The sequence below is a fragment of the Leptospira mayottensis 200901116 genome (assembly GCF_000306675.2).
Lineage (GTDB): Bacteria > Spirochaetota > Leptospiria > Leptospirales > Leptospiraceae > Leptospira > Leptospira mayottensis.
Genome location: NZ_CP024871.1, coordinates 602,501 through 660,171, shown reverse-complemented (window position 1 = coordinate 660,171; position 57,671 = coordinate 602,501). Strand labels below are relative to the sequence as shown.

The window sequence follows — 57,671 nt, the reverse complement described above, 5'->3', positions numbered from 1 at the left end:
GAATTATTTCAATCGCCCCCGAAAACGACTCCGTCCAAGAAGAAAACAGACTCTACAAGGAACTTTCCGATATCAGGAAATCGGTTCTCACAGATCCTTCTTCCTTTGCATTGATCGCGGGTTCACCCAGAAACGATCCGGCCCTTAGATCCAGAAGAGGAATGGTAGAATGGATTTCTTCCTTCGATCTTTACAAATATAGTAAGATCACGGCCACGATTGCGGCGCCTCTTCCTAACGGAGGAGTTTCCGAAGTATTTAGAGACGAAAGAAAAAGATATTCAATCCTTAAGATAGAAGGCAAAAGACCAACTCCAATGGAAAACCTACGCGGCGGGATCCAGAACATTCTCTACAGGGATAAGGAAGAAGATACGTTTCACAGATGGCTGAAAGAATCCAGAGCCGAAATTCCGATCCAAATTTTCGACGATGCCTATAGAAAAGAAAATAAGATTCCCCTTAAGGAAGAGACGTTCCATTTGGATTGATTTTGAGCATTACTATATACGCGTTTTTGGTCGATATTAATTTCAAATCATGAAATTTCCGATCTTCCATTCTGCCGTATTTCTTAGTCCGGAAACGGCATCTCTGCTGGAATCCGAAAACGAAAGGGAAAATCTTCTACTTCTTTCCCTCAGAAAACTTTCCAAGGTTCTTCCCGAATCCACGGTTTTTTTCAACGCATGGCCCTTCCCCAAAAAAATAGATACATACAATCTTTTGAATATTAGAATATTAGAAGACCGGTCGGAAATCTCGTTCGTAAAAAAAATTTCTTCCGAACTTCCCCAATCCAGAACCGGAGATCCGGACTGGGATGATGCTTCCTTCTTTTACTTTACCGGACTTTTCCCTTGTTTGGACGAAAACTTAAGCCTGGAAATCTACCGAAGACACGATCTCTATCTTTCCCAGTATTCTTACAGCGAGAACCTACCTTCTGGAATCATTCCCACAATTTTATCCAGAGAGTTTACGAACGGGATTCCGGAAGCCGTCAATACGAGCGTTCAGGAATATCTCAGCAAAAATATCAACCACTATGACGTTGAAATCTTTTATCACGACCCAGATCTAAGACAATACAGACTCGACTTCTCTTTAAAAAATAAAAGATCCTTAAACCTAGTCAGAGGATTTTTGAAATTCAAAGAGGAATGGAACTATTCCGATATCCATCCGTGGATTCAGGAACATCCGGAAGTTTTTAGAACCGGTCCTTCGTATTTAGAATTAGAAGTATATCGAGGATGCGAATTAAGTTGCAGCTTTTGTCCGAGACAATTTTCACCTAACGATCAAGACGGATCTTTTCTTAGTCCGGTATTTCTGGAGAATTTACTGAAACAACAGGAAGAATCCTTTTCCAACGAATACAGCGTTTGCTTCGGAGGATTAGGCGAACCTCTCTTGCATCCCGAATTTACGAAGTTACTTTCTACCGCTTTTCAATTTTCCTCCTCTTTATTACAGGAATTTTTTATAGAAACAGCTCTTTATACCGACTTAAATTCAACTTTAGGTTTTTTGAATGCGTTAGATTCCTCATTTAGGCAAAAAATCACTTGGATCGTAAATCTCACGACCCGAAACCAGGAAAAATATAACTCTCTCTACGGAAAAAAAGATCTGAACCGAGTACTTTCAAACCTGGAACAACTTGGTAAAATCTTTCCAAAAAATAGAATCTATCTTCAATTTTTAAAAATTCAGGAAGTCGAAGACGAAGTAGAAGTTTGGGTGGATGAAACTGAAAAACAAGGTTACGGAGTCATTCTTCAAAAATACAATCGTTATGCTGGCCTTATGCCGGAAAAAAGAGTTACCGATCTCACTCCAATTCAGAGAGAATTTTGCTGGCATCTCAACCGGGATCTTTATGTGAATTCGGACGGAACCGTTTCCGTCTGTAAACAAGCTCCGGGCAAGGTATTCGGAAATCTTCATAAAGAAACCCTAATGCAGATTTGGCAAAAAGGCCTACCCTCTTTCGCCAATTCGTTAAACGGAAAACATGAAACTACGGGTGCACCCTGTCTGAATTGTGATGAGTGGTATACGTTCAACGCGTAATATTTACGCGTTTATTCAAGCTCGGGCGGGTTCCGCAAGACTTCCCGGTAAGGTTTTACGAGAACTTCCTTCCGGTTCCGGAAAAACTCTCATCGACAGAATCCAAGACAGAATTCGGGTTGTTCTTCCCGAAGAACAAATCGTGTATTTAATCCCCGAAGAGGATGAGAAGCTTCGTTCTTTTTTAGAAAATAGGAAGTATCGTCTTTTTACCGGAGATCTTCTCGACGTAAGACAGAGATATATAAAAGCCGCAGAATTTTTCAAAGCAGACACGATTCTGCGTCTCACAGGCGATAATCCGTTTTACGATACGCTTCACTTGGACCAACTTTTGCAGTCGTTTCAATTTACAAAATCGGATCTTGCCTATGTGACAGGACTCCCTTTGGGTATGGGCGGAGAAATCTTTACAAGAAAGGCCCTTGAGTGGTGTCCTCAAGTTCTCGAAGAAAGACACAAAGAACACGTAAGCCTTTCCATAAAAGAGAACCCGCATCGATTTCGAATCACCAAACTTTCCTCTTTGCTTACCGAAAAAGAAAAGAAAGTTTTACCGAAACTCAGACTTACGGTCGACGAGCCAAAAGATTTCGAAACCGTCTCCCGAATTTTCAATCTGCTCAACGACCAGAATCCTTTTTTCGGCGCGAAAGAATGTATCCAACTTTTCGAAAAAGAACCGAACGCTTTTGCGGGAAACCAAGACGTGGAACAAATCCGTTTTCAAATTCAATCCACGAAAGTAACGAATCAGTTTCGCGTCGGAATTTTAGTCGGGGATCCGAAAAAGTTCGGAAGCGGCCATTTCGAACGTTCCAGAATTCTCTTCGCATTATTATCCGCGGCTTCCTACAAAACGTTTTGGCTTGAGGATTTTCCCGCCGACGGCGATCTGGATTTGCTAGTCGTGGATTCCAGAGATATTCTAATTCCAGAATATTCCAAAACGAGAATTCTTCTTTTGGATCATTTTGGTCCGGATAGGGAAAAATACAGACATTACGATCTTCTTCCCCATCCGACAATTTCAGATCGTTTTTCTTTGGATCGGATTTTGATTTCTCCCGGACTTTTGAATGAAAACCCGACATCAAATCCCTTCCTTCTTTGTTATGCCGGGAGTATGGATTCTTCAAAAGAATTGGACTTTTTCCTCTCGTCCTTACTTTCTAAGTATCAAAGCCTATCTCAAATCGTTCGTGTGGGCGGTGTGCCCCCCGTCGGAAACTCGATTGAGTTCATTCCTCGAGTTTCTCGATTTCAATTCCAAAATTTATTGGCGTCTTGTTCCGGTTTTGTAAGTTATTTCGGCCAGTCTCTTTTTGAAGCGGTTTTTTTAAAGAAGAAGGTTTGCAGTTACTCGATCAGCCCGGTTCATTCCTCCCTGGCCCGTCTTTGCGAGCAAACATTCGGAATTCCTTTTGCCGGTGAATTGGGTTCCGACGGATTGGATGCCTATACGGAACTTTCAATCGCTTCCCGCTCCGTTTCCGGTGAAGGATATTCTTTGTTACTCCGGGAAATCGAGGAATTCCTACATTCTTAGAATTAACCGTAAGAGTTTCGACGGTTGATCCAGTACGTCTCCGCACAGGAGGCGCCATAATAAAAAGAAGCGCTTTTACGGTTTCAAAATATGAAAAACATATTCAATAAACTTAAACTAAGTTCTACTTTGAACAATTGAATAAAAACATGGAAATAGCGTCCTCTTTTTGTAAACGGTCACTTTCGAAAAATCGCATTCTCAATGTAAAATAATGTAGTCTCAATTTCAACCGGAAATCCGAAAAAATAATCGCTCTTTGTCCCTGAATCCAGAATCCTCACATCAATACGATATAAAATTTCCCGAATCAATTGAATAGAACCGGGTTATCGGCTTTCAAAAAAACGTTTTTCGATCCATCTCTATAACCGAAAATGTTTCGTCGAGTTTAAAGAATAGCGTCCATCCAGGTATCTTACTCCCAAGGGTAACAACTTTTATTTTAACTCTTCGAGCCTTTTTAGAATGAAGATTCAAGTACAAAAATAAATCGGTCACTTAAAGCCCAATTTTTCCTTTCTTAAAGTCAGAACAGTTTGAATCCTCTTGACCCTGGGAAAAAGTAGGAAAACTTGTTTTTTATAGACATGAAAAAACAAATAGGCGATCGCTACGAACCGAAAGAAGTCGAGAATAAATGGATTTCGCTCTGGGAAGAGAAAAAGTCCTTTGCGCCTAATTCCAATTCCAAAGAATCTTTCTCCATAGTCATTCCGCCCCCCAATGTTACGGGATCTTTGCATATCGGGCACGCACTTAATCATACTATTCAAGACATTCTTATCCGAATCGAACGTAAGAAAGGCAAATCTACTCTTTGGCTTCCAGGAATGGATCACGCAGGAATCGCAACTCAAATGGTTGTGGAAAGAGAACTTGCAAAAGAAGGAAAAAAAAGAACCGATTTTACAAGAGAAGAATTCGTTAACAAAATCTGGGAATGGAAAGATCATTCGGGTGGAATGATCACACGACAGCAAAAACTTTTAGGGGAATCGGTCGATTGGTCCAAAGAAAGATTCACTTTGGACGAGGGGCTTTCCAAAGCCGTATTCAAAGTTTTTAAATCTCTTTACGACGAAGGTTTGATCTATCGCGGAGAAAGAATCATCAACTGGTGTCCCACTTCCAGAACTGCGATCTCGGATCTAGAAGTGGAATTTCGTGAAACAAAAGGCAAACTCTATCATATTAAATATCCCATCCACGGTAAAAAGGATCAATTTTTAGTCGTAGCTACGACAAGACCGGAAACGATGTTCGGAGACGTAGCAGTTTGTGCAAATCCCGAAGATAAACGTTATGCTCCCTTGAAGGATGTGGTTCTGGATCTTCCTCTTACGAACAGACAGATCCCGCTACTCTTCGATTCTTTTGTGGATCAGGAATTCGGATCGGGCCTTGTAAAGATCACACCTGCACACGATGCAAACGACTTTGAAGCAGGTCAAAGACTCGGACTCAAACCACTTCTTGTTATGAACCCGGACGGGACCATGAACGCAAACGCTGGCCCGTATCAAGGTCTGGATCGTTTTGAAGCGCGTAAGAAAGTTCTCGTAGATCTTGAAGCCAAAGGTTTAATCGAAAAAATCGAAGACCACGTTCACTCGGTCGGCCACAACTCAAGAGGAGGGACGGTGATAGAACCGTATCTTTCGACCCAGTGGTTCGTTAAGATCAAACCTCTCGCAGACTTGGCAGTGCAAGCAGTTCAAACCGGCCAAGTAGAATTTATTCCAAAAATGTGGGAAAAAACTTTTTTTGAATGGATGCACAACATCCGAGATTGGTGCATCTCCAGACAACTTTGGTGGGGACATAGAATTCCTGCGTATCATTGTAAAACGTGCAAACATGTGGAAGTTTCCGAAACTCCCGTAACGACCTGTCCTTCCTGCAATTCCAAAGAAGTGGAGCCCGATCCGGATGTTTTGGATACTTGGTTCTCTTCCCAACTTTGGCCTTTTTCGACAATGGGTTGGCCGGAACAAACGTCTGACTTAAAAAAATACTATCCGACTTCCGTCCTTGTCACCGGCTTCGATATCATATTCTTCTGGGTTTCCAGAATGATCATGATGGGAATGAAGTTTTTAAAAGCTCCACCATTTCATAAAGTACTCATACACGGTTTAGTCAGGGATAAAAACGGAAAAAAATTCTCCAAATCCGTTGGAAACGTAATCGACCCCCTAGTGATGATGGAAAAATACGGAACCGACTCTTTTCGCTTTTTTCTCGCGGCAACTCTCCCCGAAGGTAAGGATATCCTTTTCGACGAATCTCGTTTGGACGGTTATCGTTCTTTCTGTAATAAAATCTGGAATTCGTCCCGCTTTATTCTGATGAACTTGGAAGAATCCTTCGTTCCGACAGGCATCACTCCGGAAATCGAAAAAGATCTCGAACCGATGGATCAATGGATTCTTTCCAAATTCAATCGCTGTTTGGAAGAATACAATAAAGCCCACTCCAAGTTCCATTTTTATGAAATGGCCGCTGCGATCTACGAATTCATTTGGGGAGATTTCTGCGATTGGTATATAGAACTCGTCAAACCGAGAGCATACGGCAAAGTTTCTCCCCGATCGACGGAAATCGCAAAACAGGTCCTTTCGGACGTGCTTACTCGTGCATTAGGACTTTTGCATCCTTTTATGCCGTTTTTAACCGAAGAAGTTCATTCCGTTTTTTCAGACCAGTACATCGTTACTACCCCTTTCCCGGAAGTGTATCCGGTTTCTTCCGACGCCACAGGAGTTCAAAAGCTTAATCTTCTTCAAGAAATCGTCACAAAAATCCGCGTTATGCGCTCTGAAAACGGAGTTGCTCCGGACAAAAAGTGTAAAGCGATCGTCAAATCCGAAGACGATATCACTCGCTTTGCAATTTCTGAAAATGAGGTATCTCTCTTGCAACTCGCCCGTCTGGAATCCATTCGAATCGAAGGTACATACAAAATTCAGAAAACGGATTCGGTTTCTCATTTTACAAAAGGAGAAATTATTCTTCCTTTGGAAGGATTGATCGACATTGAAAAAGAAAAAGCCCGTTTAAATAAGGAACTTCAAAAATCCGAGATCGAAAAAGAAAAACTCGAAGCAAAACTATCTAATCCGGGTTTTCTTTCCAAGGCCGCTCCCGATGTTGTGGAGAAAGAAAGAGAAAAACTCAAAATCTTCATCGATAAAGTGGAGGTTCTAAAAAAGGGGATTCAAAATCTTGCAAGCTAAGTTAAAAGTCCTTCTCATCGGTTCGGGAGGTAGAGAAAGCGCAATCGCGTTCCATCTTCGTAAGTCCCCATTGTTAAACGAATTGAAAGTTTTTCCCGGAAACGGCGGTTTTCCGGATAACGAGGTCCTCCCCTCCAATTCGTTTAATATTTTATCCAAAGAATCGGTTCAGTCCTTTTTAAAACTGAATCCTTTTGATTTTATCGTAGTCGGACCAGAAGATCCTTTAGTCGCGGGTTTTACAGATTGGGCGGCCGAATTAGAAATTCCCACTTTTGGTCCCGATTCCTATTGTGCACAAGTGGAAGGTTCTAAAAATTTTGCGAAATCTTTAATGGTCGAGGCAAACGTTCCGACGGCGGAGTATAAAACGTTTACAGAATATTCCTCTTCCTTAAACTATCTCGAATCCAAGTCTACTCCCATCGTAATCAAAGCAGACGGGCTCGCCGCTGGTAAAGGTGTCACAGTAGCCACGACAAAAAAAATGGCGATGAACGCGCTCAAAGAAATTTTTGAAGATAAAAAATTCGGAGAAAGTGGCAATCAAGTTGTCATCGAAGAGTTCATGGAGGGCCAAGAAGCGTCCGTTTTTGCTGTTTCCGACGGGGATTCCTACTTTCTTTTGCCGGCCGCGCAAGATCATAAAAGAGCGTTCGACGGAGACCAAGGTCCGAATACCGGAGGTATGGGAGCCTATTGCCCCGCACCCATTATTACAGAAGCTATATTAAAAAAAGTGAAAGAAGAAATTTTCGATCGCATGTTTGAAACATTTCGCAAGAAGGGACATCCATATCGCGGTCTTCTTTACGCCGGTTTAATGATCTCTTCAGACGGAGAACCAAAAGTCGTGGAATTCAACTGCAGATTCGGAGATCCTGAAACCCAATGTGTACTTGCAATGTTCGACGGAGATTTATTAGAACTTCTTTATATAGCCTCTACAGGCAAAATTAAGGAGGTACAAACGTCGATAAAAAGTGGAGCCGCAGCGGTAGTAGTCCTCGCTGCTCAAGGATATCCGGATTCTTATGAAAAAAATATTCCGTTGAATCTTCCGGAAACGTCTGGTCAAAACGTTTATCTTTTTCATGCGGGGACATCAAAAAAAGATGGAAAAGTTTTTTCATCAGGGGGAAGAATTCTCGGAGTAGTAGCTCAAGGAGCCGATCTAAAGAGTTCGGTCGACCAAGCTTATTCTTTCCTGGAAAAAATCCAGGCTCCCAAAACTTTTTATAGAAAAGACATCGGACACAGGGCCCTTTAACCTTATGCCATTTTTGATTTCTGGAAATCTGGATCTCGTGGAGAGACATAGCCTCAAGAAAATGGAAAAATTTCTTGGGATCATCTTATCTCCGGTTCAATTTCCAGTAGAACAATACAATCTGTTAAGACACGCTTTGCATCGTAATTTGGATCCCGATACGTTGATCCGGAAAATGAATCGACAAGAACTTCTTTCTTTTATTTATATTCTCACTCAGTTTGGGGACGTCGTCCGAGCTGAAACTCCCGTGGAGTACCTGGACGTAGAAAAAATTCCGCTGGTTTTAGAATGGCAGAAAGGCCTATACATGATCCCCTATGAGGTTTTAGATCATCTTTCCACTTCTCGAATATTCAAAAATCAGAATTACCTCTTCGCCCTCATTCCGTCCTTGCCCGTAAAAGAAAAAAAAGCATGGATCGAATGGATCGGATCCGGTTATGGAAAGACCTTTCCAAGAGAGATCAATCACGAACTCTATTTCCAATGCAGGCATCTTCAAAAACCGTTTCAAGGCAAGTCTCTTCTTAGGGAAGAAACGATTCAATTGAATCAACTCTGGCCGAACGGAAAAAATGAAATCGTGGATTGGTTCCACAAAGGGATCACTCCATTTTATTCAGCGATGAAAGAACTTTCCAGAACAGAAAAAGATCCTTTTCTTTTGCACATTCTCGATTTAATTCGCTCTGGTAAGCTGATCTTAAAAAAAAATCCGGAAGAATTCAGAAAGAAAGAAGAATATATTTTGGTAGCCACGGTGGAAGGGAACACTCCGCAACTCAGAGACACCATATTTTCCTGGGAACAAGAAAGAGAAAGTAAAGAAGATTTTCTTTTTCAATAAACGGATCCGCTCAAACCATTTTACAGCAAATCATCAAACTAACTACAAGCAAAGATTATGGAAGTCAAATCAGCAAAAGAACTTAAAAGAGTCTCTAAAGAATTACAGGAAAATTTTCTAAATCGTTGGAAACTCTTAAATTTGGAACAGGACAAGGATCGTCTTAAGGCGCTCAATGAAAAGTCCGAAGATCCGGACCTCTGGAACAATCCGGAAGAAGCGAGGACTGTAAGCCAGAAAAAGAATGAACTGGAAAAAAAACTCACCCCCTGGTTTACGATTCAACAAGATATATTAGATTTTCCTGATTTAGTTGAGCTGACTCTCGACGAAAAAGGTGAAAACGGAATCGGAGAGCTTTCGATAGAATACAACAGGCTCCAGGAAAAATTCGAAGAACTCGAACTTTTAGGCGCTCTTAAAAATTCAGAGGATCTAAAACCGGCTTTCCTAAATATTCACCCTGGAGCGGGTGGAACTGAAAGCCAAGACTGGGCTGAAATGCTTCTTAGGATGTACATTCGATATTTTGAAAAAAAGGGATATCGGTATTCCCTCATTGATATTCAGGCGGGCGATGGGGCCGGAATCAAAAATGCCACCTTACATGTGGCAGGCGATTTCGCTTTTGGTTTTTTAAAAGGGGAAAATGGAATTCATAGGCTCGTAAGGATTTCTCCTTTTGATGCAAACAAAAGGAGACATACCTCCTTCGTTTCAGTCCACGTAAGCCCTGAGATAGACGACGAAATCGATATTAAAATCGAAGAAAAAGACATTCGCGTGGATGTATACCGTTCTTCGGGAGCTGGTGGACAACACGTCAACACAACCGATTCCGCAGTTCGAATCACTCACCTTCCTAGCGGAATCGTCGTCGCCTGCCAAAACGAAAGATCTCAGATCAAAAATAGGGATACCGCATTTAAGATGTTAAAGGCAAGGCTCTACGAGATGGAACAGGAAAAAGCCAAGGAAGAATTGGAAAAAAAATCCGGCGAGAAAAAAGACATCGCTTGGGGTTCTCAGATTCGAAGTTACGTCTTCCATCCTTACAACCTTGTGAAAGATCATAGAACCGATCACGAAACCGGAAACGTCGCAGCAGTGATGGACGGTGATATAGAACCGTTCATTCTTGCGTATTTAAAAACTCTTTAAAAAGAAAGTGCAGGTATCAATGATAGACGCGCGTTTCCTAACTCTAACACTGTACAATACGAGACCATAAAACATCTTTCTTTTATCGCAAAAATAGAAACACACTTTTAATTTCATCTTTCATTTTGTCATCGAAGATCACAAGTATATATTGATCGATCTACCTAAATACATTCTTCCGAAACCTGACCTAAATCAAATCGTATACTGGTTTGCAAATAAACTTCGAAGTTGAATTGATTTCGAATATTAAAAGTCTGTCCCCAAATCTTAAAAAGAATCAGTTACAATCATTCCATAAGTTCGTAATAAAACGTAGGAGTTTTCCCATAGATTACGTTTATGAACTTTGCAACGGACTTTATAGCTGTTAAACTTTCTTATAATCTGAGGTTTTAGAACAGACTCTAAGTATACACAAACATTCCCTTCAGGGATTCATACAATCGAACAACTTACTCCAACTTTCCTGCTGAGAAATATATTCTAGTATCGTATTTGATTTGCATTCTCGTCAAACTTCAATACACATTTCACCAAACGACACTTAAGCGACAAGAATCACCCTCTTGAAACACTTTTTTATAAAAAACTACTATTCTTTTTCAGATTGTATATAATAAAGACGTTCATAAAAAGGAATGGAGATAAATTATGAAAACAAAGCGAAATGTCTTCCCCGAAAAAGTCAGAAACGAATTAAAGAGACATACAAATTCAAGATTTATTATATGTTGTAGTCTCTTTTTATTTCTTATCTCACGTTGTTCACCCGATAAACATACTTCTTATACTAATTTACTTATGCTTTTACTTCTTAATTCGAATAACAGAAGCGTAAGCAATGAAGATCAAAATTCAACAGGTTACGATCCAGTAAATTCTGGTCCTGCAAACTCTACCTCACCAGCAGGCCCAGGAGATCTCGACCCATCAAATTCTGATTCAGTAAGTTCTGATTCAGTAAATTCTGGTTCAGTAAGCTCTGGTTCATCAAGTTCTGGTTTAGTAAGCTCTGATTCAGTAAATTCTGGTTCAGTAAATTCTGGTTCAGTAAATTCTGGTTCAGTAAATTCTGGTTCAGTAAGCTCTGGTTCAGTAAATTCTGGTTCAGTAAGCTCTGGTTCATCAAGTTCTGGTTTAGTAAGCTCTGATTCAGTAAATTCTGGTTCAGTAAGCTCTGGTTCAGTAAGCTCTGGTTCAGTAAGCTCTGGTTCATCAAGTTCTGATTCAGTAAATTCTGGTTCAGTAAGTTCTGATTCAGTAAGCTCTGGTTCATCAAGTTCTGATTCAGTAAGCTCTGGTTCATCAAGTTCTGATTCAGTAAGTTCTGGTTCAGTAAGTTCTGATTCAGTAAGTTCTGGTTCAGTAAGCTCTAGTTCAACATCACTTCCAGGTCGCCCTACAAGTTCTGGTTCTGCACCACCTCCAAATCGCCCTACAAGTTCTGGTTCTGCAAACTATAGCTATCGCCCACAACCAATAACCGGTATAGGAAGTTCTAGCATAGTAATAAGCTCTCCAACAAGCCATAGCTACCCCCCACAACCAATAACCGGCGTAGGAAGTATAAATATAATGACACGTTCCGATCAACAAGCCTCGGAGATAAAAATTCTTAGTCATAACGTTTCTTTAATGCCGACTCAACTTCCAGGTTGGGCAGATTGGGGACAAAAAGAAAGAGCAGAACAAATCGCAAGCTCGGACTACATAAAAAATCAAGACGTCATAGTATTTGAAGGTCTTTCTGACCCTAACGCGAGAAAGATTCTCTTAGACGGAATTCATTCACGGTATCCGTATCAAACCGATGTAATAGGGAGAACCAGAAGCGGTTGGAATGCCACCTTAGGAGTTTACAGGCAATCTACGTCTGCGGACGGAGGAGTCGTAATCGTAAGCCAATGGCCCATTGAAGAAAAGGTACAATACATCTTTAACAATCCTGGATGTGGTGTTGAATCATCTTATCACAAAGGATTTACTTATGTAAAAATCAATAAAAATGGAAAAAAAATTCATGTTATAGGAACCCAAGTTCAAACGATAAATACGGCATGTTCGGATTTGGGAAGATCTGTAAGAATAAATCAATTCAACAATATCAAAGATTTCATTGACGCAAAAGCAATCCCGAAGAACGAACCCGTTTTAATAGCGGGAGACATGAACATAACCAAAGGTAGTAACGAATATTATGAAATGCTTACTAAGCTAAACGTAAGCGAGCCTAAATATGCGGGCATTCCTTATACACGGGACCCGAAAGTAAACGCCTTTGCCGCTTTGAAATATAGCGACTCACAACCTGCATATACGAATTATGTGCTCATTTCAAGATCTCACATCCAACCTGAGGTTTGGCAAAATTTGGCCTACGATCCGATTTCTCCGAAAATCTGGAAAAGATCGAACGGACACATAAGTTACGAATTTTCGGACTCTTATCCAGTTTACGGTTTTGTATATGCGGATTCTATCACTCCTACAAAATCCGGACATAGAAGAAAATACGATCAAGTTTCCTTAGTATCCGTAGCCACCGGAAAAAGAATTCAAGCCGATTCTCAAAAACCAAACGGCTGGTTGAAAGCGGACGCAACCACTGAAACAGAATTTACGAAATTCAATTTGCTGCAACCATCAGATCCTAATTCAAACCCGTTCTGTATGGAAAGCGGGTACGTTCAAATCGAACCCTCTGCTTATTTGAATTACTTTTGGAATTGGTGGTATTCCGGGGGTTTTGCAGGAGGATACGGCAATTACGGCTACTATCCTAAATTCGACGACGGATCCAATCGGATCCAAATCATAAATCTAGACGGTGGATGCCTACAAGATGGGAGTCAAATTACATTCAAAGATTATAATACTATTTTGGCACAATATCAGTATATTACTGTTTGGAAAGAGGGAATCTGGAACGAATACTTATTTCTTCGAAGCAGTAGAGTTGTCAGGGAGACAACATTTTATCTACGATTGAATTCCACTCCCGTGAGAGATTGGCGTTCAGATCTAATTTATTATTAAAAACTTTCCGAATCAATCAAGAGGCGCGTATATTATTTGCGCGCCTCTTGATATATCACCGGAAGTTTTTACAAATTTCTCGATAACCTTTTTCATTTAGTATCCTAAGATTTTAGAACAAACTCTAAGTAAAACAAATTTGAATTTCATATTGAATCCGAAAAATTAGGCCGAGTGATTTTTAAATACAGAGATAGATGCGCAGGATCAAATCAATTGCCCATTATTGCGACTTTCAAGAAAAAGAAAACAGAGAAAGTCTTACAAACGTAAAATTATCTTCAAACGAACTCAAAACTTTTTTCAACATAAAAAAGAATGAAAGTTCTTTACAAGATTTCATTTTCTTTTTTAAAACTACAGTAACATGTCAAAACATCCGACCTTAGAAAGAGTCTGGCCCGCAAAAGAGATCGTAGAAGACCTTTTAGAGCTAAGAAAACATTCCCCCCTAACACACGTTATGACAAACATCGTAGTCACAAATTGGACTGCAAACGTATTACTCGCAGTCGGCGCGTCTCCCGCGATGGTAATCGCCGAAGAGGAAGCGGGAGAATTTGCGAAGATTGCAAGCGGATTACTGATCAACGTCGGCACAATAACTTCAAACGATGCAAAAGCCATGAAAATCGCAGCAACCGCCGCCCATCAGATGAACATTCCTTGGGTAATCGATCCTGTCGCAGCAGGAACACTTGGGTTTAGAACGGAAGTAACCAAGGAATTACTTGACTTAAAACCGACTGTAATTAGAGGGAACGCCTCTGAAATCCTTGCGTTAGCCGGAACAGCAGGAAAAGGGAAAGGAGTCGATTCGACGGCGAGCTCCAAAAATGCTCTGCCCTATGCACAAGAGCTTTCAGAAAAAACCGGCGCGGTTGTTGCCGTAAGCGGCGAAGTGGATTACGTAACGAACGGAAAGAAAACCATCACAATCCACGGAGGAGACCCGATTATGACTAAGGTAACTGGCATCGGTTGTTCTTTGGGTGCGTTGATCGCTTCTTTTTTAGGAGTTCAAAAGGATCCGTTACGAGCATCCGTATCTGCTTCCGCGGTATTTGCGATTGCAGGTTCTCGTTCAGCGAAAAAATCGAACGGTCCCGGAAGTTTTGCGGTAAACTTTTTAGATCAATTAAGTCAGCTTTCGATCGAGTAAATATAACTACTTCAGAGAAAAAACAAGGTTAAAAACGATAGATAAATTCATAAAACTTAAAATTCAATCCAAAGTCCTATAAGTCCATAATAATTTTTGAATATTTTTTCAGAGCGGGCTCTCACCTTCGCGAAAACCACGCTGCTTCGGATTCGCTATCCGCTCATCCTTACGCGAAATAAAACGGAAAGTTACGGGTCATTTCGAAAAAGCGCTTGAGGCTAAAGCCCTTCGCATCGCTCCCACATACAAAAGCTGAACAAACCTTTCCAGTTAAAATTCCCAAACCAATTTTGAGGTTCTAAAAGTCCGAAAGCTCATTTCCCAATCTACGATAACATTTCAAACCGACCTCTTGAAGAAACTTTCAATTCTATTTTGAGAGCAATAAATTATCTTTGTTCAAAAGCATTAATCCGAACCATCTCTAAATTTTTTTCCGTGATCGATTCAAATTTGAATCTTGACTATTCCTCTTTTTCCCCATAAAATACATATGGTTATAAAGTTTTAACAGGCCCAAGTATGAATCCAATACTCGATCCCACAAAGGTACTTGCGTTTATCTTGACGAAATCAAAACAAGAATATCATACTAATCTACGAATCGCTCGAAAAAACTCAAATCTCGCTCTTTACGAATCGCTCGAAAAAACTCAGATCTCGCTCTTTACGAATCGCTCGAAAAAACTCAGATCTCGCTCTTTACGAATCGCTCGAAAAAACTCAAATCTCGCTCTTTACGAATCGCTCGAAAAAACTCAAATCTCGCTCTTTACGAATCGCTCGAAAAAACTCAGATCTCGCTCTTTACGAATCGCTCGAAAAAACTCAGATCTCGCTCTTTACGAATCGCTCGAAAAAACTCAAATCTCGCTCTTTACGAATCGCTCGATAGGAGGAAAATATGAAAAACAAATGGGTAGTGGTCGCAAATCGATCCGAAGCGAAAATTTTTGAGTACAAAGGTTCTCGAAAAGGACTAGAACTTTTAGAAAGTATCGAAAATCCAAAAGGAAGAATGAAAAATCGAGAACTGATTCTCAACTCTTCCGGTCGTGGGAAACGCGCAAAAGCGCAGAAAATCGCTTTTGACACAAAGTCCGTTCAAGAACCGAAACGAAGAGTTGCAGAATCCTTTGCTAGCCAGATTTCGGATGTGATCACTCAAGGACGAAAATCCAATCGTTTCCTCAGTCTCGTTCTTATTTCAGAACCGAGGTTTCTCGGAATGCTCTTAGACAAGATGGATCGAAAATCTCAATCGATGATTTTTCATAAGATGGGAAAAGATATTATTGCGACGAACAATCAAGAGATCCTTTCTCATCTTCGAGAAATTCTCGTATAAAATCTATACACCTCTTCGAAACGCTTTCTATTTTTGGGAAAACGTTTTTGAGATAATCTAATTTCACTCTTTAAAAGAATATTCAAAGGGATTTTTGGCGCGGACAAAAACGTTATCTGTGAAATTCGCTCTTTCTTCTAATCAATCGACGATCAAAACCGCCAAACGTATGTTTTTTCAAGCTTGAAAAATTTTCCTAAATCTTTACCAAAAAATCACTCAAAGAGCCCGTCTCAAAACCTTAAAAAAATATCTCTAAACGATCCGGTAAGTTTTAAGAAAATGTAGGAGTTTCCACAGATTACGTCGCATCGGCGGTTTATACTGCTTTTGTGCGGTTTTTACTGTCGCTTAGAATTGTAAGACCTACATTTTGAGATTTTGAAACAAATTCTAATCTTCGGAAAGAAATGGACAAAATCCTAATCTTTCGATTATTTTGATTTCTCTTTAAATAAACTGAATACTCGGAGATTTGGATGACCAATCCACAGGGGAAATACGTTCTTTCCATCGACAGCGGAGGAAGTGGAATTCGTGCACTTTTACTGGATAGAAAAGGTAAAATCACCGAAAGACAATATGAAAAAACTCCTCCGAACATCCCCGAGGCGGGAGCCTTGGAACACGATCCGGAAGTATTATGGAAGTCTCTACTTTCTCTTTTGAAAAAAATTCAAAAGAATAAACAGGTCGCGAAAGAGATAGCCGCATTAGGAATTTGTAATCAACGAGGATCCTTCCTACTATGGGAAAAATCCTCCGGCAAACCATTGACCCCTTTGATCAGTTGGGCGGATGTTCGTTCGTATAAAACTGCAGAGGCTATGAATCGGAATCCAATCTGGAAAATCATTCGTTTTGTCTCCACACTCGTTGGAAGATTGACAAATCATCCAATGATGATCGCCACTTCCATGCTTAGGTTTACAACCGATCACGCAACTTGTAGACTGAAATGGGTTCTGGACGAAAATCCGGAGTTAAAACGCAGATGTAAAAAGGACGAAGTTCTTTTCGGCACCTTGGATACCTGGTTCATTCATAAGCTTACCGGTGGGAAACAACATCTTACTGATTCGTCTAACGCGGTTGCCACTGGAATGTTCAATCCCTTCCAATTGATTTGGAACCAACCGATTCTTACAATTTTTGGAATTCCTGCAAATCTGTTTCCGGAAGTGAAAGACAGCAACGGAGACTTCGGTCATTCCTTGCCTGAATTTCTAGGGGGGCATTCGATACCGATTCGAGCATCAATCGGCGATCAGATGGCTGCCCTTTTCGGTCAATGTTGTTTTGAGCCGGGTGAAGTGAAAATCTCCCAAGGCTCCGGAGCTTTCGTAGATATCAACATCGGCCCCAAAGCAAAACTATCCCGACGCGGACTTTTTCCTATGATCGCTTGGAGAATTGACGGTAAAACTACGTATATGTTGGAAGGATACGTTGCGACTGCTGGCACTCTGATTGACTGGTTAGGTAAAGGGATCGGACTTTCCGACACTCCTAAGGTCCTCAATGAACTTGCAGCGCAAGCCGAAGATACAGAAGGAATCGTTTTTATTCCAACTCCTACAGGTGCTCGATTTCCTTATTTTAATCCTCGTGCTAAGGCTTCAGTTATCGGTCTTTCTCTTGCATCCCATAGAAGGCACGTAGCGAGAGCCGTCTTGGAAGGAATTGCTCTCAGTCTCTATGAAATCTTGGAAGGAATTCAACAAGATACAAAAGTTAAGATTAAGGATATCAAAGTGGATGGAGGAGTTTCTCAATCCGATATTCTACTCCAATGTCTTTCAGATTTTTCGAACGTGAGAGTGGATCGTGCTCCCGAACCGGATATGACCGCGACAGGCGCAGCGTATCTTGCGGGTTTATCCATCGGCTTTTGGAAAAATTTAGGAGAACTCAAAAATCTACAAAAAGGTTATAAGTCTTTCGAACCGAAAATGAATTCAATTCAAAGAGCCCAAAAGATTCAACGCTGGAAGAAGGCAGTTACAGCAACTCTTTTTATCGAATAAGTTTCGAAACATAAGAACTGTTTCGAAATTTTAAGAAAAATATCTCTAAACGATCTGGTAAGTTTCTAAAAATATAGTAGTTCCTACAGATTACGTCCTTTTAGAGAGTTTATAGTCCATCGTTCAACTATAGTTATCTTTGCTCAAAATGCCGATTTAAAGATATTTTTTCAAGATAACTTATAGTAAGAGTTCCCACAATTCTAAAGTTTTAGGATAAATTTTAAATATTCCTAAGGGTAAATGAGAATATTGAAAGATAGAAATTTTGAACACCTTTCCGAACTCGGATAGCTGATACGACAATGGTCTTTATCTTTTAACCTTAAGTGACAATAACAATCCATTCTGCCTTCGTATTCGGTCTCTTACATTTTTGAATTCTTTTTTCTTGCAGGAGTAATACGAATGAATTGAATTGTTTAATTAGAATTATGAAGAAAAATAAAATGATAAAACTATTCAAGTGGACTTTAGGCTTTTTAGGGGTGTTTGCACTATTCCTCATCGTCACTTTTTATGCAGAAATTCCTAAATACGAATACAAAGTGGTTCCATTACATCCCGACTTTGACAGTTATTATCACGAAAAGCTTCAAATCAGTCGGACTAAAAAAGCAAGACCAGATAATGAGGAAAAGTTGGTAAGGTATTCCCCGGGTAAAACAGAATTCGCCATTCTGTACATCCACGGCTTTGGAGCGTCTCGCGCGGAAGGGGAAGAAGTTACGGATCAACTAGCAAAAGATCTCAAAGCGAATCTTTATTACGTTCGCCTTCCCGGACACGGAACCAATCTGGAAGACCATAGAGACACTACCTTTGCAGAAATTATACAAGATTCCGAAACGACATTTTTAGAATTTGAAAAACTCGGTAAAAAAACGATTCTAATCGGAACAAGTATGGGTGGATTGATCTCTACATACTTAGCAGCTAAATACCCGGAAAAAGTACACGCTTTAATTCTTGTTTCTCCTTTCTACGATTTTACAAGCCCTTTGGGTGGTATCTACCAATTTTCCTGGGGAAAAGACTTCGCTCACTTAGCAATGGGAAAAATTCGTAAATCAACACAAGAACAAAAGCAAGATCCTGCCAGCGCATTCTGGTATAGAGATCAATATCTCGCAGCGGTTCAGAACTTATCAGACTTGAGAGAATATATCTTAGGAACGGATCCATTTTCCAAAATTACTTCTCCCGTTCTTTTGTTTTATTATTACAAAAACGAACAAGAACAGGATAAATCCGCTTCCGTTCCGTCTATGTTAAACGCATTTGGAAAATTGAATCAGAACAGAAAAGCGAGTCCTTTCAACAAAGCCGTAAAAGTAGAAATAGGAAATCACGTCTTGTTTTCCAAATATATGAAAAGCGACAAAGATCTGATCTTAAAAGAAACGAAAGAATTCATTCAAAAAGTGTTTTTATCCAAAAATAACTCTTAACGTTTTCTCGATTTTTTATTCGAAAAAGAGACCTCAAACGTTTTTTAAAGATCGATTTGCAGGAACAAGTAAGAATCCTATTCTTGCCCGAATCCGAGATTCGGGCAAGTTACAGAACGATTTATCTCTTCCGTTTTTTAGCAGCCGCTTTTTTCCGAGCGACTTTCTTTTTAGCCGTAGTTTTGGGTTTTACTTTGGTCTTTTTAGGAGAAGACTTTTTCTTAGCTGCCTTCTTCTTCGGAGCGCTCTTTTTCTTGGCCGGAGTTTTTTTCTTAGCGGCTTTTTTAGGCGCGCTTTTCTTCTTAGCCGGAACAGACACACTCAGCGTTTTTTGAGCAAGCAGAAAAGAACTTTCCGCTAAAGAAAGCCAATCTTCTTCGAATTCGACCGGAATTTGGAGCCAATCTTTCATGGCTCTGTTGTTATGAGAAGGATCGAAGAGCTTTGCTCCCGGATAACGGGAAATGATCTCAGCGATCTTTTCCGCTCCGAGTTTCAGAACGAGATCTCCTTCAAAGAAAGTGGCAAAGGGTTTCCCTTTTAGATTTAAAGAGTTTAAACCGAACCACTTTCCGGAAGTAATTTCTTTGTGTTTAGTTTGAAAGTTATCAGAAAAGGTTTCAAAAAGAAATAGTGACATGCACCAAGAAGAATCCTTTTCCTTCAGTTTTCAAGAAATAAATCTTATCTTCCCCACCCGACTGAAGGACAACAACATGCTTAGGTGATTTTTGAAAAAGCCTAAATCATAGAACGACCTATCAGAATAATTTACCCCGGACCTAAAAGACGAATAAAGTTTAGCAAGAAAACGGACAAATTCTGTGGATAACTTCAGACTTAGAGCATGTCTTAAAAACCTCAGAATATAGGAACCTCGACGAGAACTTAACAGTTATCAAATATGCTCGAAAGCTTGTAAACTACCAAAGGGGCGTAATTTGTGAGAACTTCTATTTATTACGAACTTACTGAATCATTGTAACTAAGGTCTTAGGACAGGCTCTTAGTACTCGAACGTATGAAAATAGTACTAAAAATTAACAGGCGATTTTGGAAAAATATAAAGACCCACATAAAATTGCACCGAATCCAGAATTGTTGGCTTTTTTGAAGAAGAATTCTAACTTTTGAAACGAACTTATTACGGTATTCTTTCCACGCGTCCGAATAGTAAAAATCACGTAACAAAAGACGCTTCGAATACTTTTCGAAACTCTACCGACGTCTTTGAATAAGTCACGAGCCCTCTATAATCCTAGATTTCTATTACAAAACATTTCTCATTATAACTTAAAAAACTTATCTCTTGAAATTGAATGTTCTCTTAAGAGTTCTTCTGAAGGTTGGCTATAGGAGCACAAATCGAAATGAACATTTCAGAGAGCCTAATTCGGAATTTAAACGAGTCTTTTGATATCATCAATTTGGATAGAATTAAATTCGCAGAAATATTCTTTGTCTATCTCAAAGAGAAAAACCCAAAATTCGAGAACATCTTCTCGAAGATTCAATTAGAAGAAGCCAGATCCTTTATGAATTCCGCACGGAATATCGCTCTTTCCGGCGTTCAAAATGTACAATTAGAAAAAGCAATTCAAGATTTCAAAATGGAATGTATTAAAATTTGCAACCAAACGGAGGAAATTCCCCTTTTGGAAAAAGCCTGGCTTTTTGCGTTGGAAGAATGGCTTGGCCCCTGGTATTCTCACAGAGTGGAAGAAAGTTGGCAAAAAATCTTCCAAATGCTTTACTCCGAGGAAACGACACTACAATGGAGTTGATGGTTTTCAGGATTTCAACTTTCCTTATACAAACTTTTTTCCAAACAACGGTGAAAGCTGCTTCTATAGAACTTAAAAGTGAATCGACAATTTCCAGATTAGTTCCGTTTTTTACAGTTCCATTCTTAACGACTTCCAATACTGTTTCAAAAAAACTCAATTTTGTAGAAACGCCAGTTTACAGAATCAAGAAACCATTTTAGGAATAGATTCCAACAAAAAGCGTGTCCCAAAACCTCAAAAAAATATTCGGCAAGTTTTTTAAAAAACGTAAATTCGCGGGGAAAGTTTGGACAAATCGCCCGTAAATTTCATAGCTAAATGGCTCGTGACTTGAAACGCTTTCGTAAAAAGCGCTTTATGGATTTCCTTCCGCTACAATGACTGATATGCCGAACTCATGTTAAAAGATGTAGGAGTTCCTACAAATTACGTGACGATTGATAAGTTTTGTATATTCTCGGTAACACTTTAGACAGAGACATGGGTTACACTGTTTTGTTGTAGTTGTACACTGACGTTTCGTATTTCAATACTCTTTCTGTAAATAAATCTAACATACCCAAGGACTGCGTTCGTGAAATAAATTTACATAAACGCACTGAAGACTTCTTCAAATTCAACCCGTTCGCCGATTAAAGACGAACCAAAGAATATTCTGAACGGACCATATTTCGCTGCTCCATGATCAACCGATGTGAATTTGGAATTTTTTTTCGTAAGAGGGAAAATAATCAGAAAGAATAACTACAGCAGATTTACCGATTCATAATTCAAAACATCTAGATTTTATTAAAAGTTATCTCAAAAACATTTTTCAAAAAACCATTCTATAAAGTTAAAATCCATTTTTGAGATAATTTTTACGACTCGCAATAAAGTTGTTATAAAATGTTTGATATTCATTCACGCCGCCGAACCTTTTCCGCTCGGCGGCCCGGAAATCACTTAAGGTTTAAGTTTAATTGTAGATTTATAGGTATGTGAATCTTTTACCTTTTCCTCGCCGATCGTTCCACTGATTTCCACGGTCTCTTCAATCGTGATCGTTGTTTTATCAATATCGTCCATATTTTGAATCGAATATTTTGCATTGTTTGATGTGAAGGTAATATCCATTTTTGGATATAGGAAACCGTTGACTGTATAAGAACTACTTTGCATTCTTTGTGTACTGTTTAGAGTATACTTCAATTCTGTCACGGGGACATTCGGATTAAAATTTCCATCCATTACGATATCCGCTCTTCCATCTATTGTAATTTCTCCTTGAATGGTAAAAAGAGCGGTCCCACTATCCTGCATCGTAGAGGCCATTTGTTGGCAATTTTCAAACGTCATCTTTGTACCGGTATATCGCATACTAAATCCGTTAGCCGTTTGACTACTGGTATAATCGCCCGACAAAGTCATCTTTCCGCCCGAAGCGCAATCCTGAGATTGATTGATTACCACAAAAGGAGACACATTCCCTCTGGAATAAGCTCCCTGTTTTCCAGGATTGTTGTTTGCGGATAGAACGCTCAAAGCGGCATATACCCCGGCAGTTCCCGGATCTTTTTGTTGAAGCGCCGCCAACAGAAGAGCATTGTTGAGAGAGTTATCATCCTTTTTACCATCGCAGTTCGAAAAGAGCAATGTTAAGAACAACATAACAGCTATTTTTTTTTGAAACATAGTTGAATCCTCCAAATTGGTTCAACTATGCCAACGATCCTCGTTTTTTTTTGTGCCACAAAAAATTCAAGAAATGGAAATTAAATTCGGGATTAAAATGTATTTTAGGTCCCCCAAAAGATCCCGGCCAACCGAAGCTCGCAAAACAATTCTTCTAAAACGCGAGAGTAAGTTATTATTTTCCAGAAATTAGCGAATAAACTCTGATATCCGATTCCTAGAATAGAGTTCAAAAAGAAGCAGCGGAACTTTGAGTTTCGGACCAATTCCTAAAAACGAAAAACCACTCCACCCGAAATTTCTTTAATTTCCTGATCCCGAAAGGAAACGTTCACACTGGGTACCACTTCCCAATTTTCAAACGTATATCCTAAAAAAGCGTCCAAAATTAAAACAAAAACAAAAGCGGAAACATACGCTTGTTTTTCATAAGCGTAACGACTTTTTTCCATCAATTGGCCGTCCATAAGAACGACTTTCGAAGAATTTGAAACGATACTGTACGGCGCGGCAATATTTATCAGGTTTTGATCGTTTGACGCGATGGCAATCAGCTCGAACGGTGTAAGTGGGGGATTCGTTTTCAAAGCTGGCTTTGCGGGACTCAAATATAGGTAACTTCTTTCCGCAAGATAAAGCTCCGCGAGTATCAAAAGAAAACCCAAACCCTTTAAAGAATAAGAATCGTTTCGGAGTAATCTAGACCATCCGGGAATTAAACCTTCAGCGAAAATTTTAATTCCCGATTTTTTGGCCGAGGGAACTCTTTCGTCTAGATTTGCCTCTAATTTGGGAGCCGTTTTGGCCGCTTCAGGTTTTTCAGTTTGGCGCAGAGGAGCGATTTGTTCCTGATTCGCTTCTAAATTGAGCGGAGTTTTGAGTGTCTCGGGTTTTTTAGCCTCATTTGGCGGATAATTAGAGATAAAAACTTTTTGAACTTCCGTGAGGGAAATTTTCTCTATTTTACCGTTTTTATGGGTGATTTCAAAACCGTTGGGGACGATTTTGATTTTCACATTCACAATTCTTCTCCCATTTTTGAGTAAAATTGATTTCGCGTCCAAATTCGTAAAAAAACAAACCGACACGAAAAGTAAAATATACAATGACATTCCATTGAGTTTAGGAAGCGATTCGTTGAATTCCACGAAACGATCCGTAATTCTCGTAATGGATGAATTGAATTTAAGGTTAAATCGTAAAAATTTCTGATTTATCGTCGGCATTTGATTTTTTTGCTTTTTAATGTGGCACTTTTTTACAAACCGGTTCGTTATTTAATTACAGATGAGCCAAAATTCCGAAAGTCAAATTTTTGATTTTGACGGTTTATATTCGAGAAATTACAAAAAAATTTACCGATTTCTTCTTAGTAAAGGCGCTTCTAAAGAAGAAGCTGAAGAAACTTGTCAGGAGACTTTTATTAAAGTCCTGAATCATTGGGATAAATTCGATCCATCTAAAGGGAATGAAACTTCTTGGATGCTTACAATAGCCAAAAACCAATTCTTGGATTTGATTCGGAAGAAAGGCTCATTCGAAAAAAGAGAAGTGGAAAATTCACATCAAGTTTTAGAATTCATCTCGAAAAAGGAAATAGAATACGAGGAAGATAAGCATCAGTTGGATCTTTTAAACGCAAGTTTGGAAAATTTACCTCACTTGGAAAAGAATATAATCATTCTGCGTTTTTTAAGAAATTATACGATCAAAGAAACCGCCGAAAAGTTAGGGATATCCGTAAGAACGGTAAATCGGAAAACATACGTGTCGCTGACTTTCTTACGTAAGAAATTGCAAAATTCGAATTTCGACTTTGAGAGTATATAGGAGATAAAAGATGGAACCTAATCGCGAACCAAATCGAAGGTCAAATATGCAACGAGCCATTGCGAACGAAATGACACGATCGGAACTCATCCAATTTTTATCCGATCCAAAATCCAAAAAAGAATTCTTCGAATTGATGAAATTGAAAATTCAAATCGGATCCTTGAATGCCAATCGAAAGTACCTTGATCCGCTTCAGTCCCATGAAAAAAAAAGAGGCATTCTCTATTTTAGAAATTCGTTTTTAGCCGCCGCTTGTGTTCTATTACTTTCGGCTTTGGCATTCTATTTTAGATTTTTTACTTGGAACCAAAACGAATTCGAAATCACGAAATCGGTGACCACAGGCCAATGTAACGTCACAATGGATAAAGAAAAAATCATCCTGAGATCTGGTAAAAATTCCTACTGCGATTATACGATCGTAGGGGATTTTGGGTTAACTTTGAGAATTTTACCCGACTCGGTATTTTCCGCATCCAAAAGAGGAAATGAAGTCAATCTCGATTTAAAGTCAGGAACGGTTGTGTTTACTACGATCAAAAAAAAAACATCTCTGAAAGTTCGATTAAAAGTCGAAACCATATCTTCTGAGCTATTAGGAACAACGCTCGTTCTCATAGCTGATCCGCATTATAAAAAATACCAGATTATAGTATTAGAGGGTGCTATACGAGTCCAATCATTCGATTCCACAAAACCAAACGTGGACGTTTTAACCGGATATTCTGTTCTTAAAAACGAAACTTCTCAGCCCACTGTTCGGCAAGAAATTGAAGTCGTAAAAACGGACTCGGACGAATTTACGAAATACGAAGCCCTTTCCGAAGATTCCAAAAAAACCTTAAATGAGAATTTTACCCATCATAATAAAATGACGAGTTCCTTAATTACACCCGACACTTCGAACGATTCCCATCAAGTGATCTATCGAATTACTCTTAAAAATAAAAAAGTTTATTCCGGAACGATCGAAGAGACCGATCGTTTTTATCTCCTCGTGGATAAAGAAGGAAATAAGATAGAAATTGAAAAAGAGAACATAATAGAATTGGAACTAGTGCAACCGTAACACGGATATCGCATCTGATCCATTTTATAAAACTCAATAAGTTAACTCCCTATGGGTCGCAACTTAGATCATTTAATGAGATTAAGAATATTCGGGCCAATCAATCGTATCGTCTTTGAAAAGAGGACTGAATCCAAAAAAGACTAATTCGTTCTCTTCAAATTGAAAGACCGAGTTGAGTTTATCGGAGAAAGCGGTAATACCGTGTACTTCGCCGTCATGGTCATGACCTTCGTGATCGTGTTCTCCGTCGTCTTCTTCAAAATCGTCTACCCCGTTTTCACTCAAAAGTTCACGAATTGTTTCAATGGATTCTCCAATAATCGGTTTCCCAAAAAGTTGAATCGAAGGATTTGAAATCGTAATCGAATACAATCGATCCCCTTCCTCCTTATCGAACTCATACTCGGCTTCTTCGGAAAAATATTCATATCCGGTCGAGAGAAAACCTTCATAATCGTATTCGTAAATCTCGTCAGGTTCTCCAAGTTTCGATTTTACTTCGTCCTTGGACATTCCGAAATAAAGACCGTTCAACCCTTTTCCGATTTCTATGTTCACGTTTTCCCCCGAGTTTGAATGTATAACTAGATTCTTTAAACATCCGACAAAATCACAGACTCTTTGAAACGGCTGCGGCTGACAATCTCTTAAAATCTGTGCGTCTTATTATCTGCGTCGCTTTACAATCCTCGTTGATTTTCCTATTTCTATTTTTTTGTTTTAATAGACAAAAAAATTCTGTTTTTACAGTGAGCGCGTCCAACAACAGAATGTCCGTTTTGAATTTGAACCTCGATTTCACTTTGGTGATTTCAGACAGATACATTACGCATTTGCAAAGTAAAGTCAAAAACATGATCCTAATCAGAATAATTGTAAAACCATGTCCGATTATTTTTTTCACAATTCCCTTCGGACTCTTCATTCGTTTCCTTTCTTTAAGTGTGATTTATAACGAAGATGAACTCTATTTCGTTGATCATTCTAATTTTTCTTTGTCAAAGTAATTTTTTAAAATTTTAGAATATTCGAAATCGATCCTTACCTTTCAAGAAATATTTGCAGGATTTTATTGAATGATTCCCAATTATCTCTTCTACTTTTGTGACAACGGTCATGTGTCCGTATAGATTTCTATCGACAACATTGGATATAGGCCCGTTATAGTGTATGAATATCCATTGTGACTATCAATAGGCGTCCGACTTCATAATAAATTCTTCCCCAAAAAAGAAAAAAAGATAACATCACAATCGTAAAACTCTATATTTTTCATCGCGATTCCTAACGTAGAAATTGGCGAAGTCCGATCCGATACCCTTCCTCATAAAACAGGAACGAATTCAAACTCTTTGATTGATAAAATTATCTTTCCCAAATAAATCGATCGGATAATCAAGTCGTATGTGGCACTCCTTAACTCCGAACGCAAAATTCAGCATCATCATCTGCATCATTCTTTCATTCCTAGGATTTTTCAGCATAGGAACGATGGGATTCGGACTTTACTATCTGGTTTTTCCTATCTCGAAATCCTTATTTCCGCATCCGGATTCCTTATCCGGAGATTGGGTTTGGCCGACTACGATTTTAGTAGGCATATTATGGCCGCTCGGCTTTATTTTCGGGGCAATCATATTTCATATCCTCGGGGAAAAAGGATGGCCCAATGTAATATTATATTTCTTGTATATCCCTATCCTCTGGCTTTGGGCTGCGATTCTGTGGCTTTACTTTCTCAACCACAAACTGTAGTCGAATTTCGTTTTAGAAAAAGGTCAAATCCTCATGAAGACAAGAATCAAAATTTAGATTCAAAAAATCAAATCCTGGATCGCGCTTTTACTGATCGTTCTGCAACTGTTCGTATACGGATGAGAGGAGAAAAATACGGAAGATCCGACTTCCGCCTACCTCCATTGGTCGGGGATCAAACGGTGCCGAACGATTTGAAACTCATTCACGGTAGTATTGGGAATCCGCACACTGGAGCCACAAACATATTTTGCTTTTAGAACTGAAGGCCCCTCTTCCTTGGAGAAAGGAATTCATACGACTGAATCATTTAATCGAGGTCAAACCGGACGGATCCCTACCACGGGACGCTCCTACCCGGTTTAGACCTTCGAAATATTATAAAGTTCTAATTTCCAATAGCAAATACCACCAAGGTTCCGTTTGCTACGAGGATCCTAAAACCGGGCATATGTTTCTTTACGACGTTCAACTGTAACGAATACGATACGTCCGTTTTCGTATTTTAAATTTTTCGCATAAAACGATTTTCAGTAACCCAAATATCGCAGTTGTAACGCGCCAATCGCGAGCAGATTGCCCGGAACCAATAAGAACCAACCAAAAGCGACCATAAAAAGACAAATCATTACAACTACAGTCACTCCGATACTATGAGGAGCCGCGTGATTGCGGGAAATTTCTCCCTCGTCACTACTCATAAAAGTGGCGATCCCAATCCGGAGATAATAATAAAGAGCAAGCGCCGAATTCGTCACACCTCCTATCAGTAGGATTCGATTCATCAGATGTTCCGACTCGGCGATTTTTTGAAAGAGAAACAACTTCGCCCAAAATCCCCCAAAAGGTGGAACTCCCGCCAAGGACATAAAAAAGATGTTGATCGCGATCGCCGTAAAAGGTTTTACCCCCGACAAGGACTGAACGGAAAAGAAAGTTACTTGTCTCGTTCCATCTTCTAAATACGCCAAAATAGCGAACGCTCCCAAACTCATAAAAGAATATATCATGAGATAGAATAACACTTCTTCTTTAATTCCTGCGGAAATCCCGGCGACAACGTAACCCGCATGTGCGATCGAAGAATACGCAAGCATTCGTTTTAAATTTTCCTGTTTTAATGCGAGTAAGTTCCCATATACCATCGATAACAATGCAAGAATTCCGGGTAACCACGCCCAAGTACTGCCTTCGAGAGACAGAGGGAGCTTCGTATAAAGAACCAGTAAAAGTCCGATAGAAGCAGTTTTAGATGCGGTGGACATGTAACCCGTTACCGGAGTTAAAGCGCCTTCGTATGCATCGGGAGTCCATGCGTGATAAGGAAAGAGCGCGATCTTAAAAGCGACCCCCGTGATAAACAAAACGAGTCCGATCTTTGCAAAGTTTCCTTGATACCCCGCGATCACCAATGGCTTTAGCGCCGCCGTTATGTTCGTCGACCCACTCCCTCCAAATAGAAATGCAATTCCCATCAGCATAAATCCGGAGGAAAAACTTCCCAAGAGAAAGTATTTCAGCGTAGCTTCCAAGGAAAACAAATCGCTTCTCGCCATTCCGATTAGAATGTAAAGACAAATACTCATCAATTCGAGTGCGACGAACACTAGAATAAAGTCCTGTCCGGAAGTCATAAATATCATTCCGCAGGTCGCAAACAATAACAAAGGATAGAACTCTGGAAATTCTACTTTATGATTCTTTAATATTCTAGGAGCTACGGCCGCGGTTCCAATGGCCATCGAAAGGTAAATTAGATTTAACCAAAAAGACAATACGGAATTTTCAATCTGACCATCGAAGTAGGTTCCGTTTCCGGGAAATTGAAATGCGACGTAAAACACGCTTCCAAATGCAATGAGAAGAATCAGTCCGGATACATATCGTACGATTAGAAATTCTTTCGTTTTAAAAAGTACGGAAAAACATATGAGAAATACTCCGCCCGTCGCCAGAATCAACCCGGGAAGAATGGAAAATAGATCAAGGACGTTCGGAATTAGATTCATTTCAGAGCCTCCTCGTCTCCCTCGGGAGAAGTTTCCTTTCCTTTACGGATCGATCCAGGTAAGGCATATTTACTTTGAAATCCTTTGAGACGCTCTTCGTAACGACCGGGTTCCTCTCCTAAAGACTTATAAGACACGTATTTCCTTACGACATCGACAGATTTTCCATTCAAGTCCGTTGCCTTAAGTGAATTTAAGGAACGATCTTGGATCGTTTTTATCGAAGCGGAATTCAACGCAACTCTTATCGAAGGTTCTAAAACCCTTAAAAATGGCTTCGGATAAATTCCGATCCAGAAGATCATAATTACGGTTGGTACTAAAATGACCCATTCTTTGAAATTCAAATCGTGATACTCAATGAGACTTTTCGTGGATTCTCCAAAAATCATTCTTTTTGCGAACAACAATAGATATCCCGCGGCAAATACGACCCCGGTTGCGGCTAACGCTCCATATACAACGTTGGCCTTAATACTTCCGAGGATGATCAGAAATTCCCCGATAAAACTGTTGGTTCCGGGAACTCCCAAGGAAGAAAAAATCGCAATCGCAAAAAAAACCGAAAATACCGGAAGCAACTTGGACAATCCTCCAGCTTTGGCGATGTCGTTATTTCCGATCCTTTCGTGCAACATTCCGAGCATAAAGAAAAGCATTCCCGCGGTAAATCCGTGGTTAAGCATTTGAAGCATTCCGCCCGCCATTCCCTCTTCCGTGAAACTCAATATTCCAAGCATACAAAAACTCATGTGTGAAAGAGAAGAAAATGCAACGACTCGTTTCGAGTTTTCCTGAGCCATCGCAATCACGGCACCGTAGATGATTCCCGCAATACAAAGTCCTCCGAGGAGTTCCCTATACTCCAACATCTCTTCGGGAAACAAAGGGATCGCCAATCGCACGAAACCATAAAGTCCGATTTTCAATAAAATCCCGGAAAGGTCCACAGAACCCACCGTGGGAGCTTGAGAGTGAACATCCGGCATCCAGGTATGAAGCGGGAACAAAGGCACCTTAATTGCAAACGCCAATACGAATGCAAAAAATATAAATAAACGGATGTTTTTCGGAATCTCGGGAAGAAGTCCCGTTGATAGTTCTTCGATCACGATCGTTCCGGTTTTAAAATAGAGTATTAGAATTCCTGCAAGCATCAATACCGATCCGGTAAACGAAAAAATCAAATACTTAATCGCCGCTTTGACTCGTTGGTCCTCTCCCCAAATTCCCACCATAAGAACCATCGGTGAAACCATGGCTTCCCAAAAAATGTAAAACAATACGAGGTTCCCGGACAAGAATACTCCGTGAACGCTCATTTCCACGATCATTAGATAAATGTAAAATTCTCGGATTCTAGTCGTGATACTCGTCCAAGTCGCGAGAGTGGAAAGAAAAAACAACAAAGAAGACATCCCGCAGAGGAGAAGACTGAATCCGTCCAGTCCGATATGATAATCCACTTTCAGATTTCCGGACACTACGATTCCCCAGATACGATCTACAAATTGAAGAGAGGAGTTGGAAGGATCGTATTTAAAATACAAACCCACGATGATTAAAAACGGAACAAGTGTGAACGATCCTGAAATGAACCTCAGCCAATTCACCCGATTGGACAAAAATAAAAACGGAACTCCGATCAGAGGTAAAAATAAAAAGATACTAAGTATATACGGCGGGAAATCCAAGTTATAGCCCCCTCATTAGAAAAAAGGAAAGAATGACTACCGTTCCGAGCACGATCAAAATCGCGTAGTCGACTACGATTCCCGTTTGAACCCGTCTTAAAACCAATGAGATCGCGACCGCGAACCTTCCAGTACCTCTCAGTATCAAATCCAAGAAATTTCTTTCCACGTATCCCGCTAAAAACTTTCCAAGCAGGAGAATCGGATCCACAATAAAGTTTCTGTAAAACTCGTCGATGTAGTATTTCTGAGAAAGAATTCTTTTCACACCCGTATGCGATTCCTCATCTTCAGGAACGTTTTTTCCGGTTAAAAAGATCGTTCTTGCAATAAAAATTCCGGAGATCGCAACCGCGACCGACACCACAACCAGAATCAGTTCGATCGTCGTTCCCGTTTCGTGAGCGCCTTCGGAACGATTGACGATCATCTTCGAGATTTCCGTTCCACGGACAAAGATAGGAGCGAAGTAACGGGTAAGAGCGTCCACTCCTCCGAAAAGAAAATGAGGGATTTCCAAAAATCCCGCGACCACAGCGCCTATGGAAAGAATCACGAGCGGAATCGTCATTACGAGGGGAGATTCGTGCAAGTGCGACGCTTTATGGGAAGACACTCGAGATTCTCCATAAAACGCGAGATAAGTCATTCGAAACATGTAAAATGCGGTCAGAAGCGCGGTTACGATTCCGAGTCCGTAAAAGAGCATCCCATAAGCATAACTTTTTTCTAATATTAGATCTTTGGAAAAGAATCCGCTGAACGGAGGGATTCCCGATATCGCAAGCGATCCGACAAGAAACGTCAACCAGGTGATTTTCATCTGATTTTTAAGTCCGCCCATATTTCTCAGATCTTGTTCGTGATGTAGAGCGTGGATCACGGAACCCGATCCCAAAAAGAGAAGAGCTTTAAAAAACGCGTGTGTCATCAAGTGAAAGAGCCCCGCTACGTAAGCACCCGCTCCCATCGCGACGAACATATATCCGAGCTGGGAAACGGTGGAATACGCCAAGACCTTCTTGATATCGTTTTGAAAAAGTCCGATTGTCGCGGCAAAGAATGCGGTCACTGATCCGATGACTACAATCCAATGTCCGACTTGAGGGGCAGATAAAAAGATAGGATTGAGTCTTGCGATCAAAAAGATTCCCGCCGTCACCATCGTTGCGGCGTGGATTAATGCGGATACAGGAGTCGGCCCGGCCATCGCGTCCGGAAGCCAAACGTGCAACGGAAGCTGTGCCGACTTTCCGATTGCCCCGATAAAAAAACAAACGGCCGCTAACGGTAGTATATAACGAAAAGAAGGTACTTCCAGAATCGCTTCTCCGATTGCCGTAAAGGACACGGAACCCGTATACCAAAACACGAGTGCAATCCCCAAAAGCATTCCTAAATCTCCGATCCGGTTTACGATAAAGGCTTTCATTCCCGCGTCGGCGGCTGTTTCTTTGTGGTAATCAAAACCGATCAAAAGATACGAACAAAGTCCGACCCCTTCCCATCCGAGAAACAGAAGTATTAGATTTTCCGCAAGTACTAGATTGAGCATCGCAAAGATGAACAAATTCAAGTAAGCGAAGTAACGCGTAAAACCGGGGTCATCCTTCATATAACCAATGCTGTAGAGGTGAATGAGCGCTCCGATTCCCGTAATGATCAGAATCATATAGAGCGAAAGCTGATCGACTTGATACGCGAGCGATACGTTTAGGTCCCCCGTTTCAATCCAAGGCATCACCGTTACGATTTCCGGGATCGTCCTTTCCATCGGATGGAACTGAACAAAGGAGGCGAGAGCCAGAACAAAGGACAAGAACACGACTCCCGTGGAAAAAATTCCAGTGAATCCTTTCAGCCATTTGCCAAAAATACCGGAAACGAGAAATCCTATCAATGGAAGAGCAACTAACGCATAGATGAGTATAGATATTTCCATTCCATCTACCATTTCATCAGATTCATTTCGTCCACGTAACTCGTCTTTTTGAGTCTATGGATCGCGATCACGATCGCAAGTCCGATGGCCGCTTCCGCGGCAGCAATAGCCATTACAAAAAATACGACCACTTCCCCGTCCACTTGGTGCAAAGCTTTCGAAAAAGTGACGAAGACCAGGTTCACAGAGTTCAGAATCAATTCCACCGACATAAAGATCAACACGGCGCTTCTTCGAACCATCACACCGGCCACTCCGATCGTGAAAATGATCATCGCGAGAATCAGATAGTAGTGCATTGGAATTCCGGATATCCAAAGACTCATATTTCCACGTCCTTTCCTAAATTCTTTTTTCCGAGCACGACCGCTCCAAGTACCGCAGCGAGTAACAAAATGGAGATGAGTTCAAAAGGGAGAAGATATCGTAAAAACATCGCGCTTCCCACTACAGCGGTGTTCCCCTCGGCTCTCACAGGAAGAATTGCGATTGATGATTTTTCGCTCCGATACTCCGTCCTTCGATAACCGATCGTAAAAGAATAATCCGGAGACTTTCCGTCTTGAGTTTCCCCATATCCGATTCGTTGCGAGGTTTCGGAAGGGATTCCGTCCTGAACCGCCGTAGTCAGAAGAACCCCCAAAAACATTACTAGTCCCAAATATAAGAGTTTTTTAACGGGTTTCTGGAAGATAAAGAATTGAGTCGAGTCGTCCCGGAGGGACAAAAGCATCAGCACGAACACGACCAGTACCATGATCGCCCCCGCATAGACGAGAAGCTGCATCGTAGCGATAAAAATCGCGTTCATCACGGCGTAGATCGCGGCCAAGGAAAAAAAACTCAGAACCAAAAGCACTGCGGCCGTGATAGCGTTCGGATGAAAGATCACCCCCAAAGAGCTGAGTATCATCACCGAAGCGAACAGAAAGAACAAAAGCAACTGAGGTTGATCTGCAAATGACATATTTGTTATATTCTTAAAATTGTATATAGAGGCTCGCGACCAGAATATTCAAAACCGCCCAAGGAATCAGTTTTTTCCACCCGAGGCTCATAAGCTGATCGTAGCGGAAACGAGGAAGAGTCCATCTCACCCACACGAATAAAAAAGTGAAGAACAAAACCTTTCCCAAAAATAAAAAAAGTCCAAATAACGGCTGCAATACGTGCCCTTCTAAAATTCCGAACGGAACCTGATATCCTCCGAAAAATAGAAGTGTTACGACACAACTCATCGTGATCATGTTCATGTATTCCGCGATAAAAAATAATGCGAACTTAAACGCTCCGTATTCGGTGTGAAATCCAACCACGAGTTCCGACTCCGCTTCCGCCAAGTCGAAAGGTAAACGGTTGGTTTCCGCAAACATCGCCACTACAAATAGACAAAACGCTATAAACCCAGGAAGTTTGAAGATATTCCAAAGCCCCGCCTGAGACGCGCTGATATCCGTAAGCTTCAGCGAACCCGTGAGGATCACGATCGAAACCACGCTCATCCCGAGGGGTAGTTCATAGCTGATCATCTGGGCCGTGGAACGAATCGCACCTAACAAAGAATATTTATTGTTACTGGCCCATCCTGCAATGATAATTCCGTAAACCGCAAGGGAAGAAATCGCAAACAAAAATAAAATTCCTGTATCCGGGTTAGCGATTTGCAAGTCCAAAAATACCAGACCGGTTCTATCTTGAAGCCATTGTGGAAGAGGAATCTGACCGCCCAAGGGAACGACAGACCAGGCCATGATCGCACAGGTCATGGAAATCGCAGGAGCGATCAAATACATAACCTTGTTCACCTGAGTCGGAAACACTTCCTCTTTGGTTAAAAATTTAATCCCGTCCGCAAGTGGTTGCAAAAGCCCCCAAATTCCGGCGCGGTTCGGACCTTTCCGATCCTGGATAAAACCTGCCACCTTTCTTTCTGCGAGCGTATAATACGCGCAGGCGGTAATCAGAATAAAAAAGAAAAGTCCGCTTTTCAAAAGCCAAAATAAAACTTCATTCCAATTCATGGAGTTCTTTGTCCCCCCTCGCCGATTTGATCTTCTTTTCTTCTTCGAGGATGATTGGGCACAGGCGCCGGTTTTTCTTTCAATCTAGCGTCGAACTCCGCGCGAAACTTCTGAATCGCAGGGCGAACCGCTCCCACACAAGCGTCGGAAAGAGGACAAATCGTAGTTCCACCTTCCATATTTCTGGACAAGGAAAGAATCAAGTCGATGTCCTGGGTAGTTCCCTCTCCTTCTCTGATTTTATACAGAATATCCCGAACCCAATGAGTGCCTTCTCGACAAGGTGTACACTGACCGCAGGATTCGTGAGCATAAAATCTCGCAAAACGATACGTGGTTTCCACGATGTCCGCGCCTTCCGCGAGCACAATGACTGCGCCCGAACCGAGCATCGTCTTATGAGCCGCCATGGATTCGAAGTCCATGTTCGCGGTTTTACATTCTTCCGCCGTCAAAATCGGCACCGAAGATCCGCCCGGAATCACTGCCTTGAGAGGTTTATCGTCCACGATTCCTCCGCAAAGATCATTCACAAGTTCTAATAAAGGAGTTCCTAATTCGATTTCGTAAACACCCGGTCTTTTTACGTGACCCGATACGCTGAAAAGTCTCGTACCCGGAGATTTTTCGGTTCCGATCTTGGAATACCAATCCGCACCCTTATCCAAAATATGAGGAATCGCGGAAAACGTTTCCACGTTATTGACCACCGTCGGAGAACGATACAAACCCGATACCGCAGGGAAAGGAGGCTTCAATCTTGGATGGCCTCTTCTTCCTTCCAGGGAATTGATAAGTGCAGTTTCTTCTCCGCAGATATAAGCGCCCGCACCTTCGTACAAAATCAGATCGAAGTCGAAATCGGTGCCTAAAATATTCTTTCCGAGATAACCTTTGGCGTACGCCTCGTCGATTGCGGCCTGCATCGTCTTGGCGCCTTTCTGAAATTCTCCCCGAATGTAAAAGAATCCTTTGTTCGAGCCAATGGCTTTTGCTCCGATGATCATTCCTTCTATGATTTGGTGCGGAAGATTTTCAATCAGTTTACGATCTTTGAATGTTCCGGGTTCGCCTTCGTCAGCGTTACAGATAATGTATTTCGGTTTGGGAACGTCCTTCGGGATAAAGGACCATTTGAGTCCGGTAGGAAAACCGGCACCCCCTCTTCCTCGCAAACCTGATTTTTTGACTTCCGCGATGATATCGTCCGGTTTCATCGAAAGCGCTTTTTTTAAACCTTCGTAACCGTGTACCGATTCGTAAAACTCAAGTTTGGCGGACTGAGGGTTGTCTATGTATTTCGTAAGAAGTTTCATTTCCGCCATAAGGATTTCCTTTTGTCAGTCCAGGTTATCTAGAATCCGGTCCACTTTTTCAGGAGTCAGCTGTTCGTAAAAATCATCGCCTATCTGGACCATCGGAGCATAACCACAAGCGCCCAAACATTCCACTTCTTCCAAAGTGAACTTGCCGTCCGGGGTCGTCTGTCCCGTATGAATTCCCAAACGTTTGCAAAGATGTTCTTCGATCCGATCACTTCCCAACAGATAACAGCTTGAAGTTCCGCAGATCTGAATATGATATTTGCCCACCGGTTTTTTGTTGTAGAGAGTATAAAACGTGGCGACTCCGTAAACTTGTGCAAGAGAAATCGGATCTCCCAGGCGTTCGGCAATGTAAGCCATTCCGTCCTGATCCACAAAACCGTTTTCCCTCTGGAGAATGTACAAACAAGGCAGAACAAGAGAGCGTTTGTCCGGAAACACTTCCAGCATCTTTTGGAATCTTTTTTCGGAAACTTCGCTAAACTTGTAACTCATCAGCAATCCAACTCCCCCGCGATCACGTTCAAGGAACTCATGGTCGCGACCGAATCGGCGAGCAGACCTCCCCGAACGAGTTCGGCAAAGGCTTGATAATACCAGAAACAAGGACGTCTAACGTGCACCCTCCAGGGAGATTTTTCCCCTTCGGAAACAATATAAAAACCGAGCTCTCCGTTGGCGGCTTCGGTAGCCATATAGTGTTCTCCCGGAGGAACCTTTACCCCGTGCATGATGATCTTGAAATGATAGATCAATTCTTCCATGTTGTTGTAGACTTTGTTTTTTTCGGGAAGATACGCATGCGGAAGATCTGCGTGCCAAGAACCTTCCGGAATTCCATCTACGAGCTGTTCGATGATCCGGATCGACTGGCGCATTTCTTCCATTCTCACAAGGCTGCGGTGCAGAACACTTCCATCTTCTCCGACCGGAACGTCAAAGTCCACATTATCATAAAACATATAAGGCTCGTCCTTGCGAACATCCCAATCCACTCCCGCGGCCCTGAGATTTGGCCCGGTAAATCCGTAGGCGATCGCGTTTTCGGCGGAAATTCCTCCGATTCCTTCGGTGCGACCCAGAAAAATTTTATTTTTTAAAAGAAGACTGTTGAATTCCTCGATCGCGGGTTTTAGCCCCTTGCAGACGAGTTTGATTTCCTTGACGAAGTCGGGATAGATATCTCTTTCGAGTCCGCCAATTCTACAAAACGTAGTAGTTAATCTCGCACCGGTAAGTTTTTCAATAACCTGATAGATATTTTCACGATGATGAAAGAGGTGCAACATCCCGGAGAAGGCTCCGAGATCCACTCCCAAAATTCCGGTGCAGATGATATGATCCATAATCCGAGAAAGTTCGGAGATGATCATTCTGACATACGTTACGCGATCCGGCACGTCCACCTGCATCATTTTTTCCACGGCGAGAATCCAACCTATATTGTTCAACGGAGTGGAAACGTAGTTCATCCGATCCGTGCAAACCAGGAATTGATTGTATGTATAACGTTCTCCTAATTTTTCAAAACAACGGTGTACATATCCAATCACGGATTCCGCTTCTACGATTCTTTCCCCGTCGATTTGGATCACGTTTTGCAAAATTCCGTGTGTCGCCGGATGGGAAGGTCCCAGATTTACGAGAAGATGTCCTTCGGGAAGATTTTTATATTTCTGTTGAAAATGTTCCGCTGTTTTTTCGTACATCATACTACTTCCCTCCTTCCTTGGTTATATCTTCATTTACGTGGATATGAAGAAGGTCCTCGATCAGATAATCCTGACCGAATCCTTCCAACGGAAAGTCCTTCCGTAAGGGATGTCCTTGAAAATTGTCGGGCATCAAAATCCGATCCAAGTTCGGATGACCTATAAAGGATATTCCAAAAAGATCATATACTTCCCTTTCCGGCCAGTTGGCTCCCTTGTAAACGTTAGTCACACTTGGAATAGATTCCCCGTCTTCGACCCGGACCTTGATCTGAATCTTGCTCGCAGCCCTATTTCCGGAACGAAGCAGATAATTGACTTCGAATCGGGTTTCCTTTTTTCCGAGCCAATCCACTGCAGTTAAGTCGTTTAAAAAATTATAATTAAGTGTGGGATGATTTTTAAGAGCGTTCAATACGGGAACTATACCTTCGGCCTTTAGATAAAAAACCGGAAGATTGGAGACGACCAGTTCTTGTACGTCTAAAAAATGCGGAAATTTTTCTTTGAGGAAACGTTCTACTTCTTCTTTCATCGTACGACCAGGGGTTTATTTCTTTCGTTCAATTCCTGGATTTTCTGCATCACTTCCTGACGTCTCGCTTCCAGCCCCTGGGTTTTCAGTTTCGTCTGCAATTTAACGAGTGCGTCTAAAATCGCCTCAGGTCTCGGAGGACAACCGGGAACATATATGTCCACCGGAAGAATTCGGTCCACCCCCTGCAAAACTCCGTAGGTGTTGAACATTCCCCCGGAGGAAGCGCAAGCTCCGACACTGATGACGAACTTGGGTTCCGCCATTTGATCGTAGATCTGCCGAAGAACAGGAGCCATCTTGTATGTGATCGTTCCCAATACGAGAATCATGTCCGCCTGACGCGGAGAAAACGAAGGACGCTCCGCCCCGAAACGGGCAATGTCGTAATCGGAACAGGCAGTACTCATATATTCGATTCCGCAACAAGCGGTAGCGAAAGGAAAAGGCCAAAGGGAGTTGCCCCTTCCCCATTGAATCACGGATTCGATGTTTCCGAGTTGGAGCATATCTCCCAGAACTTGACCCGGAGCTTTACTCAAATCACTCAATCCCATTCCAGCGCTCCTTTCTTCCAGATATAGTATAAACCCACAACCAAGGTCAGAACAAACACAAACATCTCGAAGATGAGAAAAAAACCAAGTCCAGCATTTTTGAATCCGATCAGATTGACCGCATAAGGAAACAAAAAGACCGCCTCAATGTCGAAGAGGATGAAAAGAACCGCAACCAAATAAAACTTGATGTTGAAAAGTCCTCTCGCGTCTCCGTAATACTGCACCCCACATTCGAAAGCATCTTGAGGTTTCGATTTTTTCTTTGGACCAATGAGTATGGCAAGGGTAAGAATCAGAGCGGAGAATCCGACTCCAAATAAAAATTGAATCAATAACGGGCCAAGGTGCTCGGGAGCGCTATCCATAGCACCAATTAGAGTCCCTGCTTGCACATAACCTGTCAACCTGAAATTCAAACGGATTGTTTTTTGGATCAAGTGTTTCCACACCTCATTCACCAGAACTAGGAGCACTTCCGTCTGATTCAAGATTCGATCCTATAAGAAAAAATTCTCCATAAAAAATTACAAAACCTCTAAGACAAAGACCAAACCGAAACGAACAAGAACATGCTCCCAAAGAAAATCAAGTACCTCCGCGAACGATTCCAGAAGCTTCGAGAAGCACAACACCTCATAATTTTACAGCTCGTATCTTTTCGCAATAGAAATCGAATTTTGTGATGGTTAAAAATATTCTAAATTGGGATTTCAGTCAGAAGCCAAAAATCTCAAATCGCTTTGGTAAAAAACGAATGGACAAATCATATATCTGGCAACTGGTAGTAATGAAACGAAGAAGGAAAAACGATTTGTCCAGTACTTACAATTCATTTTATTTTTCCCGGAAGAGAAATCTGATTCCCTCTTCCAAAAGTTTTTTTTATGTATTGTTCCTTTTCGTATTCATTCAATGTTCGTCTTCGAAAAATTCCATCTTGGGAACGGTATTCGTCCGCAAAGGTTTTACACCGGAAAAAAAAATACGGCACGTAATTTTTCCAGTTCGGATCCGATCCAGCTGGTTGATAAAAAACGAAAACGCCGAGCAAAAGAAATTTTTAGAGTCCAGAAGTTATGAAAAATTAGAAATGGCTATCCTCAAATACGGAGGAAAGATCCAGGAAAAATACAACGCGGAAAAACAATTTCGGTCCGCGTTTGAGACGGACAATTCCTTCAACGAGGAAAAAGGAATTCAGATCGCCAAACAGCTCCAAGGCGACGTGGTCGTATTTACAGAAGTGACGGATTACGGAACCGCTTCCGGGAATTCGATTTTAGAAGTCACAGTAAAAGCAATCGATGTCGATAGCGGAGAAATCGTCTGGAAAGCGATCTATTCCGGAAAAGCGCGCGGTCTTCAAGATAATATCGATTTGTCCATTTTAGAATCCGAAATTTTTGAACATCTTGCGGAAAAATTAAAAAACAAAACGGAGTAAAAGAAATAAACATGGCTAAGGTAGTATTGTCCAGTTTTGCCGAACTAGAGGCCTATACCGGAAAAGAAATCGGGGTATCCGATTATCACACAGTAACTCAGGAACAGGTCAACAAATTCGCTGACGCAACCCTGGATCATCAGTGGATCCACACGGACCCAAATCGAGCAGCAAAAGAGTCCCCCTTCGGAGGAACGATCGCACACGGTTATCTTACCTTATCCATGGCGCCCTATCTCTTATCACAAATATTAGAATTAAAGAATATTAAGATGGGAATTAATTATGGGATGGAAAAACTTCGATTTTTAGAGCCAGTAAAAGTAGGAAGCAAATTGAGGATTAGAGCGGAGTTGGTAGAGCTGAAAGACCTAAGAGGCACAGCGAGAATGACTCTGAAAATGACTTTTGAAACCGAAGGATCCGCAAAAGCGGCTGCGGTAGGAGAAGTTATTTATCTATATCAATTTGCCTGATAGAAAAAAAAATTCTAAAATTAGGTAAAATATGAGTCCTAGACTGATCATCTACATGATCTCGAGAATTCGAGACGAATTTCACAGACATCTAAACCTAGAGTTGAAAGAAAAGGGATTAAGTCCGTTAACAACCACTCATGCGGATATCTTGTTTGCGCTTGTAAAAAAGAAAAAAGCGCAGATGCAAGAAATTGCCAAGATGATTAATCGAGACAAATCCACATTAACCGCTCTTGTCGATAAACTGGAAGTGTTGGGATTTGTGTCGAGAACAAAAGATTCGGAAGATCAGAGAATCGTTCATTTAGAACTTACTCCCAAGGCATCTTCCATTCGACCAGTGTTACTCGGAATTTCCAGATCGCTCGTGAACAATTTATATCGAGGCTTTACCGAAGATGAAAAAAAAGAATTGGTTCGTCTGCTAATGAAGTTGTATCAAAATCAAAATCCCGAATCTGCCACAGCGATAGAGCTGCTTCAGTAAATCGTTCCATGCTTTTCACTCAAATCGCATCCTGGACTTCTAGTTTGATTTTACTGGTCCTTTCCGGAATTCATTTTTATTGGGTAGTAAAGGAAAAAATTGGAATCAATAATCGGGTTATTCCGGAAATACAAGGTAAACCGGCATTTCAACCCGGAAGGTTTGCCACCACGATAGTAGGCATCCTTTTGTTATTAGCGGCCTTATGCCCGATCGGTCTCAGAATACAGGTTCCGTTTGGAATTTCCCGATACGTTTTTCAATACGGAACGTATTTTTTATCCGCGGCGTTTTTACTCAGAGCAATCGGAGATTTTCGACTCCTCGGCTTTTTCAAAAAGATTCGAGGTACGAAATTCGCGAAAAACGACACTGCGTATTACTCTCCTCTTTGCCTCCTACTTTCCGTCCTTTTGTTCGTTTCCACACTCTAAATGGGAGAATGGAAAACCTTAAAACGGATCACGTTGTTTCTCGTAGTGAAAAACATTGTTCTCTAATATTAACTCAGATAGGTTTTAAATTTTCATCCATTTGTATTCTGACCGATTCCAACTCACTGAGCTTCGAAACAACTCCTATCGAAAAAAATCTGAAAGTACATTCAAAAATAATAACTTACTGCTGATCCTATAAAATTGAGCACCGTAAATTTTCATTACAAAACCCGTTTGATTACAAAATATTAGATATTTTTTATATAGATATTGGTAGCAAGATCTATCTTCATTTTGTTACCATTTTTATACATCTTTAATAGTAAGTTGAGAATAAAACGATATACCATTGAGAATTGCACACTTTCCAATTTGAAAACGTACAGAGTCGGGATAGGAAACAACATGCTATCGAAGTTACAGGCGGAGATGCAACGATTGATTGGGAATATGAATTGCCTCGTGTTGTATCTTGGCGTGAATTTTTGATCTTTAAAGAAAGAAGACGTTCGATGGGGTTTATACAGATCATAGATTCGAGAAAGGAGAAAACACATTATCGGGGAAAAGAAGAAGCGGTAAAAAAGATGGCGATCAACTTTCCCGCGTATGGTCAACAGAGATCATCGAATGAACTCAAGATCATAGTTGCATCTGCGACTGTTCGGAGTGTATGGGTTGATTTGGAAACCTTCTCTAAAAGACTAAGAGTCTGTCCCAAAACCTCAAAATATAGGAACCTCGAAGAGAACTTAATAATTATAAAATATGCTCGAAATATTATAAACTATCAAAAGGACGTAATTTGTGGGAACTTCTATATTATATTACAAACTTACTGAATGATTGTAACTGATTTCTTGAAAGGTTTTTGGACAGACTTTAAAGGCGTTCATGGCCCAAGGCAATTCTCCCGTATTAACCGAATCCCAAGTGCAGGTATTAGAAAAAAGAAAATTAGAAAAACAAGTTGAAGGTGAGATAGAAACTAAAACATCCCGGATGCTTGGGATGCCAAGATACGTATTACGTGGACACAATCAAGGGCGTAGAAAGGATTTACCAGAAAACTTTATCGATTCCTATTCTAAAGCGGCGATGACAAAACTTTACGACAGGAAGAATGCATTAGTAGCTGCTGATATGTTAAGCGACAAAGTGATTCCCTGGTTTGAAGAAGAAGGACTTCGGTTGTTGAGAATTCTAACCGATAGAGGAACTAAAGTATTGTGGAAATAGGGAACACCATGAATTCCAACTGTTCCTTGCTTTGGAAGATATCGACCATTCGAAAACAAAAGCAAGGCATCCTCAATCGAACGGTATTTGTGAAAGATTTCACAGAACCATTCAAGACGAATTCTATGCGATTGCTTTCAGGAAAAAGGTATACAATTCTATTGAAGATTTACAAAAGGATTTGGATCAGTGGATCGATTCATATAACAAGGAACGTACGCATCAAGGCAAGTATTGTTTTGGTAAAACTCCGATGCAAACATTCCTTGACACGAAGGAATTAGCTAAGAATAAGTATCTCGACAACTTACAGTTTTCGTTATAAACAAGAACGGAGTGTAAGATTAACTTCTAACTATTACAGTTAAGGATTGAATCAAAGAACTACTCAGTAAAAAAAGAAAATGAATCTTTACAAATAAAGCAATATTCATTATTTAAAATTACATGTCTGATATGACAAACCCACATGACCGTTTAATCCGGGAAACTTTGCAGGACAAAGAGGATGCGATTTTATTTTTTAAAAATAGTTTACCGGAAAATGTAATCGAACTTTTAGACCTAAACGAATTAGAACTTACACAATCTAGTTTTATTTCGGAAAGTCTAAAAGAAGAACAAACCGATCTACTCTTTCAGATCCCACTGAAATCAGGGAAAAAAACAAACGTTTATCTTCTATTTGAACACAAAAGTTATTTGGATGAAGCAGTCTTTAGCCAACTATTAGGGTACATATCCGCAATCTACAAGTCTCAGTTTAGGACGGATAAAAAATATTCCGTCGTGATTCCGTTTATATTCTATCACGGTGAAAGATCTTGGACTTTAGGAAATAGTTTTCAAGATAGATTTATACTCTCCAAAAACGAAGAGGAAGTATTTAGAAAATACATTCCTGATTTTGAACTAGAATTTTTTGATCTGTCCAAAGTGGATCTAAGCCGACTGGAAAGTATCACCCTAAGAGTCATTTTAGGAGTGGTTCAAAAAATTTGGGAAGGGGATACTTCATTTTTAGCCTATTTAGGAGAAATATTTGAACTCTTAACGAGTCTAAAAAACGAATCGAAAAGGGTTGAAATTTTACAAAAACTGTTTTTGTATATATTTAATGTAAGAGAAATCGAACCGACTGAAATTACAAGCGTATTCAGTCATTCTAGGTTTAATCAGGAATACGAGGATTTAGTCATGACAACAGCTGAAAAATTAAGAAAAGAAGGTGAGATCAAAGGTGAAATTAAAGGTGAATTCAAAGGTGAATTCAAAAATAAGATCAAAACTGCCCGAAAGATGTTCAAAGAAGGTTCCAGTTTAGAATTTGTATTAAAGGTTACCGAACTTACAGAACAAGAATTAAAAGACCACGGAGTGATATAACAGATTTTAAGATTATGACAACAACCGAAAAATTAAGAATCGAAGGTAAAATCGAAACTGCCAGAAATATGTTCAAAAAAGGATTCGAATTAGATATTGTACTTAACATAACCGAACTTACAGAACAAGAATTGAAAGATTACGGAGTGATATAACTTTCCTCCTTCTAAAAATCAAAACATAGATTTATTCTATTCCAAATATTTAAACCGATAAAATAAACTTTCCTTTAAATGGATTTAAGGGCCCGTCTTAAACTGTCTTCTGTACGAACGACACTGTCATCAATCCTCTGAATGTGGGACTTCTACGTTTTATTACGAACTTATGGAATGATTGGAGCTGATTTCTTTTCAGGTTTTTAAGGCAGACTCTAAGTAAATGAACCGGTGTTATAGAAAATTCTACTTATAACCTTCTACAAATGGGGTGGTTTATCTTCTTTTGAAAGTAAATTCTATGCGTAATTTGGTAAAGAACGTGTTCGGGTAAGCTATGTTCAATGGGAAATTCCGGATTCTGAAACAAGCCGATTTCCTTAAGTCAATTCTTTTCATAACCGACTGGAGAACGTACATTTTTAATGGAAGTAAAAGACTTTGAAAGTTTGAATGGTTCGAGTAGGCAAAAAGATGCAGCCTCAGTGATTCCAAAAAGAAGAATTCAATCTCCAACCGAGGCGGGAGTAAACGAAGCATAAAAAGTGACATTCAAAAATCAGGTAAAACCGACCCATTTTTTTGCTTGTTTCGCCTCTAACATCCAAAGCCCGTATCCGAATTCCGCAAAATGAGTTTTCATCTTTTCAAAGAATCGTTTTTTGATAAAAGAGCCGGAAAATATTCCACCACAATCGGATCGGAACTCATTTGATAAAACGGTTCTATATCTCCTTTTTCCCACGTCCTTAAAAGCCCCATCAGTGCCGCGAATTTCAGCTCAAACCCATCTTTTAGTCATAGAAAACACTCTATTACGCAGTGTTCACTTTGTAGAAAAATCCTTTTACTAGAATATCCCGGCGATTATGTTACCTTCTTTTTGAATCGAAGTTAAAGAAAATTTAGTATTGCCAAAGAAAATTCCGTCGATAAGTATGGATAAAGAATAACAGTTATTCATTCGATTTTTTAACTTCTGAACGTAGTCCTATCTTAAAGTTTGCTTTTCTTTCTAAGTCCTGCATCTCTAAAATTCTTCTACATCCTGTTTGCGGGAAAAGCTGTTTTTAAATCTAGATAGCTGATCTAATTTACAACTATAAGAGGTAAATATGCCAATCAACATTTATGTAGGAAATCTTTCTTACGATCTGAACGAAGGAACGTTAGGTGATCTTTTCAGAGTTCATGGAACCGTTAATTCCGTAAAAATAATCACGGATCAGTATTCCGGGAAATCCAAAGGATTCGGTTTTGTCGAAATGCCCAACAAGGACGAAGCCGACAAAGCGATCAAGGATTTAGACGGAAAAAACGTTCTTACGCGTAATTTGAAAGTAAACGTTGCAAAACCAAAGAACGATAGATTTTAATTTAGAAATTCATCGTTTTTAAATCAAATTCGATTTTTCAAAACCGCTTCGAAAAGATCCTTTCAAGCGGTTTGTTAAAAGGGTAGTAAAACCCTCTTTCAGAGCCGTTTTTTCGGACTTTAGGATGGACTCTTGCAATCACGGCAAAAGCTTGTAGGCAAGTCCTAAGAATTCATTTTGTGTAAAATCTGCAATCCGCGTAAAGTCAAAAGTGGATCGATTTTATCGAAGATTCCTGGATGAGCGGCGTCGATGACAGTCACCAACCCTCCCGTTCCGATTACACGATAATCTTCGCCTTTATCTTTTTTGATTTCACGAATAATACCTTCCAAAAGACCAATCCAACCGAAAAAGAATCCGGCCTGAATCGATTCGATCGTAGAATCTCCCAAAATTTTTTCGGGAGACTGAAAAACAATAGGAGGAAGCTGAGAAGTGTTTCTTGTCAAAGCGTCCATGGAAACTTTTAAACCAGGTGCGATTACCCCTCCAAGATATTCGGGCTTTTCACTCACTACACAAAATGTAGTCGCAGTTCCCAGATCAATAATTATGAATTTGCCAGGTGAATCGATCACACAAGCCGCAGCGTTTACAAGTCGATCGGCTCCAATTTCATAAGGTCTCGGATAAGAAATCGAAAAAGGAAGTTTCATCTGGTAGTGAACTCGAATCGCCTCAATCTTAAACCAATCCTGAAACATTCTCTCTAAGATCGGATTTAATGTCGGTACAACGCTGGAATAAATTCCTCCTGTGATCGCTTCGTTTTCAATTTTAAATTCCCTCAAAAATCCTCTGAAGAACAATCCGAGTTCATCGGATGTCCTGTCTTTTCTGGTTACGGTTCGTTTATGAAACAGGGGAACGTTTTTTCCGTTTTCGAAAATCCCAAAGACAGTATTCGTATTACCAACATCGACTACTAGAAGCATTTTAGTTTAAGGAGTGGAAGTCTTCCGGGCTGTCCATAAAATCCAACTTAGTCCCAGAAGGAGTTTTTAGGATTAAGGAACCATTTTCACTGAGTCCCTCCAATACTCCAGTTTGTAACTGCCCATTTTCGGTGTAACTGACGGATTGTCCTTTCCAAAGAAGGAGTTCGTTTAACAAAATAAGTTCCTTTTTTCTTCCTTCCGTATCCTTCCAAAGAAGTATCGCTTCGTTCAAAAATGGTATCAACTTTTCCACGATCTCGTTTTTTTTACCCGCTCGATTCGGATTTGTATTCAAATAACCCGCGTCCGTAAGATGAGCTGGAATCGATTCTTTTTTTCCATACAAGTTCATTCCGATTCCTACAATCAAAGTAGCGGAAGAACCTTCGACTTCAGTCTCTATTAGAATTCCTGCAACCTTTTTGTTACCTCGATATAAATCATTCGGCCATTTGATTTTGATTTCCCGAGTGAGTTCCGGGTACACGGAAAGAATCGCCTTACAAACTGCGGTGCCTATAAAAAGTGAAAGTCCCGGTCCTCCGTCGAAATTTTCCAGACCGATTTTCCCGGAAAAAATCAAAGATTCTTCACCAAACACTTCCCAAGTTCGATCCTTTCTTCCTCTTCCAGCGGTCTGCTCCTCCGCTACGATCCAAGTTCCGTGCGGGAACTCCTGACTTTTGATGACCGAGTTTGTGGAAGTCACGGAATCCATAAAGATTCCCTTTTCCGGCTGAAGTAATACGTTCTGCATGACCGTTACCATCGCGAGGTCATTTGGTTTACGCAAGTAGAAAAAAAGCCAAACTAGTATCGTTTTTTACGAAATGATAATTTGAACGAACGGACGAGATTCTATTAAAAAAAGACTTGAACAAACCCGCAAAAAATTCAGTAGAGAAGTATAACCCTCAAAACAAAAGGATTTGAAATTCTATTTAGAACTTGATGCAGAAACTCCCACGGGAATTTACAATAATAAAAGTTCATAAACTACCAAAGTTGACCTAACCTGTGAGAACTACATCTCTATTACAAATTTACCGAATAATTATAACTGATTTTGCTTAAAGTTTTAAGGCCTGACTTTTGAACTTATCCTAAACGTTAATTCAAAGAGTCATAGATAAATAATCGACGCCCCTTGAACCGTGCAGGAGTCAATCCAGATATGTGTATTTTGATTTCTTCCACAAGTGGATCAGATCAACCCTTCCTTAAAAATGGAGTCAATTCTATGCAAAATGTAATTTTCCTTTTCGGAAGAAAAACGGGCTTGTTTCAAATCGGAAACCAAAATCTGTAATTCTTTTTGTATTTGAGAATCAAGTCTTCTGAAATCGGGAACCCAAAGAGAATTGAGATCTCCCGGCTCGGCCTTCCAAAGACCTCTTGCATACTCTCTTCTTCTGGCTTCCAAATCTTTTTTAGAAACCGAAGAGATAAGATAAGCATAAAGTGCATCCACCCATTCTTCCATATTGAAAGCCGGATTGAATCCGTGAAAACAAGTCAGGTGAACGACATTGCTAAAATTCCTGACAATCCGGATCTCGATCCGATGAAAGCTGGAAGCAAGAATCGGACATGCAGATTTAGATTCCTGCGTGTACCAGTTTTTTCTTCTGGAAGGAAGAAACCTCTTATGAACCCCTCTCGTAATTCCAGATTGTAAATGATTCTGCAACGCGAGAGAATCCTTCGGATCGAATTCCAACTTCACGTCCAACAACCAGACCTTAGCGCCTTTTCGACTCAACTCTTCCCAATCGGAATGCAAAAATATTCTATTTCTTGCATATTGAGATTTTGGAATACAAGTCTTAAAATGTTTTTCGGGAATTCCGGAAGCCTCCACCATTTCTTTCGTAAACAGAAAGAAATTATTATCCCCGGTTGCAATTCCTCTCGTAAATTTTCCGAACTCCGTCAACGGGACGAAATGGTTGAATTTTTTTCTTTCAAAATCCACCTTTTTTTCGCCGGTATAAGTTTTCTTTTCGAGTCGATGAAAGATAGGACTCCACTTTTCCTCCGGATCGGGAAAGGAAATCCAATCCGTCTGAATCGACTCGACAGAACTTAGAGGGAGTTTGGATGTATCGGAAAAAAATCCAGGTTTGAGCCTCGTCCAATAAAATCCCGACTTTTTTTCTTTTTCAGAATTTTCTAATAGAAGAATACAAGAACTTGTAATCGCTTCGTCGAAAAGACTGTCTTGAGGGGAAAAAAGAAACAAGGAATGTAACAAACCAGATTCTTGTAATGCGGACTTGATAAATACTCCGTAACCGGAATTGAAAAAATCTTGCGGAACGAGAAAGGCCGCCCGACCTCCTACATTGATTAGATTTAAACATTTCAATAAAAAGAAAACATAAAGGTTTGCCGTTCCCGGAAGTTTTCTATCCGATTTTCCTTCGAATTGCTGAATCAATTCTCTGGAGTAATTTTTATCGCTGATCTTTCGATACGGAGGATTACATAGTATGGCATCAAATTTTTGACTCTCTTTCTGTAACAGAAAATCGCGATCGTAAAAACTAAGTATACTAGTTTTCGAGATCCTATTTTCAAGTGCACTACGACTAGCACTCAGGCATTGTGTATCCAAGTCAAAGCCAACCCATTCAGCATCGAGATTAGGAAGTTTATCAAGAACACTTTCAAAAAATATTCCGTTTCCAATCGCTGGATCCAGTATACGTTTCAAGCCTTCTTGGGAGGCGATACGCTCAGCCCCCAAAATCCAATCTACCAGGAAACCGGCAACCCTTTCGGGCGTAAAAAACTGTCCTAGAAATTTATTTTTATTTTTTCGATTTACCTCTTGAGACATTTATACCGTACAATTCCAATCATTCATTAGTAGCTTCAAACAAAATCAATTATGCTTCTATATCCAACAGCTCTATATCAGTCAAAGACAAAAGTTTCAGAACAGGAGAAGCTAACAACTAGTAAATTATTTAACTCTATTATTCATTGTTGGACCACTCTCAGTATACTATCAATTAGAGATTCAGAATTTCAGAGTATTTTTTAAGCAGACATTAAAAACAAGAGCCGTATACAATTTTCTTAAGTAAAATGAGTTTAGAACAAACTTCGACTTAAAATCAAATTTATCGAAGACCCTATCGTAATCTATTATATTGTTAACACCCTTAATTTATTAAAATCTAAAGAACAAAATTATTTTTGATAAGATCATTTTCTCATTCGTTTATTCCAAAATTTCTACACTCGTTTTAATTTGTATACGGCGATTAGACAGAAAAATCTTTTTGTTGATCGGTTTTAGTATCACATTCATTTGTTAGAAAGATTCATTTGCGACTTGTCCAAAATCTAAAATAGAAAATAAATGCCGAATTCAAAGATCAAACCCAACATTTTTCAATTCTTAAATCGATTTGTCTTCATCGCTCTGCAAAAAATAACTCGATCAATTCCAAATCTCTTTTAGTAAAATCATTTTGGACAAAACGCTCATTATCCTTTATCACGGGATAACTCTTGTGAGATGATTGCTAAGATTGGCGCACCGAATTGGAAGTAGAATGTAAAGATATTCCGAAGCTTAAAGCATATTATAAAAATCGAATAGAACTGATAACAGTAGTAAGTTCGCTAACAAGATAATTTGGAGGCATTTCGTCGCTGTTATACGTCAGAAGAGTCATTCTCTTTTGATTGGCGATCATATAGACCATCCAGAAACGTTCCTCTTTTACGAATTCGCAAGCCATAATCTTGTTGCCTTCTTCGTTTTCGAAAGATGCAATCTTATCTTCTTCGAAATCGATTTTGTGCGTTTCAAGATATCTTTTTAATTCTTCTCCAAGATCATAACTTTCTGATTTATTTTCAAAGGCATAGACTTGAAGAGCACCGCTTCCGTTTTCCTCGAAAAATGCAGGAATTCCCTCGATGACCATGTGAATCCAATGTGCGGGAATCACCATGGAATACCATCCATTCGGTGAAGTATAGAGTTTGTATTCCGGAGTTTGAGACACGTTGTACTCACCAGATTCTTTTCTTCGATTTTTCGGGCAAGCAGCTTCTTCTATTTCTTGACATTTCAGATTTTCCATTATTTTTAATTCTGTGATCGCAATTCTCAAGAATCGTAGAAGTCCGTTCTACTTAGTAACTACGTTCTTCATTCTTCTTTTTTTCGCGTTGTTTGCATCCACACTCGCCTTCATCTTCACCGGAATCCTAATCTTAATTCTCATCATCCATCCTCTTCTTTTAAACTGGATCGGAAAATTATACGGACAAGAGGACATTGCAGACGAAGTTCATTTTGCGAAAACGAAGGACGGATGGAATTTAGCTCTCCACAGACATATTCCTCCTCAACCGAATCAGCAATTGGCACCTGTTTTGGTAGTTCACGGAATCGCAGCGAACAAGTTCGTGGTCGACTTAGATAGAAGACATTCTCTCCCCTATTATCTTAAACTTAGAGGTTACGATGTATTTGCGGTTTCTCTTCGAGGTTGCGGACGATCTTATCACGAAAGCCCGACTCGTTACGAAGACTTCACGTTCGATGATATCGTAAAATACGACATCCCCGCGATGTTCGAGAAGGTGAAAAAAATTACCGGTTCCGAACGCGTTTCATATGTGGGGCATTCCATGGGAGCAATGATTCTATATTCTCATTTTTGTATGTCCGAGCGTAAAAAGGATACGAAGGACATCGCCGCCTTTGTATCCCTAGGCGGTCCCGGAAATCTGAACCATATCGGTATCACTCTGATCGGACTTCTTTCCCGATTTCCCCGTGCGAGAAAGATGTTGGATCTGAAATTCGGAGCCTCCATTCTCGCTCCTTTAGCGGGAGAACTTTATACTCCGATCGACGAAATTCTTTACAACCCTAAAGTGACTTCATCCAAAACGGTGAAGAAAATTATGAAAAACGCAATCGAGAATATTTCGGACGGAGTCACAGAACAATTCATGCATTGGATCGAAACAAAGCAGATGCATTCTCTCAACGGATTTTACAATTACATTCAACTCCAAAAAAATATTTCCGTCCCCGCTTTGTTTATCGCAGGCGAAAAAGACGTTATCGCGACTCCGGAAACAGTCCGTTCCGTTTACGAAAATGCAAGCTCCAAGAAAAAAGAATTTAGAGTAATCTCCAAAGTAAATGGTTCCTCCGAAGACTACGGTCACGTCTGTCTGGTAATGGGAGATCGTGCGGAAGACGACGTCTTTCAATATGTAGAATCCTTTCTGAAAAAACACGGACTTCGTTCTCAACCCAGAATCATGACCAAAATCAAAGAAGGAATTCTTTCCGCGTTTCGGAGACGAATCCCTTCCTAGAATCGTTATATTTTTTATAAATCCGATTTCGAATTACGTGCCCCAGAACACCTATAAATCGAGTCTTTAAACCAATTCATTTCCCTTAAATCAAGTCCACTTGGTTTACAATAGCACAAATCGCAAATCTCTTTTCGTTGACGGGAATCCTTTTCTCCCTCAGATTTGATGCATGAGCCCCTTTTACGGCCGAATTTATAAATTTTTCTTTTCCACGGTTTTGCTATTATTTTTTTCCAATTGTTTCGATTATGAAGAGACATTGACGATCAATCACGACTTTTCAGGAACATTAGAGGTTTCTTATATAGTTCCGACCCGCAGGAATTCCGACGAATCCTTGATCAAGTTTCTTCCCACACAGAAAGACGAAATTTTAGGGAGACTCAATAAGGGCTTTTTTTCTAGAAACGTTTCCCTCAAGGATTATACCTATCAAAAGATCGTAACTCCGGAAACTGATCCAAGTTTATTCCGAGAAAAAGCGAAGGTTTACTATAAGGTGGAATTTCAGGAACTTTCCCAAATCGAAAACGCCATGCTTGGAAAAGTTCAGGTTCGTAAAAAAGGAAATACGATCTATGTAAAAAGGGAAATTCCTGCAATCAGTCGTGCGCCCGAAACTCTAAAGAAAGATGGAGAAAAAAAAATTTATTCCGAAACGCTTCGGTTGTTGCGTACAAGTTCTATTTTGTTTAAAGTGAATTTTCCAATCGCATCCGTATGTAGATCCAATCGAGGGGACGTAAATTTAGGTAAACTCAGTTACCGTTTGCCTTTAGCGGAAACGATTGAAAAAACCGGAAACAATTCCTGGGATTATAGGATCACAGTTATTTATTAAACTTTAAATCAAGAAGAAATGCTTCTCTTATCAATAAGAAACTAAATTCCAGATCAGTCATCTTGAGTAGCCTTATTGATTTCCAACGGTTTTTCACTGTTCAATTTTCCACATCCACACCAGAACAAACTTTAAGTTAAATGAAGTCGGTCGTTTTCTTTTACAAAAGATCCAGCTTCCTACATTTTTCCGAGAAAAGAAGAAACCCTTTGCGATCTTTTTCCGTAATCTTGTAGTGAAGTTCCTTTGTAAGATACTCTCGAACCAAAGTCGAGGAAAGTCTGGATTCGTAAGAGATAATTTCTTCAATATGAGAAATTCCATATTCCAAAGATTGAATAAATATGGAATCATCCACTTTCAAAGATTTTTTACCCGCCCAAAGCGCAAAGATAAAACCGAGACCCGTGATTTCGTTCCACCACTGAGCCAAATCTTTTACCTCGTAAAACTTGGGATCCCATTTTGCCAAAAGCGCATTGTCCCCGAAAAGCATGTGAGAGCCGATTCCTTTTGTAATCCTTTCCCGAATGAAGTTTGAATCGGTGGGTTCCACATCCGGAACGAAACCGCATTTTTCGTGGACCAAAACGCGAACCAGTGCCACACTCGTTTTGGAACCGTTGTCCGTAAGAATCAACTCGGGAGGAAATTTTTCTTTTTTATTTTGAAAGAAAAGGATAGATCTCACCTTTTCCTGAGCGCAAACACCCGTCCCATAGTACGTGTTAAGGGCATCCTGATTGCGAACACATTCGATCGAAGAAATCAAACCCAAATCGATTTCTCCGTTCAAAAGATAATCCTTCAGAATGGCCGGATTTTCGTAAACGACTACGTGCTCTTTATTTTTTTCAAATCCCCAGGTTAACGGTCTTGCGTTTAAATGTTTAACAATTCCTATCTTCAACGGTTCTCTCTTTCTAAAAACTCCAATAAAATCGGATAATCCCGATTTGCCAAATACAGAATTGCACAATGATTCGCGGCGGGAACGGCGGCTCCTTCCAAAAAAAACAATTCTTCACCCACAACGAAATAACGAATTTCCTGCGCGTCCAAGAACGACCTCACGATGGAAAGTAACATCGGGTCCGAGGTTTCCCAGTGAGCCGAAAAATCGTCTTCGCTTTCCTGTTCGTTCCTTTCGAATGGCTCCATAAAGAATTCAAAAAATATTACGTTTGAATTCTATTTTTCATACCGTCTAATTTAATCAATGGTTTTCAATGAGAAAGTGTATATATTTTCGGAATTAAACGATTTGACTATGAACCGTTCAAAAATTATCTGAATTCATATCTTGCAGCAAATCTTTAAGACTTGTATATCTTGACAGCGTATTAGGTCTCTTATAAACCATTCTTTAATATGACAGAAAGCCAATTCGGGATAATTACGATTTCAGACGAGGAATTTCAATTCGTCAAATCTCTCATGTACAAAGAAACCGGAATATTCCTTGCAGATCATAAAAAGATTATGGTTCAATCCCGACTTAACGGTAGGGCGAAACATTTTGGTTTAAAAAGCGTTTCGGAGTATATCGGAAGACTCCGAGCGGATCACGGATTTTTCAATAGCGAGCTCACGGAACTCATTAATCGAATTACAACGAACAAAACGGATTTCTTCCGGGAAAATCATCACTTCGAATTTCTAAAAGATACTTTTTTTCCTTCTCTGGAAGAGAAAGCCGCTAAAAACGGAAAAAAAATCCTAAGAATTTGGTCCAGCGCCTGCTCAACGGGAGAGGAACCGTACACACTCGCAATCACCTGTCTTGAATACTTCGCATATAAATCCGGATGGGATATCAAGATTTACGCATCCGACATTGATACCAACGTAATCAATACCGCAAAGGAAGGAATTTATAAAGAGGATCGACTTTTACCCGTGGACGATAAACTCAAAAATAAATACTTCACCAAACTTAGAGATCCGGAAAGAGGAGAATTATCATATCAAGCCAAACAACAACTCAAAGACCTGATCGATTTTAGAAAAGTCAACCTCCTGGAAACTCCGTATCCAATTCCGGAAAAGATGGACTGCGTATTCTGTAGGAACGTAATCATTTACTTCGACAAACAGACCCAGAAAAAAATATTTGAAAATTTTGAAGTCGTTTTAAAAGATCGAGGACTTCTCGTAATCGGTCACTCAGAAACTTTGTTCGGAATTTCAGATAGTTATAAGTTTTTGGGACATACGATTTATCAGAAAAAACCGGTGATCTAACCAAGAAATTATTTCAAAAATACCTTAGAATGATTGAAACTGGCATTTTAAGCAAAAATACAGAACTTGCCCCAAAACCTCAGAATGTAGGAACTCCTACGGGAGTTTAACTAAAATAAAGCCCATTCGAAAACCAACAAACTGCCAAAAGAATATAATTTTGCGGGAATTCCTTAGCTTTGTGAAAAATTCGCGATTAATATTTCTATCGAGGTTTTGGGACAAGTTCACAATATTTTTGAGACAGACTTAAGTTGTTCGGATTTACAGAAAACTCGTCGAAAACATGAATTCGAGCGGAAACATTTACCGTTTTTATCGATTCCAAAGTGTAAAAAATCAGGAAAACTCTTTCCAAACCCGAACCCATTCCTTGTGCATTTCGTAAGGTTCGTAAATTACAATTCTTGAATTTGCTAATACGTCCAAGAATCCGGCTTCGTTCGGAAACCGGGGAACAATATGTTCGTGAATATGTGGAATGGAACCGCCCGCATTTTTACCGAGATTATAACCCAAGTTAAATCCCTGAACGTTCCAAAGATTTTTTAGAATCGAAATCGCCTTTACAGTTCCATCGTGAATCTCCATCACTTCTTCCCGAATAAGTTCTTCGTACGCAAGAATATGACGCTTAGGAAAAACGATCAAATGTCCCGGATTATAAGGATAAAGATTTACCGACACGATTGTTAGATCTGTCTCAGCAACAATAAGACTGGGAACTTCAGGATCCTTCCTGCAAATTCCACAAAGGATACAATCCACATCGGGTCTTTTTCCCCTTACATAGTCCAGTTTATGAATTGAAAAAAGATTTTTCCTGGGCGCGTCCCATTGTGTAGAATTCGATTCTTCCATCGGCCCTAGAATAATTTCTCGTTCCTTTGTGTCAAAATAGAATCTCCTTGCAGGACCAATACTTTAGAAAAGAATGGAAGCAGATTGGAACCGGTTCATTATTCAGTTCAGGGAAATGATATCCTTCAAATTTTTGCGGAGAATTTCCATAAAGAAGATCCTGTTTTATTCTTGGACGGAACCGCAGGAGAAGGCGGGCACAGCCTTTTATTCTTAAAAGGATTTCCAAATTCCAAAGTTATACTTTGCGACAGAGATCCGGTGATGTTATCGAGGGCTCTTGCAAGACTCGTTGACTTCAAAGAAAGGGTGGTTTCGATTCAAACGAACTTTTCCGAGATCGACTCGAATCTTTTAAGCTTACACGGCATCAGTGATTCTCCGCAAGGAATTCTTTTGGATTTAGGAATTTCAACGTTTCATCTTTTTCATTCCGGAAGAGGTTTCAGCTTCAGAGAAGCCGAGCCCCTAGACATGAGACTGACTCCGAACGAAGGTTTAAACGCGGAGGATGTAATTAACACGTATTCCAAAGACAAGTTGATGCATATCTTTTATACGTACGGAGAAGAACGTTGGTCCAAGAAGATCGCGGAAGTCATCGTTGAAAGAAGAAAACAAAATTCGATTTCCTACACTTCCGAACTTGCAAATCTTGTTTCCAAAATCATCCCACGTAAATTTTGGCCTCCGGGAAGACATCCTGCAACTCGGATCTTTCAAGCGCTCCGAATCGAAGTCAATCAAGAGTTGAATCATATCGAAAAGGGACTGGATTCCCTCTTGAATCTTCTGCGCCCGGAAGGTGTAATTCAAGTAATTTCCTTTCATTCTTTGGAAGACAGGATCGTCAAAAATTCTCTTCGAGATTACGCGAAACAAAACGGATTCGAACTTCTTACCAAAAAACCAATTCTCCCTTCCGAAGAGGAAACTAAGGAGAACCCGGCTTCCCGTTCCGCAAAATTGAGAGTTCTTAGAAAAACGAAATCGACCGATAAAAAATATAAAAAGGAAAATTCCGAGGAAGAAGAATAAATGTCGTCGTTTTCCACGTTTTTCAACCGTTTCGTTTGGAAGGACCTTGGAACTCTATTTTTGAGTTTAGGTAAAGTGATCCTTCCTTTAAGTTTATTTTTTCTTTACGTTTGGCAGAACGTTCAAGTCGCGAGACTCAACCGAGAAATCGGAATCGCAACGGGAGAAAAAATCAAACAGATCAAAAAAAACGACGATCTTAAAATCGGAGTCGCCACCTATACTTCTGCGAGAAGAATCGAAACTCTTTATAGAAAAACATATAACTATCTTCCCATCACG

Annotated in this window: 52 protein-coding genes and 4 pseudogenes (2 of these 56 running past the window's edge); 31 read left to right on the top strand and 25 right to left on the bottom strand. The window is 40.2% G+C overall.

The window, feature by feature from the left end; genetic code table 11:
- The 12 genes from LEP1GSC190_RS03040 to LEP1GSC190_RS02980 form a co-directional block, all read left to right on the top strand.
- On the top strand, positions 1-491 hold the 3' end of the coding sequence (locus LEP1GSC190_RS03040; protein WP_002746366.1) for a putative peptidyl-prolyl cis-trans isomerase. 544 nt of this gene lie to the left of the window's left edge; the window shows 491 of its 1,035 coding nt (coding positions 545-1,035); its start codon lies beyond the left edge, outside the window; its stop codon occupies positions 489-491.
- 49 nt (positions 492-540) lie between these two features.
- Positions 541-2,079 carry a spiro-SPASM protein gene (locus LEP1GSC190_RS03035; RefSeq protein ID WP_002746391.1) on the top strand — a complete coding sequence of 513 codons (1,539 nt, stop codon included), beginning with the start codon at positions 541-543 and terminating at the stop codon, positions 2,077-2,079.
- Positions 2,054-3,628: a cytidylyltransferase domain-containing protein gene (locus LEP1GSC190_RS03030; protein WP_002746427.1), complete on the top strand. Its 1,575-nt coding sequence runs from the start codon at positions 2,054-2,056 to the stop codon at positions 3,626-3,628. Before LEP1GSC190_RS03035 ends, LEP1GSC190_RS03030 begins: the two co-directional genes overlap by 26 nt.
- Positions 3,629-4,218: 590 nt before the next feature.
- On the top strand, positions 4,219-6,867 hold the full coding sequence (locus LEP1GSC190_RS03025; protein WP_036037343.1) for a valine--tRNA ligase: 2,649 nt from the start codon (positions 4,219-4,221) through the stop codon (positions 6,865-6,867).
- Positions 6,857-8,137: a phosphoribosylamine--glycine ligase gene (gene purD / locus LEP1GSC190_RS03020; protein ID WP_002746450.1), complete on the top strand. Its 1,281-nt coding sequence runs from the start codon at positions 6,857-6,859 to the stop codon at positions 8,135-8,137. The genes LEP1GSC190_RS03025 and purD overlap by 11 nt, the downstream gene beginning before the upstream one ends.
- A 4-nt stretch (positions 8,138-8,141) precedes the next feature.
- On the top strand, positions 8,142-8,987 hold the full coding sequence (locus LEP1GSC190_RS03015; protein WP_002746482.1) for a hypothetical protein: 846 nt from the start codon (positions 8,142-8,144) through the stop codon (positions 8,985-8,987).
- A 57-nt stretch (positions 8,988-9,044) separates the two neighbouring features.
- A complete protein-coding gene (gene prfB, locus LEP1GSC190_RS03010; protein WP_002746466.1) occupies positions 9,045-10,148 on the top strand; it encodes a peptide chain release factor 2 in 1,104 nt (367 codons plus the stop codon).
- Positions 10,149-10,802: 654 nt separating this feature from the next.
- Positions 10,803-13,187, top strand: coding sequence for a sphingomyelin phosphodiesterase (sph, locus tag LEP1GSC190_RS03005; RefSeq protein WP_081606721.1), 2,385 nt, complete (start codon positions 10,803-10,805; stop codon positions 13,185-13,187).
- A gap of 367 nt (positions 13,188-13,554) precedes the next feature.
- Entirely contained in the window at positions 13,555-14,349 is a 795-nt protein-coding gene (gene thiM, locus LEP1GSC190_RS02995; protein WP_002746378.1) for a hydroxyethylthiazole kinase, read from the top strand.
- A gap of 907 nt (positions 14,350-15,256) precedes the next feature.
- Positions 15,257-15,700: a host attachment protein gene (locus LEP1GSC190_RS02990; RefSeq protein ID WP_002764708.1), complete on the top strand. Its 444-nt coding sequence runs from the start codon at positions 15,257-15,259 to the stop codon at positions 15,698-15,700.
- Positions 15,701-16,179: 479 nt separating this feature from the next.
- On the top strand, positions 16,180-17,727 hold the full coding sequence (locus LEP1GSC190_RS02985; protein WP_002746356.1) for a glycerol kinase 5: 1,548 nt from the start codon (positions 16,180-16,182) through the stop codon (positions 17,725-17,727).
- Between the two features lie 434 nt (positions 17,728-18,161).
- The gene (locus LEP1GSC190_RS02980; RefSeq protein WP_036037340.1) at positions 18,162-19,178 is read left to right on the top strand and encodes an alpha/beta hydrolase; all 1,017 of its coding nucleotides are present in this window, start codon (positions 18,162-18,164) and stop codon (positions 19,176-19,178) included.
- Positions 19,179-19,299: 121 nt separating this feature from the next.
- On the opposite strand, the gene LEP1GSC190_RS02975 is transcribed toward LEP1GSC190_RS02980, so the two are convergent.
- Positions 19,300-19,818, bottom strand: a complete 519-nt coding sequence (locus tag LEP1GSC190_RS02975) for a CDK5 domain-containing protein (RefSeq protein ID WP_002746478.1) — start codon at positions 19,816-19,818, stop codon at positions 19,300-19,302.
- A 730-nt stretch (positions 19,819-20,548) separates the two neighbouring features.
- On the opposite strand from LEP1GSC190_RS02975, the gene LEP1GSC190_RS02965 reads away from it, so the two are divergent.
- Positions 20,549-20,962, top strand: coding sequence for a globin family protein (locus tag LEP1GSC190_RS02965; protein WP_002746486.1), 414 nt, complete (start codon positions 20,549-20,551; stop codon positions 20,960-20,962).
- Between the two features lie 488 nt (positions 20,963-21,450).
- On the opposite strand, the pseudogene LEP1GSC190_RS20965 reads toward LEP1GSC190_RS02965, so the two are convergent.
- The 3 genes and pseudogenes from LEP1GSC190_RS20965 to LEP1GSC190_RS02950 all read right to left on the bottom strand — a co-directional run.
- Positions 21,451-21,661 (bottom strand): annotated as a pseudogene (locus LEP1GSC190_RS20965) (IS481 family transposase); the annotation flags it as partial.
- Between the two features lie 249 nt (positions 21,662-21,910).
- Positions 21,911-22,639 carry a sigma factor SigX-regulated lipoprotein gene (gene srp / locus LEP1GSC190_RS02955; RefSeq protein WP_002746465.1) on the bottom strand — a complete coding sequence of 243 codons (729 nt, stop codon included), beginning with the start codon at positions 22,637-22,639 and terminating at the stop codon, positions 21,911-21,913.
- A gap of 269 nt (positions 22,640-22,908) precedes the next feature.
- Complete coding sequence (locus LEP1GSC190_RS02950) at positions 22,909-23,865, bottom strand: LA_0442/LA_0875 N-terminal domain-containing protein (protein WP_002746375.1); 957 nt, start codon at positions 23,863-23,865, stop codon at positions 22,909-22,911.
- Between the two features lie 61 nt (positions 23,866-23,926).
- Between LEP1GSC190_RS02950 and LEP1GSC190_RS02945 the strand changes: the two genes are divergently transcribed.
- Entirely contained in the window at positions 23,927-24,469 is a 543-nt protein-coding gene (locus LEP1GSC190_RS02945) for an RNA polymerase sigma factor (RefSeq protein WP_002746357.1), read from the top strand.
- 10 nt (positions 24,470-24,479) lie between these two features.
- On the top strand, positions 24,480-25,541 hold the full coding sequence (rsx, locus tag LEP1GSC190_RS02940; protein ID WP_174232261.1) for an LIMLP_03685 family anti-sigma factor: 1,062 nt from the start codon (positions 24,480-24,482) through the stop codon (positions 25,539-25,541).
- Between the two features lie 81 nt (positions 25,542-25,622).
- On the opposite strand, the gene LEP1GSC190_RS02935 is transcribed toward rsx, so the two are convergent.
- Positions 25,623-26,102, bottom strand: a complete 480-nt coding sequence (locus LEP1GSC190_RS02935; RefSeq protein WP_002746388.1) for a hypothetical protein — start codon at positions 26,100-26,102, stop codon at positions 25,623-25,625.
- An 846-nt stretch (positions 26,103-26,948) separates the two neighbouring features.
- Between LEP1GSC190_RS02935 and LEP1GSC190_RS02925 the strand changes: the two genes are divergently transcribed.
- Both LEP1GSC190_RS02925 and LEP1GSC190_RS02915 read left to right on the top strand, forming a co-directional pair.
- The gene (locus LEP1GSC190_RS02925) at positions 26,949-27,299 is read left to right on the top strand and encodes a hypothetical protein (protein WP_081586374.1); all 351 of its coding nucleotides are present in this window, start codon (positions 26,949-26,951) and stop codon (positions 27,297-27,299) included.
- 250 nt (positions 27,300-27,549) lie between these two features.
- On the top strand, positions 27,550-27,777 hold the full coding sequence (locus LEP1GSC190_RS02915) for a hypothetical protein (RefSeq protein WP_002746421.1): 228 nt from the start codon (positions 27,550-27,552) through the stop codon (positions 27,775-27,777).
- A 52-nt stretch (positions 27,778-27,829) separates the two neighbouring features.
- Here LEP1GSC190_RS02915 and LEP1GSC190_RS02910 read toward each other — a convergent pair whose 3' ends face one another.
- Genes LEP1GSC190_RS02910 through LEP1GSC190_RS02855 form a run of 12 tightly spaced genes read right to left on the bottom strand, consistent with a single transcriptional unit; the run spans position 27,830 to position 39,462 of the window.
- Complete coding sequence (locus LEP1GSC190_RS02910) at positions 27,830-29,308, bottom strand: NADH-quinone oxidoreductase subunit N (RefSeq protein WP_002746496.1); 1,479 nt, start codon at positions 29,306-29,308, stop codon at positions 27,830-27,832.
- On the bottom strand, positions 29,305-31,002 hold the full coding sequence (locus tag LEP1GSC190_RS02905) for an NADH-quinone oxidoreductase subunit M (protein ID WP_002746370.1): 1,698 nt from the start codon (positions 31,000-31,002) through the stop codon (positions 29,305-29,307). Before LEP1GSC190_RS02905 ends, LEP1GSC190_RS02910 begins: the two co-directional genes overlap by 4 nt.
- Position 31,003: 1 nt before the next feature.
- The gene (gene nuoL / locus LEP1GSC190_RS02900) at positions 31,004-32,944 is read right to left on the bottom strand and encodes an NADH-quinone oxidoreductase subunit L (RefSeq protein ID WP_002746491.1); all 1,941 of its coding nucleotides are present in this window, start codon (positions 32,942-32,944) and stop codon (positions 31,004-31,006) included.
- Between the two features lie 5 nt (positions 32,945-32,949).
- Complete coding sequence (nuoK, locus tag LEP1GSC190_RS02895) at positions 32,950-33,270, bottom strand: NADH-quinone oxidoreductase subunit NuoK (protein WP_002746449.1); 321 nt, start codon at positions 33,268-33,270, stop codon at positions 32,950-32,952.
- On the bottom strand, positions 33,267-33,911 hold the full coding sequence (locus LEP1GSC190_RS02890) for an NADH-quinone oxidoreductase subunit J family protein (protein ID WP_002746377.1): 645 nt from the start codon (positions 33,909-33,911) through the stop codon (positions 33,267-33,269). Before LEP1GSC190_RS02890 ends, nuoK begins: the two co-directional genes overlap by 4 nt.
- 13 nt (positions 33,912-33,924) lie before the next feature.
- On the bottom strand, positions 33,925-34,965 hold the full coding sequence (nuoH, locus tag LEP1GSC190_RS02885; protein ID WP_002746412.1) for an NADH-quinone oxidoreductase subunit NuoH: 1,041 nt from the start codon (positions 34,963-34,965) through the stop codon (positions 33,925-33,927).
- Positions 34,962-36,290: an NADH-quinone oxidoreductase subunit NuoF gene (nuoF, locus tag LEP1GSC190_RS02880; RefSeq protein WP_002746368.1), complete on the bottom strand. Its 1,329-nt coding sequence runs from the start codon at positions 36,288-36,290 to the stop codon at positions 34,962-34,964. Before nuoF ends, nuoH begins: the two co-directional genes overlap by 4 nt.
- 15 nt (positions 36,291-36,305) lie before the next feature.
- Positions 36,306-36,785, bottom strand: coding sequence for an NADH-quinone oxidoreductase subunit NuoE (gene nuoE / locus LEP1GSC190_RS02875; protein ID WP_002746499.1), 480 nt, complete (start codon positions 36,783-36,785; stop codon positions 36,306-36,308).
- The gene (locus LEP1GSC190_RS02870) at positions 36,785-38,002 is read right to left on the bottom strand and encodes an NADH-quinone oxidoreductase subunit D (protein ID WP_002746493.1); all 1,218 of its coding nucleotides are present in this window, start codon (positions 38,000-38,002) and stop codon (positions 36,785-36,787) included. Before LEP1GSC190_RS02870 ends, nuoE begins: the two co-directional genes overlap by 1 nt.
- 1 nt (position 38,003) lies before the next feature.
- On the bottom strand, positions 38,004-38,537 hold the full coding sequence (locus tag LEP1GSC190_RS02865) for an NADH-quinone oxidoreductase subunit C (RefSeq protein ID WP_002746433.1): 534 nt from the start codon (positions 38,535-38,537) through the stop codon (positions 38,004-38,006).
- The gene (locus LEP1GSC190_RS02860) at positions 38,534-39,094 is read right to left on the bottom strand and encodes an NADH-quinone oxidoreductase subunit B (RefSeq protein ID WP_002630731.1); all 561 of its coding nucleotides are present in this window, start codon (positions 39,092-39,094) and stop codon (positions 38,534-38,536) included. Before LEP1GSC190_RS02860 ends, LEP1GSC190_RS02865 begins: the two co-directional genes overlap by 4 nt.
- Positions 39,085-39,462, bottom strand: coding sequence for an NADH-quinone oxidoreductase subunit A (locus LEP1GSC190_RS02855; protein ID WP_036037368.1), 378 nt, complete (start codon positions 39,460-39,462; stop codon positions 39,085-39,087). Before LEP1GSC190_RS02855 ends, LEP1GSC190_RS02860 begins: the two co-directional genes overlap by 10 nt.
- A 422-nt stretch (positions 39,463-39,884) precedes the next feature.
- On the opposite strand from LEP1GSC190_RS02855, the gene LEP1GSC190_RS02850 reads away from it, so the two are divergent.
- From LEP1GSC190_RS02850 to LEP1GSC190_RS02815, 7 genes and pseudogenes are all read left to right on the top strand, one after another.
- Positions 39,885-40,541, top strand: coding sequence for a hypothetical protein (locus LEP1GSC190_RS02850; protein WP_036047812.1), 657 nt, complete (start codon positions 39,885-39,887; stop codon positions 40,539-40,541).
- Between the two features lie 11 nt (positions 40,542-40,552).
- Positions 40,553-41,017: a MaoC family dehydratase gene (locus tag LEP1GSC190_RS02845; protein WP_002630740.1), complete on the top strand. Its 465-nt coding sequence runs from the start codon at positions 40,553-40,555 to the stop codon at positions 41,015-41,017.
- Between the two features lie 31 nt (positions 41,018-41,048).
- Positions 41,049-41,507: a MarR family winged helix-turn-helix transcriptional regulator gene (locus LEP1GSC190_RS02840; protein WP_002764625.1), complete on the top strand. Its 459-nt coding sequence runs from the start codon at positions 41,049-41,051 to the stop codon at positions 41,505-41,507.
- An 8-nt stretch (positions 41,508-41,515) separates the two neighbouring features.
- Positions 41,516-41,941, top strand: coding sequence for a DUF3995 domain-containing protein (locus LEP1GSC190_RS02835; RefSeq protein ID WP_002746403.1), 426 nt, complete (start codon positions 41,516-41,518; stop codon positions 41,939-41,941).
- A gap of 879 nt (positions 41,942-42,820) precedes the next feature.
- Positions 42,821-43,508: pseudogene (locus LEP1GSC190_RS02825) on the top strand (integrase core domain-containing protein); the annotation flags it as partial.
- A gap of 122 nt (positions 43,509-43,630) precedes the next feature.
- On the top strand, positions 43,631-44,569 hold the full coding sequence (locus LEP1GSC190_RS02820) for an Rpn family recombination-promoting nuclease/putative transposase (protein WP_036047802.1): 939 nt from the start codon (positions 43,631-43,633) through the stop codon (positions 44,567-44,569).
- A 14-nt stretch (positions 44,570-44,583) separates the two neighbouring features.
- A complete protein-coding gene (locus LEP1GSC190_RS02815) occupies positions 44,584-44,724 on the top strand; it encodes a hypothetical protein (protein ID WP_002746364.1) in 141 nt (46 codons plus the stop codon).
- A 253-nt stretch (positions 44,725-44,977) separates the two neighbouring features.
- Here the strand turns inward: LEP1GSC190_RS02815 and LEP1GSC190_RS19630 are convergent.
- Positions 44,978-45,489: pseudogene (locus tag LEP1GSC190_RS19630) on the bottom strand (GNAT family N-acetyltransferase).
- A 125-nt stretch (positions 45,490-45,614) separates the two neighbouring features.
- Between LEP1GSC190_RS19630 and LEP1GSC190_RS19625 the strand changes: the two are divergent.
- Together LEP1GSC190_RS19625 and LEP1GSC190_RS02805 are read left to right on the top strand one after the other, a co-directional pair.
- Positions 45,615-45,811 (top strand): annotated as a pseudogene (locus LEP1GSC190_RS19625) (hypothetical protein).
- Positions 45,812-45,842: 31 nt separating this feature from the next.
- The gene (locus tag LEP1GSC190_RS02805) at positions 45,843-46,103 is read left to right on the top strand and encodes an RNA recognition motif domain-containing protein (protein WP_002616306.1); all 261 of its coding nucleotides are present in this window, start codon (positions 45,843-45,845) and stop codon (positions 46,101-46,103) included.
- A 164-nt stretch (positions 46,104-46,267) separates the two neighbouring features.
- Here the strand turns inward: LEP1GSC190_RS02805 and LEP1GSC190_RS02800 are convergent, their stop codons facing one another.
- The 4 genes from LEP1GSC190_RS02800 to LEP1GSC190_RS02785 form a co-directional block, all read right to left on the bottom strand.
- The gene (locus tag LEP1GSC190_RS02800) at positions 46,268-47,041 is read right to left on the bottom strand and encodes a type III pantothenate kinase (protein ID WP_002746430.1); all 774 of its coding nucleotides are present in this window, start codon (positions 47,039-47,041) and stop codon (positions 46,268-46,270) included.
- A gap of 1 nt (position 47,042) precedes the next feature.
- Entirely contained in the window at positions 47,043-47,801 is a 759-nt protein-coding gene (locus LEP1GSC190_RS02795; RefSeq protein WP_002746484.1) for a biotin--[acetyl-CoA-carboxylase] ligase, read from the bottom strand.
- A gap of 447 nt (positions 47,802-48,248) precedes the next feature.
- Positions 48,249-49,886, bottom strand: coding sequence for an N-6 DNA methylase (locus LEP1GSC190_RS02790; RefSeq protein ID WP_002746494.1), 1,638 nt, complete (start codon positions 49,884-49,886; stop codon positions 48,249-48,251).
- A 754-nt stretch (positions 49,887-50,640) separates the two neighbouring features.
- Complete coding sequence (locus LEP1GSC190_RS02785) at positions 50,641-51,177, bottom strand: hypothetical protein (RefSeq protein WP_173380640.1); 537 nt, start codon at positions 51,175-51,177, stop codon at positions 50,641-50,643.
- Here LEP1GSC190_RS02785 and LEP1GSC190_RS02780 point away from each other — a divergent pair.
- On the top strand, positions 51,161-52,402 hold the full coding sequence (locus LEP1GSC190_RS02780; RefSeq protein WP_002746407.1) for an alpha/beta fold hydrolase: 1,242 nt from the start codon (positions 51,161-51,163) through the stop codon (positions 52,400-52,402). The genes LEP1GSC190_RS02785 and LEP1GSC190_RS02780 overlap by 17 nt on opposite strands.
- Before the next feature lie 172 nt (positions 52,403-52,574).
- The gene (locus LEP1GSC190_RS02775) at positions 52,575-53,246 is read left to right on the top strand and encodes an LIC11874 family lipoprotein (protein WP_002746448.1); all 672 of its coding nucleotides are present in this window, start codon (positions 52,575-52,577) and stop codon (positions 53,244-53,246) included.
- A gap of 160 nt (positions 53,247-53,406) precedes the next feature.
- Here LEP1GSC190_RS02775 and LEP1GSC190_RS02770 read toward each other — a convergent pair whose 3' ends face one another.
- Both LEP1GSC190_RS02770 and LEP1GSC190_RS02765 read right to left on the bottom strand, forming a co-directional pair.
- A complete protein-coding gene (locus LEP1GSC190_RS02770) occupies positions 53,407-54,156 on the bottom strand; it encodes a menaquinone biosynthetic enzyme MqnA/MqnD family protein (RefSeq protein ID WP_002746374.1) in 750 nt (249 codons plus the stop codon).
- On the bottom strand, positions 54,153-54,407 hold the full coding sequence (locus tag LEP1GSC190_RS02765) for a hypothetical protein (protein WP_002746399.1): 255 nt from the start codon (positions 54,405-54,407) through the stop codon (positions 54,153-54,155). The genes LEP1GSC190_RS02770 and LEP1GSC190_RS02765 overlap by 4 nt, the downstream gene beginning before the upstream one ends.
- A gap of 210 nt (positions 54,408-54,617) precedes the next feature.
- Here LEP1GSC190_RS02765 and LEP1GSC190_RS02760 point away from each other — a divergent pair, with 210 nt between their 5' ends.
- Entirely contained in the window at positions 54,618-55,490 is an 873-nt protein-coding gene (locus tag LEP1GSC190_RS02760) for a CheR family methyltransferase (RefSeq protein WP_002746455.1), read from the top strand.
- Positions 55,491-55,829: 339 nt separating this feature from the next.
- On the opposite strand, the gene LEP1GSC190_RS02755 is transcribed toward LEP1GSC190_RS02760, so the two are convergent.
- Positions 55,830-56,351, bottom strand: coding sequence for an HIT family protein (locus LEP1GSC190_RS02755; RefSeq protein ID WP_002746386.1), 522 nt, complete (start codon positions 56,349-56,351; stop codon positions 55,830-55,832).
- A gap of 84 nt (positions 56,352-56,435) precedes the next feature.
- On the opposite strand from LEP1GSC190_RS02755, the gene rsmH reads away from it, so the two are divergent.
- Together rsmH and LEP1GSC190_RS02745 are read left to right on the top strand one after the other, a co-directional pair.
- Positions 56,436-57,389 carry a 16S rRNA (cytosine(1402)-N(4))-methyltransferase RsmH gene (rsmH, locus tag LEP1GSC190_RS02750; RefSeq protein ID WP_002746358.1) on the top strand — a complete coding sequence of 318 codons (954 nt, stop codon included), beginning with the start codon at positions 56,436-56,438 and terminating at the stop codon, positions 57,387-57,389.
- Positions 57,390-57,671 carry the 5' portion of a hypothetical protein gene (locus LEP1GSC190_RS02745; RefSeq protein WP_002746380.1) on the top strand. 81 nt of this gene lie beyond the right edge of the window, so only the first 282 of its 363 coding nucleotides appear in the window; it begins with the start codon at positions 57,390-57,392; its stop codon lies off the right edge, out of view.

What these genes read in the sequence shown, in the direction of transcription:
- LEP1GSC190_RS02795 (WP_002746484.1), bottom strand. Translation starts at nt 47,801, where the DNA reads ATGCAGAACGTATTACTTCAGCCGGAAAAGGGAATCTTTATGGATTCC.
- LEP1GSC190_RS02985 (WP_002746356.1), top strand. Translation starts at nt 16,180, where the DNA reads ATGACCAATCCACAGGGGAAATACGTTCTTTCCATCGACAGCGGAGGA.
- LEP1GSC190_RS02945 (WP_002746357.1), top strand. Translation starts at nt 23,927, where the DNA reads ATGAGCCAAAATTCCGAAAGTCAAATTTTTGATTTTGACGGTTTATAT.
- sph (WP_081606721.1), top strand. Translation starts at nt 10,803, where the DNA reads ATGAAAACAAAGCGAAATGTCTTCCCCGAAAAAGTCAGAAACGAATTA.
- LEP1GSC190_RS02765 (WP_002746399.1), bottom strand. Translation starts at nt 54,407, where the DNA reads ATGGAGCCATTCGAAAGGAACGAACAGGAAAGCGAAGACGATTTTTCG.
- LEP1GSC190_RS02840 (WP_002764625.1), top strand. Translation starts at nt 41,049, where the DNA reads ATGAGTCCTAGACTGATCATCTACATGATCTCGAGAATTCGAGACGAA.
- LEP1GSC190_RS02755 (WP_002746386.1), bottom strand. Translation starts at nt 56,351, where the DNA reads ATGGAAGAATCGAATTCTACACAATGGGACGCGCCCAGGAAAAATCTT.
- LEP1GSC190_RS02980 (WP_036037340.1), top strand. Translation starts at nt 18,162, where the DNA reads ATGAAGAAAAATAAAATGATAAAACTATTCAAGTGGACTTTAGGCTTT.
- LEP1GSC190_RS02760 (WP_002746455.1), top strand. Translation starts at nt 54,618, where the DNA reads ATGACAGAAAGCCAATTCGGGATAATTACGATTTCAGACGAGGAATTT.
- LEP1GSC190_RS02820 (WP_036047802.1), top strand. Translation starts at nt 43,631, where the DNA reads ATGTCTGATATGACAAACCCACATGACCGTTTAATCCGGGAAACTTTG.
- nuoL (WP_002746491.1), bottom strand. Translation starts at nt 32,944, where the DNA reads ATGGAAATATCTATACTCATCTATGCGTTAGTTGCTCTTCCATTGATA.
- LEP1GSC190_RS03030 (WP_002746427.1), top strand. Translation starts at nt 2,054, where the DNA reads ATGAGTGGTATACGTTCAACGCGTAATATTTACGCGTTTATTCAAGCT.
- LEP1GSC190_RS02870 (WP_002746493.1), bottom strand. Translation starts at nt 38,002, where the DNA reads ATGATGTACGAAAAAACAGCGGAACATTTTCAACAGAAATATAAAAAT.
- LEP1GSC190_RS02815 (WP_002746364.1), top strand. Translation starts at nt 44,584, where the DNA reads ATGACAACAACCGAAAAATTAAGAATCGAAGGTAAAATCGAAACTGCC.
- LEP1GSC190_RS02790 (WP_002746494.1), bottom strand. Translation starts at nt 49,886, where the DNA reads ATGTCTCAAGAGGTAAATCGAAAAAATAAAAATAAATTTCTAGGACAG.
- rsx (WP_174232261.1), top strand. Translation starts at nt 24,480, where the DNA reads ATGGAACCTAATCGCGAACCAAATCGAAGGTCAAATATGCAACGAGCC.
- srp (WP_002746465.1), bottom strand. Translation starts at nt 22,639, where the DNA reads ATGTTTCAAAAAAAAATAGCTGTTATGTTGTTCTTAACATTGCTCTTT.
- LEP1GSC190_RS02925 (WP_081586374.1), top strand. Translation starts at nt 26,949, where the DNA reads ATGTGGCACTCCTTAACTCCGAACGCAAAATTCAGCATCATCATCTGC.
- LEP1GSC190_RS02805 (WP_002616306.1), top strand. Translation starts at nt 45,843, where the DNA reads ATGCCAATCAACATTTATGTAGGAAATCTTTCTTACGATCTGAACGAA.
- LEP1GSC190_RS03025 (WP_036037343.1), top strand. Translation starts at nt 4,219, where the DNA reads ATGAAAAAACAAATAGGCGATCGCTACGAACCGAAAGAAGTCGAGAAT.
- LEP1GSC190_RS02835 (WP_002746403.1), top strand. Translation starts at nt 41,516, where the DNA reads ATGCTTTTCACTCAAATCGCATCCTGGACTTCTAGTTTGATTTTACTG.
- LEP1GSC190_RS02910 (WP_002746496.1), bottom strand. Translation starts at nt 29,308, where the DNA reads ATGAATCTAATTCCGAACGTCCTTGATCTATTTTCCATTCTTCCCGGG.
- LEP1GSC190_RS02975 (WP_002746478.1), bottom strand. Translation starts at nt 19,818, where the DNA reads ATGTCACTATTTCTTTTTGAAACCTTTTCTGATAACTTTCAAACTAAA.
- thiM (WP_002746378.1), top strand. Translation starts at nt 13,555, where the DNA reads ATGTCAAAACATCCGACCTTAGAAAGAGTCTGGCCCGCAAAAGAGATC.
- LEP1GSC190_RS02990 (WP_002764708.1), top strand. Translation starts at nt 15,257, where the DNA reads ATGAAAAACAAATGGGTAGTGGTCGCAAATCGATCCGAAGCGAAAATT.
- LEP1GSC190_RS02775 (WP_002746448.1), top strand. Translation starts at nt 52,575, where the DNA reads ATGAGCCCCTTTTACGGCCGAATTTATAAATTTTTCTTTTCCACGGTT.
- LEP1GSC190_RS02800 (WP_002746430.1), bottom strand. Translation starts at nt 47,041, where the DNA reads ATGCTTCTAGTAGTCGATGTTGGTAATACGAATACTGTCTTTGGGATT.
- nuoK (WP_002746449.1), bottom strand. Translation starts at nt 33,270, where the DNA reads ATGAGTCTTTGGATATCCGGAATTCCAATGCACTACTATCTGATTCTC.
- nuoH (WP_002746412.1), bottom strand. Translation starts at nt 34,965, where the DNA reads ATGAATTGGAATGAAGTTTTATTTTGGCTTTTGAAAAGCGGACTTTTC.
- LEP1GSC190_RS02865 (WP_002746433.1), bottom strand. Translation starts at nt 38,537, where the DNA reads ATGAAAGAAGAAGTAGAACGTTTCCTCAAAGAAAAATTTCCGCATTTT.
- LEP1GSC190_RS02950 (WP_002746375.1), bottom strand. Translation starts at nt 23,865, where the DNA reads ATGCCGACGATAAATCAGAAATTTTTACGATTTAACCTTAAATTCAAT.
- LEP1GSC190_RS02890 (WP_002746377.1), bottom strand. Translation starts at nt 33,911, where the DNA reads ATGTCATTTGCAGATCAACCTCAGTTGCTTTTGTTCTTTCTGTTCGCT.
- LEP1GSC190_RS02855 (WP_036037368.1), bottom strand. Translation starts at nt 39,462, where the DNA reads ATGGATAGCGCTCCCGAGCACCTTGGCCCGTTATTGATTCAATTTTTA.
- nuoE (WP_002746499.1), bottom strand. Translation starts at nt 36,785, where the DNA reads ATGAGTTACAAGTTTAGCGAAGTTTCCGAAAAAAGATTCCAAAAGATG.
- nuoF (WP_002746368.1), bottom strand. Translation starts at nt 36,290, where the DNA reads ATGGCGGAAATGAAACTTCTTACGAAATACATAGACAACCCTCAGTCC.
- LEP1GSC190_RS02850 (WP_036047812.1), top strand. Translation starts at nt 39,885, where the DNA reads ATGAAACGAAGAAGGAAAAACGATTTGTCCAGTACTTACAATTCATTT.
- prfB (WP_002746466.1), top strand. Translation starts at nt 9,045, where the DNA reads ATGGAAGTCAAATCAGCAAAAGAACTTAAAAGAGTCTCTAAAGAATTA.
- LEP1GSC190_RS02965 (WP_002746486.1), top strand. Translation starts at nt 20,549, where the DNA reads ATGAACATTTCAGAGAGCCTAATTCGGAATTTAAACGAGTCTTTTGAT.
- LEP1GSC190_RS03015 (WP_002746482.1), top strand. Translation starts at nt 8,142, where the DNA reads ATGCCATTTTTGATTTCTGGAAATCTGGATCTCGTGGAGAGACATAGC.
- LEP1GSC190_RS02860 (WP_002630731.1), bottom strand. Translation starts at nt 39,094, where the DNA reads ATGGGATTGAGTGATTTGAGTAAAGCTCCGGGTCAAGTTCTGGGAGAT.
- LEP1GSC190_RS02845 (WP_002630740.1), top strand. Translation starts at nt 40,553, where the DNA reads ATGGCTAAGGTAGTATTGTCCAGTTTTGCCGAACTAGAGGCCTATACC.
- LEP1GSC190_RS03035 (WP_002746391.1), top strand. Translation starts at nt 541, where the DNA reads ATGAAATTTCCGATCTTCCATTCTGCCGTATTTCTTAGTCCGGAAACG.